Source organism: Cellulomonas dongxiuzhuiae, from assembly GCF_018623035.1.
GTDB lineage: Bacteria > Actinomycetota > Actinomycetes > Actinomycetales > Cellulomonadaceae > Cellulomonas > Cellulomonas dongxiuzhuiae.
The window spans coordinates 171,740-227,984 of the sequence record NZ_CP076023.1; the positions used below are offsets into that span (position 1 = coordinate 171,740).

General features: G+C 75.3%; 53 protein-coding genes and 3 riboswitches (2 of these 56 cut by a window edge). Of the genes, 35 read left to right on the forward strand and 18 right to left on the reverse strand.

Going from position 1 to position 56,245, the window contains the following annotated elements:
- From KKR89_RS00755 to KKR89_RS00765, 3 genes are all read left to right on the forward strand, one after another.
- Window positions 1-416: the 3' portion of a flavin reductase family protein gene (locus tag KKR89_RS00755; RefSeq protein ID WP_208196809.1), read on the forward strand. It extends 127 nt beyond the left edge of the window; the window shows 416 of its 543 coding nt (coding positions 128-543); its start codon lies off the left edge, out of view; it ends in the stop codon at window positions 414-416.
- Complete coding sequence (locus KKR89_RS00760) at window positions 413-868, forward strand: riboflavin kinase (protein ID WP_208196810.1); 456 nt, start codon at window positions 413-415, stop codon at window positions 866-868. The genes KKR89_RS00755 and KKR89_RS00760 overlap by 4 nt, the downstream gene beginning before the upstream one ends.
- Before the next feature lie 600 nt (window positions 869-1,468).
- A complete protein-coding gene (locus tag KKR89_RS00765; protein WP_208196811.1) occupies window positions 1,469-2,002 on the forward strand; it encodes a hypothetical protein in 534 nt (177 codons plus the stop codon).
- On the opposite strand, the gene KKR89_RS00770 is transcribed toward KKR89_RS00765, so the two are convergent.
- Window positions 1,972-3,048, reverse strand: coding sequence for a DMT family transporter (locus tag KKR89_RS00770; RefSeq protein ID WP_208196812.1), 1,077 nt, complete (start codon window positions 3,046-3,048; stop codon window positions 1,972-1,974). The two genes, KKR89_RS00765 and KKR89_RS00770, sit on opposite strands and share 31 nt — an antisense overlap.
- A gap of 47 nt (window positions 3,049-3,095) precedes the next feature.
- Window positions 3,096-3,187: riboswitch (glycine riboswitch) on the reverse strand.
- A riboswitch (glycine riboswitch) is annotated at window positions 3,188-3,275 on the reverse strand.
- A gap of 350 nt (window positions 3,276-3,625) precedes the next feature.
- Between KKR89_RS00770 and KKR89_RS00775 the strand changes: the two genes are divergently transcribed.
- Window positions 3,626-4,318 carry a hypothetical protein gene (locus KKR89_RS00775; RefSeq protein ID WP_208196813.1) on the forward strand — a complete coding sequence of 231 codons (693 nt, stop codon included), beginning with the start codon at window positions 3,626-3,628 and terminating at the stop codon, window positions 4,316-4,318.
- 55 nt (window positions 4,319-4,373) lie between these two features.
- On the opposite strand, the gene KKR89_RS00780 is transcribed toward KKR89_RS00775, so the two are convergent.
- On the reverse strand, window positions 4,374-6,566 hold the full coding sequence (locus tag KKR89_RS00780; protein ID WP_208196814.1) for a fibronectin type III domain-containing protein: 2,193 nt from the start codon (window positions 6,564-6,566) through the stop codon (window positions 4,374-4,376).
- Window positions 6,567-6,829: 263 nt separating this feature from the next.
- Between KKR89_RS00780 and KKR89_RS00785 the strand changes: the two genes are divergently transcribed.
- Together KKR89_RS00785 and KKR89_RS00790 are read left to right on the forward strand one after the other, a co-directional pair.
- Window positions 6,830-9,406 (forward strand): circularly permuted type 2 ATP-grasp protein, encoded by a 2,577-nt coding sequence (locus tag KKR89_RS00785; protein ID WP_208196815.1) that lies wholly within the window; start codon window positions 6,830-6,832, stop codon window positions 9,404-9,406.
- Entirely contained in the window at window positions 9,403-10,329 is a 927-nt protein-coding gene (locus KKR89_RS00790) for a transglutaminase family protein (protein WP_208196816.1), read from the forward strand. The genes KKR89_RS00785 and KKR89_RS00790 overlap by 4 nt, the downstream gene beginning before the upstream one ends.
- Window positions 10,330-10,345: 16 nt before the next feature.
- Here KKR89_RS00790 and KKR89_RS00795 read toward each other — a convergent pair whose 3' ends face one another.
- The 3 genes from KKR89_RS00795 to KKR89_RS00805 form a co-directional block, all read right to left on the reverse strand.
- Window positions 10,346-11,254, reverse strand: a complete 909-nt coding sequence (locus KKR89_RS00795; protein WP_208196817.1) for a hypothetical protein — start codon at window positions 11,252-11,254, stop codon at window positions 10,346-10,348.
- A gap of 126 nt (window positions 11,255-11,380) precedes the next feature.
- Window positions 11,381-11,944 carry a DinB family protein gene (locus tag KKR89_RS00800; RefSeq protein WP_208196818.1) on the reverse strand — a complete coding sequence of 188 codons (564 nt, stop codon included), beginning with the start codon at window positions 11,942-11,944 and terminating at the stop codon, window positions 11,381-11,383.
- 376 nt (window positions 11,945-12,320) lie between these two features.
- The gene (locus tag KKR89_RS00805) at window positions 12,321-13,643 is read right to left on the reverse strand and encodes a GAF domain-containing protein (RefSeq protein ID WP_208196819.1); all 1,323 of its coding nucleotides are present in this window, start codon (window positions 13,641-13,643) and stop codon (window positions 12,321-12,323) included.
- 151 nt (window positions 13,644-13,794) lie between these two features.
- Here KKR89_RS00805 and KKR89_RS00810 point away from each other — a divergent pair, with 151 nt between their 5' ends.
- From KKR89_RS00810 to KKR89_RS00825, 4 genes are all read left to right on the forward strand, one after another.
- Entirely contained in the window at window positions 13,795-14,400 is a 606-nt protein-coding gene (locus KKR89_RS00810; RefSeq protein WP_208196820.1) for a TetR/AcrR family transcriptional regulator, read from the forward strand.
- Between the two features lie 212 nt (window positions 14,401-14,612).
- Complete coding sequence (locus tag KKR89_RS00815; RefSeq protein ID WP_251140954.1) at window positions 14,613-15,668, forward strand: class I SAM-dependent methyltransferase; 1,056 nt, start codon at window positions 14,613-14,615, stop codon at window positions 15,666-15,668.
- Between the two features lie 168 nt (window positions 15,669-15,836).
- Window positions 15,837-16,919: a lytic polysaccharide monooxygenase gene (locus KKR89_RS00820; RefSeq protein ID WP_208196822.1), complete on the forward strand. Its 1,083-nt coding sequence runs from the start codon at window positions 15,837-15,839 to the stop codon at window positions 16,917-16,919.
- Between the two features lie 242 nt (window positions 16,920-17,161).
- Window positions 17,162-19,084, forward strand: coding sequence for an NHL domain-containing thioredoxin family protein (locus KKR89_RS00825; protein ID WP_208196823.1), 1,923 nt, complete (start codon window positions 17,162-17,164; stop codon window positions 19,082-19,084).
- A 16-nt stretch (window positions 19,085-19,100) separates the two neighbouring features.
- Here KKR89_RS00825 and KKR89_RS00830 read toward each other — a convergent pair whose 3' ends face one another.
- A complete protein-coding gene (locus tag KKR89_RS00830) occupies window positions 19,101-20,540 on the reverse strand; it encodes a GGDEF domain-containing protein (RefSeq protein WP_243883099.1) in 1,440 nt (479 codons plus the stop codon).
- A 229-nt stretch (window positions 20,541-20,769) separates the two neighbouring features.
- Here KKR89_RS00830 and KKR89_RS00835 point away from each other — a divergent pair, with 229 nt between their 5' ends.
- On the forward strand, window positions 20,770-21,954 hold the full coding sequence (locus KKR89_RS00835; RefSeq protein WP_208196825.1) for a lytic polysaccharide monooxygenase: 1,185 nt from the start codon (window positions 20,770-20,772) through the stop codon (window positions 21,952-21,954).
- Between the two features lie 78 nt (window positions 21,955-22,032).
- Here KKR89_RS00835 and KKR89_RS00840 read toward each other — a convergent pair whose 3' ends face one another.
- The 3 genes from KKR89_RS00840 to KKR89_RS00850 form a co-directional block, all read right to left on the reverse strand.
- Window positions 22,033-22,260, reverse strand: coding sequence for a hypothetical protein (locus KKR89_RS00840; RefSeq protein WP_208196826.1), 228 nt, complete (start codon window positions 22,258-22,260; stop codon window positions 22,033-22,035).
- Between the two features lie 44 nt (window positions 22,261-22,304).
- The gene (locus KKR89_RS00845; RefSeq protein ID WP_208196827.1) at window positions 22,305-23,342 is read right to left on the reverse strand and encodes a chymotrypsin family serine protease; all 1,038 of its coding nucleotides are present in this window, start codon (window positions 23,340-23,342) and stop codon (window positions 22,305-22,307) included.
- A gap of 189 nt (window positions 23,343-23,531) precedes the next feature.
- Complete coding sequence (locus KKR89_RS00850) at window positions 23,532-23,759, reverse strand: DUF6458 family protein (protein ID WP_208196828.1); 228 nt, start codon at window positions 23,757-23,759, stop codon at window positions 23,532-23,534.
- 181 nt (window positions 23,760-23,940) lie between these two features.
- Between KKR89_RS00850 and KKR89_RS00855 the strand changes: the two genes are divergently transcribed.
- Complete coding sequence (locus KKR89_RS00855; protein ID WP_208196829.1) at window positions 23,941-24,492, forward strand: NUDIX domain-containing protein; 552 nt, start codon at window positions 23,941-23,943, stop codon at window positions 24,490-24,492.
- A gap of 18 nt (window positions 24,493-24,510) precedes the next feature.
- On the opposite strand, the gene KKR89_RS00860 is transcribed toward KKR89_RS00855, so the two are convergent.
- Window positions 24,511-25,536, reverse strand: a complete 1,026-nt coding sequence (locus KKR89_RS00860; RefSeq protein WP_208196830.1) for a LacI family DNA-binding transcriptional regulator — start codon at window positions 25,534-25,536, stop codon at window positions 24,511-24,513.
- Window positions 25,537-25,718: 182 nt separating this feature from the next.
- On the opposite strand from KKR89_RS00860, the gene KKR89_RS00865 reads away from it, so the two are divergent.
- The 5 genes from KKR89_RS00865 (at window position 25,719) to KKR89_RS00885 (ending at window position 30,410) form a co-directional block, all read left to right on the forward strand.
- Window positions 25,719-26,684: a sugar phosphate isomerase/epimerase family protein gene (locus KKR89_RS00865; protein ID WP_208196831.1), complete on the forward strand. Its 966-nt coding sequence runs from the start codon at window positions 25,719-25,721 to the stop codon at window positions 26,682-26,684.
- On the forward strand, window positions 26,681-27,568 hold the full coding sequence (locus tag KKR89_RS00870) for an NAD(P)-dependent oxidoreductase (RefSeq protein ID WP_208196832.1): 888 nt from the start codon (window positions 26,681-26,683) through the stop codon (window positions 27,566-27,568). The genes KKR89_RS00865 and KKR89_RS00870 overlap by 4 nt, the downstream gene beginning before the upstream one ends.
- Window positions 27,562-29,367 carry a dihydroxyacetone kinase family protein gene (locus KKR89_RS00875; protein WP_307802223.1) on the forward strand — a complete coding sequence of 602 codons (1,806 nt, stop codon included), beginning with the start codon at window positions 27,562-27,564 and terminating at the stop codon, window positions 29,365-29,367. The genes KKR89_RS00870 and KKR89_RS00875 overlap by 7 nt, the downstream gene beginning before the upstream one ends.
- A complete protein-coding gene (locus KKR89_RS00880; protein WP_307802224.1) occupies window positions 29,364-29,873 on the forward strand; it encodes a ribose-5-phosphate isomerase in 510 nt (169 codons plus the stop codon). The genes KKR89_RS00875 and KKR89_RS00880 overlap by 4 nt, the downstream gene beginning before the upstream one ends.
- Window positions 29,874-29,996: 123 nt before the next feature.
- Window positions 29,997-30,068: riboswitch (guanidine-III (ykkC-III) riboswitch) on the forward strand.
- Window positions 30,069-30,080: 12 nt separating this feature from the next.
- Window positions 30,081-30,410, forward strand: coding sequence for a DMT family transporter (locus tag KKR89_RS00885; protein WP_208196833.1), 330 nt, complete (start codon window positions 30,081-30,083; stop codon window positions 30,408-30,410).
- A gap of 9 nt (window positions 30,411-30,419) precedes the next feature.
- On the opposite strand, the gene KKR89_RS00890 is transcribed toward KKR89_RS00885, so the two are convergent.
- Window positions 30,420-31,394: a carboxylesterase family protein gene (locus KKR89_RS00890; RefSeq protein WP_208196834.1), complete on the reverse strand. Its 975-nt coding sequence runs from the start codon at window positions 31,392-31,394 to the stop codon at window positions 30,420-30,422.
- Window positions 31,395-31,447: 53 nt separating this feature from the next.
- Complete coding sequence (locus tag KKR89_RS00895) at window positions 31,448-33,307, reverse strand: ABC transporter ATP-binding protein (protein ID WP_208196835.1); 1,860 nt, start codon at window positions 33,305-33,307, stop codon at window positions 31,448-31,450.
- A 146-nt stretch (window positions 33,308-33,453) separates the two neighbouring features.
- On the opposite strand from KKR89_RS00895, the gene KKR89_RS00900 reads away from it, so the two are divergent.
- Window positions 33,454-33,990 carry a MarR family winged helix-turn-helix transcriptional regulator gene (locus tag KKR89_RS00900; protein WP_251140955.1) on the forward strand — a complete coding sequence of 179 codons (537 nt, stop codon included), beginning with the start codon at window positions 33,454-33,456 and terminating at the stop codon, window positions 33,988-33,990.
- A gap of 83 nt (window positions 33,991-34,073) precedes the next feature.
- Window positions 34,074-34,493, forward strand: coding sequence for a VOC family protein (locus tag KKR89_RS00905; protein WP_208196836.1), 420 nt, complete (start codon window positions 34,074-34,076; stop codon window positions 34,491-34,493).
- A 76-nt stretch (window positions 34,494-34,569) separates the two neighbouring features.
- On the opposite strand, the gene KKR89_RS00910 is transcribed toward KKR89_RS00905, so the two are convergent.
- Window positions 34,570-35,433, reverse strand: a complete 864-nt coding sequence (locus KKR89_RS00910; protein WP_208196837.1) for a metal-dependent hydrolase — start codon at window positions 35,431-35,433, stop codon at window positions 34,570-34,572.
- 255 nt (window positions 35,434-35,688) lie between these two features.
- Between KKR89_RS00910 and KKR89_RS00915 the strand changes: the two genes are divergently transcribed.
- The 3 genes from KKR89_RS00915 to KKR89_RS00925 all read left to right on the forward strand — a co-directional run bounded on the left by KKR89_RS00915 (window position 35,689) and on the right by KKR89_RS00925 (window position 37,870).
- On the forward strand, window positions 35,689-36,468 hold the full coding sequence (locus KKR89_RS00915) for a MerR family transcriptional regulator (protein ID WP_208196838.1): 780 nt from the start codon (window positions 35,689-35,691) through the stop codon (window positions 36,466-36,468).
- 79 nt (window positions 36,469-36,547) lie between these two features.
- Complete coding sequence (locus KKR89_RS00920; RefSeq protein ID WP_208196839.1) at window positions 36,548-37,117, forward strand: small multidrug efflux protein; 570 nt, start codon at window positions 36,548-36,550, stop codon at window positions 37,115-37,117.
- A gap of 105 nt (window positions 37,118-37,222) precedes the next feature.
- On the forward strand, window positions 37,223-37,870 hold the full coding sequence (locus KKR89_RS00925) for a hypothetical protein (protein WP_208196840.1): 648 nt from the start codon (window positions 37,223-37,225) through the stop codon (window positions 37,868-37,870).
- Between the two features lie 58 nt (window positions 37,871-37,928).
- Here the strand turns inward: KKR89_RS00925 and KKR89_RS00930 are convergent, their stop codons facing one another.
- The 3 genes from KKR89_RS00930 to KKR89_RS00940 are packed head-to-tail and all read right to left on the reverse strand — an operon-like array spanning window position 37,929 to window position 40,088.
- Window positions 37,929-38,315 (reverse strand): GNAT family N-acetyltransferase, encoded by a 387-nt coding sequence (locus tag KKR89_RS00930; protein ID WP_208196841.1) that lies wholly within the window; start codon window positions 38,313-38,315, stop codon window positions 37,929-37,931.
- A gap of 46 nt (window positions 38,316-38,361) precedes the next feature.
- The gene (locus KKR89_RS00935; RefSeq protein WP_208196842.1) at window positions 38,362-39,024 is read right to left on the reverse strand and encodes an NADPH-dependent F420 reductase; all 663 of its coding nucleotides are present in this window, start codon (window positions 39,022-39,024) and stop codon (window positions 38,362-38,364) included.
- Window positions 39,021-40,088 (reverse strand): LLM class flavin-dependent oxidoreductase, encoded by a 1,068-nt coding sequence (locus tag KKR89_RS00940; protein ID WP_208196843.1) that lies wholly within the window; start codon window positions 40,086-40,088, stop codon window positions 39,021-39,023. Before KKR89_RS00940 ends, KKR89_RS00935 begins: the two co-directional genes overlap by 4 nt.
- 179 nt (window positions 40,089-40,267) lie before the next feature.
- On the opposite strand from KKR89_RS00940, the gene KKR89_RS00945 reads away from it, so the two are divergent.
- From KKR89_RS00945 to poxB, 6 genes are all read left to right on the forward strand, one after another.
- Window positions 40,268-40,840, forward strand: coding sequence for a hypothetical protein (locus KKR89_RS00945; protein WP_208196844.1), 573 nt, complete (start codon window positions 40,268-40,270; stop codon window positions 40,838-40,840).
- 118 nt (window positions 40,841-40,958) lie between these two features.
- A complete protein-coding gene (locus tag KKR89_RS00950) occupies window positions 40,959-41,411 on the forward strand; it encodes a VOC family protein (protein ID WP_208196845.1) in 453 nt (150 codons plus the stop codon).
- The gene (locus KKR89_RS00955) at window positions 41,408-41,926 is read left to right on the forward strand and encodes a GNAT family N-acetyltransferase (protein WP_208196846.1); all 519 of its coding nucleotides are present in this window, start codon (window positions 41,408-41,410) and stop codon (window positions 41,924-41,926) included. The genes KKR89_RS00950 and KKR89_RS00955 overlap by 4 nt, the downstream gene beginning before the upstream one ends.
- An 80-nt stretch (window positions 41,927-42,006) precedes the next feature.
- Window positions 42,007-43,107 (forward strand): DNA glycosylase AlkZ-like family protein, encoded by a 1,101-nt coding sequence (locus tag KKR89_RS00960; protein WP_208196847.1) that lies wholly within the window; start codon window positions 42,007-42,009, stop codon window positions 43,105-43,107.
- A gap of 87 nt (window positions 43,108-43,194) precedes the next feature.
- Window positions 43,195-43,962, forward strand: coding sequence for an alpha/beta hydrolase (locus KKR89_RS00965; RefSeq protein ID WP_208196848.1), 768 nt, complete (start codon window positions 43,195-43,197; stop codon window positions 43,960-43,962).
- A 215-nt stretch (window positions 43,963-44,177) separates the two neighbouring features.
- Entirely contained in the window at window positions 44,178-45,905 is a 1,728-nt protein-coding gene (poxB, locus tag KKR89_RS00970) for a ubiquinone-dependent pyruvate dehydrogenase (RefSeq protein WP_251140956.1), read from the forward strand.
- Between the two features lie 127 nt (window positions 45,906-46,032).
- Here the strand turns inward: poxB and KKR89_RS00975 are convergent, their stop codons facing one another.
- Window positions 46,033-46,785: an alpha/beta fold hydrolase gene (locus tag KKR89_RS00975; RefSeq protein WP_243882979.1), complete on the reverse strand. Its 753-nt coding sequence runs from the start codon at window positions 46,783-46,785 to the stop codon at window positions 46,033-46,035.
- 90 nt (window positions 46,786-46,875) lie between these two features.
- Here KKR89_RS00975 and KKR89_RS00980 point away from each other — a divergent pair, with 90 nt between their 5' ends.
- From KKR89_RS00980 to KKR89_RS01010, 7 genes are all read left to right on the forward strand, one after another.
- Window positions 46,876-47,892, forward strand: a complete 1,017-nt coding sequence (locus KKR89_RS00980; protein ID WP_208196850.1) for a helix-turn-helix transcriptional regulator — start codon at window positions 46,876-46,878, stop codon at window positions 47,890-47,892.
- Between the two features lie 73 nt (window positions 47,893-47,965).
- Window positions 47,966-49,420, forward strand: coding sequence for a pyridoxal phosphate-dependent decarboxylase family protein (locus tag KKR89_RS00985; RefSeq protein ID WP_208196851.1), 1,455 nt, complete (start codon window positions 47,966-47,968; stop codon window positions 49,418-49,420).
- Window positions 49,417-50,802: a lysine N(6)-hydroxylase/L-ornithine N(5)-oxygenase family protein gene (locus KKR89_RS00990; protein ID WP_208196852.1), complete on the forward strand. Its 1,386-nt coding sequence runs from the start codon at window positions 49,417-49,419 to the stop codon at window positions 50,800-50,802. Before KKR89_RS00985 ends, KKR89_RS00990 begins: the two co-directional genes overlap by 4 nt.
- Window positions 50,799-51,428 carry a GNAT family N-acetyltransferase gene (locus tag KKR89_RS00995; protein WP_208196853.1) on the forward strand — a complete coding sequence of 210 codons (630 nt, stop codon included), beginning with the start codon at window positions 50,799-50,801 and terminating at the stop codon, window positions 51,426-51,428. Before KKR89_RS00990 ends, KKR89_RS00995 begins: the two co-directional genes overlap by 4 nt.
- Window positions 51,425-53,296 (forward strand): IucA/IucC family protein, encoded by a 1,872-nt coding sequence (locus KKR89_RS01000; RefSeq protein WP_208196854.1) that lies wholly within the window; start codon window positions 51,425-51,427, stop codon window positions 53,294-53,296. The genes KKR89_RS00995 and KKR89_RS01000 overlap by 4 nt, the downstream gene beginning before the upstream one ends.
- The gene (locus KKR89_RS01005; protein ID WP_243883113.1) at window positions 53,296-55,488 is read left to right on the forward strand and encodes a penicillin acylase family protein; all 2,193 of its coding nucleotides are present in this window, start codon (window positions 53,296-53,298) and stop codon (window positions 55,486-55,488) included. Before KKR89_RS01000 ends, KKR89_RS01005 begins: the two co-directional genes overlap by 1 nt.
- Window positions 55,485-56,096: a GNAT family N-acetyltransferase gene (locus tag KKR89_RS01010; RefSeq protein WP_208196856.1), complete on the forward strand. Its 612-nt coding sequence runs from the start codon at window positions 55,485-55,487 to the stop codon at window positions 56,094-56,096. The genes KKR89_RS01005 and KKR89_RS01010 overlap by 4 nt, the downstream gene beginning before the upstream one ends.
- A gap of 23 nt (window positions 56,097-56,119) precedes the next feature.
- On the opposite strand, the gene KKR89_RS01015 is transcribed toward KKR89_RS01010, so the two are convergent.
- On the reverse strand, window positions 56,120-56,245 hold the 3' end of the coding sequence (locus tag KKR89_RS01015; protein ID WP_251140957.1) for an alpha/beta hydrolase. Its footprint extends 732 nt past the window's final position; the window shows 126 of its 858 coding nt (coding positions 733-858); the start codon falls outside the window, past its right edge; it ends in the stop codon at window positions 56,120-56,122.

Here is a 56,245-nt window from a genome sequence, read left to right on the forward strand (position 1 = left end):
CCACGATCGACGGTGCACCCGTCGGGATGGCCGCGAGCAGCTTCGTCACCGTCTCGCTGGACCCGCCCCTCGTGGCGTTCTGCGTGCAGTGGACGTCCACCACGTGGCCCCGCCTCCAGGGGGCGGCCCGGCTGGGGATCTCCGTGCTGGGGGCCGGCCACAACGTCGCGGCCCGCCAGCTCGCGTCGAGGTCGCGCGATCGCTTCGCCGGGCTGGCCACCACCGTGACGCCGGACGGTGCCCTGTTCGTGCACGACGCCTCGGCCTGGTTCGACTGCTCGTTGCGCGAGGTGGTGCCGGCCGGTGACCACGGCATCGTCCTGCTCGACGTGCGGCACAGCACCGTCTCGCCCGACGTCGAGCCGCTGGTCTACCACGCGAGCACCTTCCGCGCGCTGCAGCGGCACGTCGCATGAGCGCGACGACCGTGCGCGTGCCGCGCGGTGCCGCCCCGACGGCGCGGCCGTCCCCGCCGGTGGTGCGCGGCGTCGTCGCGCGGGGGGACCAGCGCGGCCGCCTGCTGGGCTTCCCCACGGCGAACCTTGCCGTCCCCGGCCTGGACGTCCCCGACAGCGTGTGGTCGGGGACGGTGCGGGTCGTCCGCGAGGGCGTGAGCGGCCGGTACGTGGCCGCCGTCTCGATCGGGCGCCGTCCGACGTACTACGGCCGGCACGGCGTGCGCCTCCTCGAGGCGCACCTGCTCGACTTCTCGGGTGACCTGTACGGGGAGGTGATCGAGGTGCGCCTGCTGCACCTGCTGCGGCTGCAGCGGCGGTTCCCCACGTCCGAGGCGCTGCAGGAACAGCTGCACCTCGACGTCCGAGGTGTCCGCGCGCAGGCCGCGGACCTCGCGCGGCAGGCGGGCTGAGGCACCGTGCACTGGAGGCAGCGCCGCACCGGCGGCCGGTCGGCGGGCCGGTCGGCGCAGGAGCGCGTCGAGGAGCGCCGACGGCGTCGCGCGCTCGCGGTGAGCCGCACCGTGCGGGAGCTGCTGGTGACCGGCGCCCACGTCACGCACGAGCGCGTGTCAGGGGGCACAGGCCTGCCCGTGGGCTACCTCAGGTGGGCCTACCCCCTGCGGACGGACCTGCTCGCGGCCGTGGGTGGTGAGCCGTCGCCCGGGACGGGCGCACCCCAGTCGTCCCACCCTTCGGAAGATCCCCTGAGAATCCTGTGACGACCGCCACACCGCCCGTCACCCGCGCGGCCCACCGGCGCACGTTCCTGGGAGTGGCGCATCCGTGTCGCCGCAGGTCAGCGACGTGCACGCGGTGAGCCGAAGGCCCTGTGGCGCACGCGGCGCCGATGCTACGTTGGCCGCGGCCCAGGGGGAGAACGACGTGAGCAGGTGTCGTGCCCCCCGCACCGCCGCGCCGGGTCGTGGTCGCGTCACGCATCGCGTGGCGTCCGTGCGCGGGTTCGCGTGTCGGTGCCGGCTGCGTCCGGTGCGCCGACCCGAGGAGCACCCGTGACCCGCTCGACCGCCACCCGCCGCCGCACGATCGTCGTGTCCGCGGCCGCCGCCGCCCTGCTCGTCGCCGCGGGCTGCACGTCCACCGCCAGCGCGGGGGGATCCGCGACGCCCGCCGAGATCGCGACCTACGCCGGCACGCAGACCGCCTTCGGCCAGTCCTTCACGTACGCCAACGGCCTGGTCGTCGAGGTCAAGAAGCCGGCGGCGTTCGCGCCGTCGGCGTACGCCGACGGCGTCGAGGGCTCCGAGGGCGAGCCCGTGCGCGTGCGCGTCAACATCATCAACGGGACGAGCGGCGAGTTCGTCCCCGACACCGTCGGCGTGGTCGTCGTGTCCGGCGGTGAGGAGGCCGTGCAGATCCTCGACCCCGGGACGGGTGTCGACCTCACCGGTCCCGCCCAGCCGCTGGACCGCTCGGGCGTCGTGGCCTTCGACCTCGCGTTCGTCGTGCTGGACCCGCAGGACGTCACGCTGACGCTCACGCCGTCGCTGATCGGCTACGACCCGCTGGTGTTCACGACCGCCTGACGCACCGCGACGCGCGTCGCCGCGCTCGTCGTCGCGGCCGCCCGCGCCCGCGCCGCCCGCCGCTCCCGCCCCGCTCGCGGACGCGGCAGCAGGGGCAGCACCGCGGCCGCGACGACGAGCAGGACCCCGGCCGCGGCGGGTGCGGAGACCGCCTCGCCGAAGACGGCGGCGCCCAGGAGCACCGCGACGACGACCTCGAGGTACGACAGCGACGAGAGCTCGACGGCGCGCAGGTGCTTGCCCGCGACCACCAGCAGGCTGAGCGCGAGCACGCCGCACACGACGAAGAACGCCGCGGCCCACGCCCAGTGCGTCGCGGTCATGCCCGACACGTCGGGGCGCGTGACGGCGACCATGGCGCCGGTGCCGACGGCACCGAACACGAAGTTCCAGAAGCTGCGCACGTCCGACGGCATGTCCGTGCGGTACCGGTAGCACAGCAGCGCGCCGCCGTAGAGGACGCCCGACGCGATGCCCAGGCCGACGCCCAGCGCGTGCCCGTCGGGCACCGGCCGCGACGGGCCGCCGACCAGGCCCGCGGCGAGCAGCATGCCGGCGAACGCCGCGACGAGCGACACGACGTCGGTGGCGCCGACCCGCTCCTTGAGGACGGTCCCCGCGAGGACCGTCGCGACCACGGGGCCGAGGTAGTGCAGCACGACGGCGAGCGTGAGGTCGATGAGCACGGTCGACGACAGGTAGGTCGCCAGGGACAGGCCCAGCAGCACCCCGCCGAGCACGACGGAGGGGGTGATGCGCGTGCGGCGCAGCCGCCCGAGGTGCCGGGTCGCGGCCAGCACGACGAGCATCCCGAGCGCGCCGACGAGCATGCGACCCAGCGTCAGCGCCTCCCCGACGACCGCGCCGGCGGGTGCCGCCATGCGACCGAAGAGCCCGGCGGTGCCCATCGCGGCCGCGGACACGACGATCGCGACCAGGCCCAGGCGGCGGTGCGTCCCGACCGCGGCGGCGCCGGTCGCCGGGACGGGCAGGGCGACGTCCGGGACGACGGGCGCGTGCGGGCGTGAGGCGGTGACGACGGCCACGGGCAGGCTCCTGGAGGACAGCGCGAAGGGTCGCGCGAGCGGGCGGTGTTCCCCGCTCTGTCATCGGACCTGAGAGCTTTCGCGGGACGCGCCCGCCTGCACCGTCGGTGGACCCCGTGGGGTCGCTTTCCAGAGTTGCCTCGCTGCAGCGGTTCGGATGCCTGAGAGATTCCCGGGGAGGTTGCTCCTTCGGCGCCCGCTCGGGCGGGCTCTCCCGCCGCAGATCGGTGGCGTCTTCAGTTGTCCCGACGACTATAGCCGTGGGCTGCGGCACGTACTCCGCGGGAACCTGCAGCCCGACTCGCCGTCCGTCGGCCGGACGGTGGCGAACGCTTGTCATGGTCAGCGATCACACGGTGAGAGCCTCATGTGAATCCGGCCTCGCGAACCGTTTAGGCGCAAGATATCGGACAAAACGGCGCTACTTTCGGTCCGCCGACGACGCACGCGGAGCGTCTCGGCCCCCTCCGTTCCGGTGATCGCGCAGCCATGCCCGCGCCACCCCGGCAGGGGTCCGTCATGGCGGGCGCCGGGCGACCGGGGCGCGCCGGCCGCCGATCCCAGGGAGAGACCACGCGTGACCACCGAACACCCCGATGCCCGACGCGGGACCTCACCCGCCCTGCGCTCCGTGCCCACCCCACGGTCCGGCGTCCCGACGGCCGGCTTCGGGGTCTCGGCGATCTCGTCCCGGGAGCCGTCCGACCACACGCCCGTCATCGAGCCCGAGCGGCGCAGCCGTGCCGTGACGATCGCCGGCGCGCTGCTCGCCGTCGTCGCCGTCGTCGCCGCGGTGGTCGTCTTCCGCATCATCGTCCCGACCGTCCCCTCCGCCGCGGCGGGCCAGGAGACCTCGTCCCGGTCGAGCGACCGCGAGCAGCCGGGCAGCATCGTCGGGTTCGGCAACCCGCACTCGTACGGGGACGGGCTCGAGGTCGCCGTCAACCCTCCGCAGCGCTACGAGCCCAGCGACAACGCGACGGGCGTCGACGAGGGCGTCGCCGTCAAGATGCAGGTCGTCGTGACCAACCGCACGGACCAGGCGTTCCGGCCCAACACGCTCCAGGTCCGGGCGACGTCCGGCGGGCAGCCGGGCGTGGCCGTGTGGGACCCCGACCAGGGGATCGCCCTGACGGGACCCGACGTCAGCATCCCCTCCGGCTCGACGTTCACCTTCTTCCTCGCGTTCGCGGTGGCCGACCCGGGCGATCTGGTGCTCGAGGTCACCCCCGCGCTGTACGGCTACGGGGCCACGGTGGTGCAGGGCTGACGAACGACGGCGGGCGCCGGGCCCGGGGCCCGGCACCCGCCGTCGCGCCGTACGGTCAGACCGTCGCGCGGCGACGCCACGCGACCAGTGCCGCACCGAGCAGCAGCCACAGCCCGGCCAGGGCGCCGACGGCGACGGAGTCGCCCGGGCCCGTCACGGCGAGCGCGGCGGCGGCGGGAGCGGCGGCCGGAGCGGCGGCCGCGGCGGGCACCCGCGTGAGCACGCTGTCGCCGATCCGCCCGAGCACGCCGTCCGCGGCGACCGTGAAGCCGACCTCGGCCGCGACGGCGACGCCGTCGAGCCCGACGGCGTCCATCACGAGGCGGTGGTCGCCGGCTGCCAGGTCGGCCGGCAGGACGCCGGTGACCACGGCGGTGCCGTCGGCCCCGACCGTGACGCGAGCGAGCTCGCGCGGCGTGGAGTGGACCGTCACCACCACCACGTCGGAGCCGGGCAGCACGCCCGACGCGCGCACCGTGAACGGTGCACCGGCCGCGAGATCACCGAGCTCGGCGTCGAGCCGCACGGTGGCGGACGTGCCGGTGCCCACCACGCGGATCGTGGTGGTGGCGTCGGCGGGCAGCGTGTGCGCGTCACCCGCCTGCGTGGCGGTGATCGTGCAGTCGCCCGACGCGACCGTGCGCAGCTCGTCGCCGACGACGAGGCACGCACCCGTGGCGGTGAGCGTCACGGGCAGGCCGAGCGACGACGTCGCGACGACCCGCACCGGCTCGACCGCGAAGAGCAGGTCGCCGATCGGGTCGATCGTGACGGTCTGCGAGCGACGCTCGACGTCGACCTCGACGCTCACGGGCGGCGCGGGCAGGACGTTCGCGTCCCCGTCCTGCGTGGCGGTGACGGTGCAGGTGCCGACGTCGGTCGCGGTGACCCGGCCGTCGGTCACGGTGCACGCGCCCGTGGCCGTGAGGGTGACGGGCAGGCCCGCGGAGGACGACGCGACGACGTCCGCCGTCTGGCCGTGGACCAGGCCGGGGACGGCGAGCGTCAGGGTCTGGACGAGCTGCCCCACCGTGACGGTGGTCGAGGCCTCGGCCGGCAGGTGCTCGGTCGTCCCGGCCTGCGAGGCCGTGACCGCGCAGTCGCCCGCGCCGTCGACCTGCAGCGTCGCGCCCACCACGGTGCACGCACCGGTCGCCCCGAACGTCACCGGGCCGCCGGAGGTGGCCGTCGCCGTGAGCGTGACGGGTGCGTCGCCGTAGGTCAGGGGGCCGACGGCGTCGAGCGTGACCGTCTGCGTGGCCCGGCCGACGACGACCTCGGTCGTGGCCGAGCCGCCCGTCTGGTCGGGCGTGGCCGCGTACGTCACCGTGACGGGGACCGTCCCGGCGAGCGAGACGAGGCCCGTCACCGTCGCCTCGCCGTCCACCAGCGCGACCGTCGAGGTGGCGCCGCCGATGTCGAACGTCACGTCGCCCGTCGCGGGCGCGCTGTCGGACCGCTCCACGGACGCCACGACCGCGTACGGCGCGCCGGTGACGACGACGGCGGGGACCGTCGTGACCACGAGCGACGTCATGGCGCGCGGGGTCGCGACGACGCCCGGGGAGAGCAGGCTGACGCCCGCCGTGCTCTGGTTGTGCACCTGGACCGTGACCGGGACGCCGTTGGTCAGCCCGTCGACGGTCGCGGAGGTCCCCGCACCGCTGACCGTGCCGCAGTACGTCGCCGTGCCGCCGTCGACGGAGCAGACGAGCGTGGAGGACGACACCACCGATGCGGGGGGCGTCCAGGTCACCGTCACGGACCTGTCACCCGGTGTGACCGTGACGCCCGTCGGTGCCGCCGGCGCGTCGACCGGGCGGATCGTGACCGTCCCGGGGCCCGTGCGGGGGTTGAAGGAGTTGCTCGCGAAGGCGAACCGGTAGGTCGTGCCCGCGGTGACATCCACCGTGATCCGGGCGTTGAGGGTCCCGTCGGCGTCGTCGTTGGAGTCGACCAGCGTCCCGGACGCCGTCCACAGCTCGAGCGCGTTGTCGAACGAGGAGCTCAGTGCGATCGAGATCCGCGCGTCGGCGGGTGCCGTGAACTCGTACCAGGTGCCGTTGGCCCAGATCGGTCGGCCGGGGTAGTTGCCGCCCGGGGTCGAGCGACCCTCGTTCGTCGCCGCGAAGGTGCCGTCGAGCGTGGTCAGCGGGACGGCGAGAGGACTGTCGAACGAGCTGCCGTCGCCGGCGGCCGCGTGCGCGGGCGTCAGCCCCACGAGCAGCAGGACTGCCGCGAGCAGCACGCCGAGCAGGCGTGGCGCGGGCGAGGCTGCCGGACCGGACCGGCGGGCGTGATGAAGAGACGGGCGCACGAGGGCTCCAGTGCTGGGGTGCGGTCGACGGACTGCCCCCCGGCCCCTACTCGGTGCCACCGGGAGGGGACTGAAGTCCCTGGCGGCGACGACGCGCGCTGCACACCCCGGCGTCCGGGCGCGTCGGGCCTTCCGGGCCGCCGACACCCCGGGCACGTGCGCCGCACCCGCGCGCCGTGCGTCAGACTGCCGGGATGACCGACCTGCTCTCGTCACCGCGCCCGCTGGGCGACGGGACGATCGCGCACCGGCCGGACTGGACCTGGCTGCCGCCGGGCGCCGCCCCCACCGACGCGGACCTGACCCGCGCCGCGCGCCAGGCCGAGCAGCTGCTCGCCGGGCACGGCGTCACGTACGGCGCCGAGGCGGTCGACGGCGACCGGCACTGGCGCCTCGACCCGCTGCCCGTGGTGGTCGACGAGCCCGAGTGGGCGCGGCTCGAGGCGGCGCTCGTGCAGCGCGCCGAGCTGCTCGACGCCGTCCTGCACGACCTGTACGGGGCCCGGCGTCTGCTCGACGACCGCCTCCTGCCGCCGTCGACCGTGCTCGCGCACCCCGGGTTCCTGCGGGCCGTCGACGGGCTGCGCCTCCCGGGAGGGCGCGAGCTCGTCCTCACCGCGACGGACCTGGTCCGCGACGCGTCGGGCGGCTGGTGCGTCGTCGCGGACCGCACGCAGGCACCGTCCGGCGCGGGCTACGCGATGGAGGACCGGCGCGTCACCGCGCAGGTCCTGGCACCGGTGTACCGCCAGGCGTCCATCGCGCGGCTCGGGCCGTTCTTCCACGCGCTGCGCAAGGCCCTGCGCGAGGTCGCGCCGCCCACCGCGGGCGACGACCCGCGCGCGGTGCTCCTGTCGCCGGGCCCGGCGAGCGAGACCGCGTTCGACCAGGCCTACCTCGCGTCGATGCTGGGGCTGCCGCTCGTCGAGGGCAGCGATCTCGTGGTGCGCGCCGGGCGCCTGTACCTGCAGGGCATCGACGGGCTCGAGCCCGTGGACGTCGTCCTGCGGCGGGTCGACGGCGAGTGGTGCGACCCGCTCGACCTGCGCGCCGGCTCACGGCTCGGGGTCCCCGGGCTCGTGCACGCCGTCCGCCAGGGCGCGGTGAGCGTCGTCAACCCCCTGGGGACGTCCGTGCTGGAGAACCCGGCGCTGCTCGGCTACCTGCCGCGCCTGGCGCGGGCGGTCCTCGACCAGGACCTCACGCTCCCCTCGGCGCCCACGTGGTGGTGCGGCGAGGAGCGGGCGCTGCGGCACGTCCTGGCGCGGCTGGACCGGCTCGTCCTCAAGCCGGTCGTGCACGGGTCGAGCACCACGACCCTGCTCGGGTGGCGGCTGACGACCGCCGAGCGTGAGCAGCTCGCGGCGCGGATCACGGCCGAGCCGTGGCGGTGGGTGGGGCAGGAGCTCGTGGGCCCGGGTGCCGAGCCCGCCGACGACGGGCCGCGCGCGGCCGTCATGCGCGCGTTCGCGGTCGCGCACGCCGGCTCGTACACGGTGATGTCCGGTGGTCTGGCGCGCGTCGCCGACGACCACGTCGTGTCGTCGTCGGCCGTCGGCGCGCTGGCCAAGGACGTGTGGGTGCTCGCGTCCCCGCCGACGGCCCCCGTCAGCGCGCTGCGCGAGGACGTCGACGCGGGCGTCGGCCGCGCGGGCGCCTACGGCATCTCGCCGCGCGCCGCCGAGAACCTCTACTGGATGGGCCGGTACGCCGAGCGCGCCGAGGACGGGGTCCGCGTGCTGCGCGCCGTCGCCGACCGCTGGGACGACTACCACCGCACGCCGGACAGCGCGGGCGGGCAGGCGCTCGCGGTGCTGCTCGAGGCGCTGACCCCCGCGGCGCTGCCCGACGGCGGTGAGCCGGTCTCGATCCACCCGGACACCGAGCACATCGGACCGCGGGTGCCCGCGCTGCGGGACCTGCTGCTCGACCAGCGCACCGCGGGGTCGGTCGCCCGGGCCGTGCGCCGGCTCGCCGCGGCAGCCGCGACCGTGCGCGACCAGCTCTCGACCGACATGTTCGGCCCCCTCGCGCGCATCGAGCGGACCCTGCGCGACGAGCGTGCGCGGGTGCGCGTCCGCCAGCAGGCCGGCGACGTCCTCGACGTCGGGCCCGTGCCGCCGGGCTCGGTGACCGCGGGCCTGCGGCCCACGCTGGACCGTGTGCTGGAGAGCCTGCTCGCGGTCTCCGGCATCGCGGCCGAGGGCCTCACGCGTGACGTCGGCTGGCACCTGCTCGACGCGGGCCGTCGTCTCGAGCGGGCGCAGCGCCTGGTGGCGGTGCTCCGGGCGACGCTGGTCGAGCACCGGCCCGCCGACGTGGAGGACCTGCTGCTGGAGTCGGTCCTGCTGGCCAGCGAGTCCGCGATCACCTACCGCCGTCGCCACCAGTCGCGCACCGACGTCGCGCGCGTGCTCGACCTGCTCGTGCACGACCGCACCAACCCGCGCTCGCTCGCGTTCACGCTGGACCGCCTGCACGCGGACCTGGAGTCGGTGCCGGCGCCGCGGTCCGCCGCGCAGCGCGACCACCTGCTGCAGGGCGTCGCCGAGCTCGTGGCCGAGCTGGACACGGTCGTCGTCGGCAACGAGGTGTCCGACGACGGGCGACGCGTGCGGCTCGTCGACGCGCTCGAGTCGATCCTGTGGCGGCTGCGCGAGGCGTCGGACGAGATCGAGCGCGTGCACTTCGTGCGGCCCACGCCGAGCCGGGCCCTGGACGACCTGTGGGGCTCGACCTACGGCGAGCCGAGCGAGGGGGGCGCGCTGTGAGCGGCCGGGCCTACGACCTGGTGCACCGCACCACCTACGAGTACGCGCAGCCGGTCACCGACTCCTACGGCCGCACGACGCTGACCCCGCGGGACCTGCCCGACCAGCGTCTGCTGGCGACGTCCCTGACCATCGACCCGGAACCCGCCGACACGGGCCGGCACGTCGACTGGTTCGGCAACACGACGACGTACTTCGGCGTCACGCGGCCGCACACGCGGCTCGTCGTGACCGCGCGCTCGACGCTCGAGGTGAGCCGTGCGGCCCCCTCGCGCGCGGAGCTGCCGGACACGGGCTGGCGGGCCGTCGCGCGCGGCGTCACGGGCGCGGACCTCGGGGTCCTGCACACCGACGCCGCCGGTGTCGTCGCGCTGCGGGAGGCAGTGCTGCCCTCCGCGCACGTCACGTTCGTCGACGAGGTCCGCGACTGGGCGGCGCCGTCGTTCGTCGACGAGCGACCGCTGGCCGACGTCGTCACCGACCTGCTGCACCGCATCCGCACCGAGCTGACGTACCGGTCCGGCTCGACGACGGTCCACACGACGCAGGCGCAGCTGCTCGCGCAGGGCGCGGGCGTCTGCCAGGACTTCGCGCACCTCATGATCGCGGCGCTGCGCGTGCACGGCGTGCCCGCGCGCTACGCGTCGGGGTACATCGAGACCCGGCCGCGCCCCGGTCGCCCCAAGCTGCGCGGCGCCGACGCGTCGCACGCCTGGGTGTCGGTGTGGCTGCCCGGGCACGGGTGGCTCGAGGCGGACCCCACCAACGACCAGCTCGTCGACGACCGGTACGTCGTCCTCGGCTGGGGCCGGGACTACCACGACGTGCCGCCGCTGCGCGGGGTCATCTTCACCGAGGGCGGCGGCGCGACGCCGCGCGTCGAGGTCGACCTGGTGCCGGCGGGGTCGGAGCCGTTCGCCTGACGCGGACGGAGCGGTCTCAGCGCGGGCGCGCCCGCGCGTCGATCTCCTCGTGCGGGACGACGAAGCCGCCCGCGTCGACGACCGTCCCGCCGACGGTCCGCCACAGCGTCGCCACGACGCGCGCGATGCTCGGCGTGACGCGCTGACGTGCGATGACGTGCAGCTGGGAGGGGTGCGGCACCTCGAGCTCGAGCGGGTCCGGCGGGCGCCACGTCACGTGGTAGCCCCAGGGCCCGTGCTCGCGCCAGTCCAGCGTCGAGAGCACGACCGGCACCTCGCGCGAGCGGGAGCAGCGGACCTCGACCTCGCCGTCGTACTCGTACCTGGCGACGAGCGTGAAGCCCTCGGGCGCGCCACCCGCCGGGGGCGCGGGCGCGGCGAGCCGGCTGCCGGACAGCGCGGGACGCACCAGCGGGAGGGCGTCGTCGGGGCGCAGCGGCACGGCCGACCACAGCGTGAGGTCGACGGCCGCGGCCGGGTCGGGGACGATCGCGCGGTCCCGTGCGGCGGGCAGGATCCCGCCGCCGGTGCGCCGCGCGACGGCCGTCGCCCAGCCCGTCACGAGGTCGGGCGGCAGCGTCGCCCCGGCGACGGGTGCGGCGGGCAGGCCGTAGAGGTCGCTCTCCTGCGGTGGCAGCGCGAGCGAGCGGGCGCCGGCGGCGTCGAGGGGATACGGCCCCGCGACCTCCACGGCCCCGTCGAGGCTCAGCACGCCCGCCGGGTCCGGGGGAGCGACGGCGATGCCGCGGAACCGGGCACCGGTCATGGGCCGCGCGGCCGCCGCCTGCGCAGCCGTCGCCGGCTCGCGCGACCAGTCGGCCGTTGGGAACCAGGCGCGTGCCAGCGGGAGCAGGGGGGTACCGCGCGGAACGGCGAGCACGTGGCTGCCGTCGAGGACGGCGGGGGCCGCCGACGGTCCGGTCATGGCGGGAAACGTACACAGTCATTGCTGCGGTCGTGTTTCGCAACCGGACATGGCGGCGGCCCGGCCCGGCGCGTCGCCCCCGGCGCGCCGGGGGGCGTCCGCGGGCTGGACGCGTCGGTGCGGGTGTCAGGCGCGCACGTCGTGCAGGTGGTGGACGACGTCGTGCAGGAAGTACTGCCCGAGCGTGCGGACCGTGAAGAGCGAGCCGTTGCTGCGCCGTCCCGTGCGCTCCCACGCGTCGGGGGCGACGGCGTCGAAGCGGTCCGCCGTGAGGTCGGCCGCCCGGGCGAGCTCGTCCGCGACGACCGCGGGGTCCTGCAGGTCGTACCGCTCGGCGAGGGCCGTGGCGTCCTGGTCCCAGTTGGCGAACAGGGGGTCGTCCTGCTCGACCATGAGCCGGACGCGCTCGTCGAACACGCGCATCACGTCGCGCACGTGGGCGCCGTACTCCAGCGGGGACCACACGTGCGGCTCGGGGCGCTCGCGCGCGTCGGCGCGGTGCAGCGCCGCGACCCACCGCGGGACGAGGTCGCGCACCGTGCCGCCGATGCCGCGGGGGTCGACGTCCGACGCGGCGAAACCGCACTGCGGGCAGCGGGCCTCGACGACCCAGGTCCAGTCCTTGGCGTCCGGCTCGATCGCGGGTGGCCGGGGGGTGGCGGTGGGCGATGGCTGCTCGTCGGTGTCCACGGCGCCACGCTAGCGGCCACGCCCGGGCCCGGGAACCGGGCCGCGTGGGTGCCCGCGCACCGGCCGAGGTGATGGCCGGGCGACGCGCCCCCTCCCGCGCGCCGCCCGACCGGGCACCAGGGGCGACGGACTCCCACGAGAGGCGTCGCCGTCGATGCCACCGACGCTGACGGTAGTCGGCGGACCGTTGCACGACCGTTGCACGACGGGATCCGTCACGACCGGGTTCTCCGAGGGTGCGCACGGTGCCCAGGCGCCGGTCAGCGCCGCTTCCCGGGCGTGCGCGCCGACGCCGGCGCCAACCGCTTCGACGACGCCGCCGGTGCCCCGCCACGCCCGGGTTGCGACGAAATCCGTCGTCGGGCTCGTCCGGCGGTCAGCGCAGGGCGCGGTCGAGCTGGGCGAGCCGGGTGTGGGCGCGCAGGTGAGCGGCCGACCCGATCGCGGCGACGCGCGCGAGGGTCTGCCAGGCCTGCCAGTCGTCGGCTCCCTGGTCGCTCGCCGTCCAGCGGGCGACGAGGTCGGGGTCGCCCGACGCGAGCGCCGCAGCCCGCACCTCGTCCTGCACGGTCGCGCGCAGGCGGGCGACGCCGGGCGCGGCGGAGCGCGGCAGGATCGAGCCGGCGTAGGCGCTCAGCGCACCGCCGACGTCCCCGACCGCGAGCGACCCGCGCACGACGTCGACGTCGGTCTCCAGCGGGGCGGCCAGCCGGTACGGGCGGGACTCGGAGAGCAGCGGGCCGACGAGCCGGCGCAGGCGCGAGATCTCGGCGCGCACGGTGACCTCGGACAGCTCGGACTCCGACAGCAGCACCGCGAGCTCGTCGCCGCGCAGGCCGGCCGGGTGCTCGGCGAGCAGCAGCAGGATCTCGGCGTGGCGGCACGTCAGGCGACGCCGGCCCGTCGGCAGGTGCAGCGTGCCGCCGTGCGCGCCGAGCACCGCGAGCCGTGCCCCGGGTGCGGTGGCGGAGGTGGACGTGAGGTTCGCCTCGATCGCGGCGACGGTCGCGCGGACCAGGGCGAGGGCCATCCACGAGGCGGCGTCGTCGCGGCCCGTGACGTCGAGGACGCCGAGCATGCGCCCCTGGGGGTCGTGGACGGGGACCGCGGCGCAGTTCCACGGGTGCACGACGCGGGCCCAGTGCTCGGTGCCCATCACCTGCAGCGGGCGGCGCGTGGCGAGGGCGGTGCCGAGGGCGTTGGTGCCGACGGCGTCCTCGCGCCACGCGGCACCCTCGACGAAGCCGACGTCGTCGAGGGGGCGGCGCAGGTCGTGGTCGCCGTCGACCCACAGCAGCCGGCCGGCCTCGTCGCTGAGCGCCGCGACCCAGCCCGCCTGGGGCTCGACGAGCAGGCGGCGCACGATCGGCACGGCGCCGGACAGCGGGTGCGAGCTGCGCAGCTCCGCCAGGTCGGAGCCGCCGATGTCGACGGGCGGCGTGGGCAGCTCGGGGTCGACGCCGACCCGCCGGCTGCGTCGCCAGGAGTCGGCCACGATCGGCCGGACCTGGCGGCCGGGGTCGCCACCGGACGTGACGAAGCGCTCGTGGGCGGCCCGCACGAGCGCCGTGGGCCGTTGGCCCGCCTCGGTCGCGGGCCAGTCGCCGGGGCGTGCGGCGGGGACGGGTGCGGGCACGGTGCCGACGCGCGCGGGGCCCTTGAGGGCCCCCGCCTCCGCGGGGTGGGCGTGTCGGCTCATTGCGTTCGGTGCTTCCGTCTGAGGGCGTGCAAGGTGACGTTGAAGGCATTGTAGGCGAAAGCGACGAACCGCCGTGATGAATGTCACATTTCTCACGGGAGAGGCTCGAGCCCGTGCAGAGTTTCCTGACATTGCGTGCGATGATGTCAGCATGCCGAAGATCATCGGGGCCTCGCTGCACGAGCACCGCGAGCAGACACGTCGTCGTCTGTTCGACGCCCTGTCCACGCTCATGAACGAGCGGGGCTTCGACGTCATCACGCTCGCGGACATCGCCGCCGCCGCGGGCGTCGGGCGCACCGCCGTCTACAACCACTTCCCGGACAAGGAGTCGCTGCTCCTCGGGTTCATCACCCACGAGACCGAGCAGTACGCCGCCGGGCTGCAGGCCTCGCTCGACGACATCGACGACCCCGTCGAGCAGCTGCGCGCGTACGTCCGCGCCCAGGCCTCGCTGACGCGGGTCTACCACGTCGCCCCCGGCCCCGAGCTGCGCTCGGTGCTCTCGCGCGGCGCCCAGCAGCGCGTCCGCGAGCACGTCGGCGTGGTCGAGCAGATCCTGCGCCGCATCCTCGACGCCGGCATCACCTCGGGCGCGTTCCCGGAGCAGGACCTCGCCACGACCGTCCCGCTGGTCAACGCGTGCCTCACCGGTCGCGGCCTGCCCGAGGGCGGCGCGGAGCGCGAGCACGCGATCGCGCAGACCGAGGCGTTCGTGCTGCGCGCCGTCGGCGCACGCGTGCCGGTGGCGACCTGACCACGCGGCGCGGCGGGCGCCCCGGTCCCACCCGCGGTGGTGACCGGCCCGCCGCCGCGAGCCGCGCGTGGCGCGACCGGCAGACCGACCGCCGCACCTCCGGCGCACGCGCCGCGGGCCGTCCGGCGGCACCCCGGCCCGTCGCCTCGACGTCGGTCGAGCTGACGTACCTGCCCGGGCTGCGTGACGTCCTCGCCGACGAGGTCGCCGACGTGCTGCCCGGCGTCCGGGGCGTGCGCGACGTCCCCGGCCGCGACGACGCCCTCGCGCTGACGCTGCCGGGCCCGCTCGCCGCGGTCACCGGCCTGCGGACGGCCGTGGCCGCGTGGGTCGTGGTGCACCTCGACGTCCCGCGGCCGAAGTCGTTCACCAGCCCGGAGCACATGGGCCGGATCGTCGACGCGGTGTACGCGTCGCTGCGCGTCGCCGGCTCCTCGACGTTCCGGTTCGAGGCCGCCGGTGCGGACTCCGCGGTCTTCGCCCGGCTCGCGGGCATGCTCCACGAGGCCACGGGTCTGCAGCACGACCCGGACGAGGGTGACCTGGTCGTCCGCGTGCGGCGCGGTGCCCGGTCCGCCGCCGCCCGCCCCGCCGCCGCCGCCCGCCCCGCCGGACGCGCCGCCGGCCACGACGTCGACCCCGGCTGGGACGTGCTCGTGCGCGTCGGGCCGCGGCCGCTGTCCGCGCGCACGTGGCGCGTCGCCGACTTCCCCGGTGCGGCGAACGCGACGATCGCGGCGGCCGTCGCACGCCTGGCGGGCGTGCGCGCCGAGGACCGGGTGCTCAACCTCATGGCCGGGTCCGGCACGCTGCTCGTCGAGCGGCTGCTCGCGGGGCCGGCCGCGGCGGCCGTGGGCGTCGACCTCGACCCCGCCGCGCTCGACGCCGCCCGCGCCAACCTCGAGGCCGCACGGCTGCTCGCGCGCCCGCCGCGACCGGTGCTGCTGCGCGCCGACGCCACCGACGCGGACGCGCTGGCCGCTGCCGTCCTCGGCCCCCTGGGCGGGCCCGCCGACGTGGTGCTCGCCGACCCGCCGTGGGGCACGCTGCACGGCTCGCACGCCGACGCACCGCGCCTGCACGCCGGCCTGCTGCGCGCGGCCCACGCCGCGAGCGCACGGGGGGCCCGGCTCGTCGTGCTGACGCACGAGGTCAAGGTGATGGAGCGCGTCGTGCGCGACGCGTCGGACCTGTGGCTGCCGCGATCCGCGACGCGGGTTTTCGCCAAGGGGCACCACCCGCGGATCCACGTGCTCGACCGTCGCTGAGGCGGGGACCCGGGTCCTGCTGAAACGGTTAGCACCCTCGCGTCGTGGCGGGACAGGCCGCACGGTGGTCAAGCCCTCGCGCTCACCGTCGCCCGTCGGTCGCATCGATGCGACCCGACGGGCGTCCGCGGACGGTAGCCGTTCGTCACCGACCCCCAGGAGACATGCATGTCCATCCGCACCAGCAGTCGGCTGGGCCGCCTCGCCAGGCTGGCCCTCGCCATCCCGCTTGCGCTCGCGGCCACCGGCCTCGTCGCCACGTCGGCGTCCGCCCACGGGTCCGTCACCGACCCGCCGTCCCGCAACTACGGCTGCTGGGACCGTGAGGGTGGCACGCACATGGACCCCGCGATGGCGCAGCGCGACCCCATGTGCTGGCAGGCGTTCCAGGCCAACCCCAACACCATGTGGAACTGGAACGGCCTGTTCCGTGAGGGCGTCGGCGGCCGCCACGAGGCCGTGATCCCGAACGGGCAGCTCTGCTCCGGCGGCCGGACGCAGAACGGCCTGTACGCGTCGCTCGACACCCCCGGCCCGTGGATCATGAAGACGGTCCCGACGTCGTTCACGCTGACGCTCACCGACGGTGCCAAGCACGGCGCGGACTACCTGCGGATCTACGTCTCGAAGGCCGGCTTCGACCCGACCACCGAGGCGCTCGGGTGGGACGACCTCGACCTCGTCAAGGAGACCGGCCGCTACGGCACGACGGGCCTGTACGAGACCGACGTGAACCTCGCGGGCCGCTCGGGCCGCGCCGTCCTGTTCACCATCTGGCAGGCCAGCCACCTCGACCAGCCGTACTACATCTGCTCGGACATCAACATCGGCGGCACGGCGAGCACCCCCACGCCGGCCCCGACGACGCCCGCGCCGACGACGCCTGCGCCCACGACGCCTGCGCCCACCACCCCCGCACCGACCACCCCCGCGCCCACCACCCCCGCGCCCACGACGCCGGGCCCCCAGCCGGGCAACGGTGCCTGCACCGCCACGGTGAAGGCTGCCAACACCTGGGGCAACGGCTGGCAGGGTGAGGTCACCGTGACGGCCGGATCGTCGGCCATCACCGGCTGGAAGGTCACCATCGGTGGCGCGACCGTCACGCAGGCGTGGAGCGGCACGTACAGCGGAGGCACGCTGACGAACGCCGCGTGGAACGGGTCGCTCGCGGCCGGTGCCTCCACCACGGCCGGCTTCATCGCCTCGGGCTCGCCCGGCACGCTGACGGCCACCTGCGCGACGGCCTGACGCACCCCCTGACCCGTCGGTTCCCACCGACGGCAGCACCACCCCGCGGGGGCACGACCCGCGGGTAGCACGGCCCTGACGGCCGGGCACAGCCACCCCTCCGGCTGCGCCCGGCCGTCGCACGTCCCCGCTCCTGCACGTGCGCCACGGGGTCGCACGCGCGACCACGTCCGCTCGACGGGGCCGTGGGATGTGACCACATACGTGCGGTGCGACGTCGGCACCGGAACACGTCGGCGACAATGTGCGACGTGACGTCGACCTCCGCACCGCGACTGCCCCGTGTCCGCGCGTCCGAGCTGGTGGGGCGCGGCTGGCTGAACACCGGCGGCAAGGACGTGACCCTCGCCGACCTGCGCGGCAAGGTCGTGGTCCTCGACTTCTGGACCTTCTGCTGCATCAACTGCCTGCACGTCCTGGACGAGCTGCGGGAGATCGAGGAGCGGCACCGCGACGTCCTGGTCATCGTCGGCGTGCACTCGCCCAAGTTCGTCCACGAGGCGGACCCGGTCGCGCTCGCGGCGGCCGTCGAGCGGTACGAGGTGCACCACCCCGTCCTCGACGACCCGGACCTGGTGACGTGGCAGGCGTTCACGGCCCGCGCCTGGCCGACGCTCGTCGTCATCGACCCCGAGGGGTACGTCGTCGCGCAGATGGCCGGTGAGGGCCACGCGCACGCGGTCGAGACGCTGGTGCGTGACCTCGTGGCCGAGCACGAGGCCAAGGGCACGCTGCACCGCGGCGACGGTCCCTACGTCGCCCCGACGCCGCAGCCGACGACCCTGCGGTTCCCCGCCAAGGCCGTCGAGCTGCCGGGCGGGACGTTCCTCGTCGCCGACGCCGGGCACCACGCGCTCACCGAGGTCGCGGCGGACGGTGAGACGCTCGTGCGGCGCATCGGGTCGGGCGAGCGCGGGCTGGTCGACGGCGGTCCGGACGTCGCCCGGTTCAGCGAGCCCAACGGCCTGTGCCTCGTCCCCGACGAGCTGCGCGAGCGACTCGGCTACGACGTGCTCGTGGCCGACACCGTCAACCACGCGCTGCGCGGCGTGCGCCTGGGCGACGGGCACGTCACGACGGTCGCCGGCACCGGCGAGCAGTACATGGTCGGTGCGGTCGACAACGTCACGCCGCACGACGGCGGCACCGCGCACCCCGTCGAGGGTGGCGTGGGCGACCAGTGGCCGCCGCGCCAGGTCAAGCTCTCCTCGCCGTGGGACGTCGCGTGGTCGCCGCAGCTCGCGGCGTTCGTCGTCGCGATGGCGGGCAACCACACGCTGTGGGCGTTCGACGACGAGCAGGGGTCGGTGCGGCACCTCGCCGGCACCATGAACGAGGGGCTCGTCGACGGGGCGCCCGACGAGTCGTGGTTCGCGCAGCCGTCCGGCCTGTCGGTCGACGCCGCCGGGCACGTCTGGCTGGCCGACGCCGAGACGTCCGCGCTGCGCCGGCTCGACCCGGCGGACGCGCACGTGCACAGCGTCGCCGGGACCGGCCTGTTCGACTTCGGCCACCGCGACGGCGCCGCGGACCAGGCCCTGTTCCAGCACCCGCTGGGCGTCGCGGCGCTGCCCGACGGGTCGGTGCTGGTCGCCGACACCTACAACGGTGCGCTGCGGCGCTGGGTCCCGGGGGAGGACGGCGGCACGGTCTCGACGCTCGCGACGGACCTCGCCGAGCCCAGCGGCCTCGTGCTGCCCGCGGGTGACCCGGACCACGTCCTGGTCGTCGAGTCCGCCGCGCACCGGCTCACGCGGATCGCGCTGCCCGCGGGCGCCGGCACGCAGGTCGACGGCGGCGCGCACCGCACGCAGCGTCCCGTCACGCAGATCGGCACGGACGTCGCCCTCGAGGTCGTCTTCCACCCCGCCGCCGGGCAGAAGCTCGACGACCGGTGGGGCCCGTCGACGTCCCTGCAGGTCTCGGCGACGCCGCCGGGTCTGCTGCTGGACGGGGCCGGCGACGACGTCGCGCTGACCCGCACGCTGCGGCTCGACCCGGGCGTGGGTGAGGGCGTCCTGCACGTGACCGCGCGCGCCGCCAGCTGCGACGCCGACCCCGGCATCGAGCACCCGGCCTGCCACCTGGCCGCGCAGGACTGGGGCGTCCCGGTGCGCGTCGTCGAGGGCGCGGACGCGACGCTCGTCCTGCCGCTGCACGGCTGACTCCGGCGACCAGCGCTCAGAGCGCCCCGACGTCCAGGATCGCGATCGCGACGAGCGCGCGCAGCGCGGTCTGCACCTGACGCCCCGTCGACGCGGCCGCGGCGACGGCGATCTCGACGACCCACTCGTCCCGGTCGAGCGTGATCAGCCGGGTCTCGGAGGAGTCGGCGGAGCTGCCGCCCCGCGCGACGGTCGTGAACGTGTCGGACCCGGGCATGCGCTCGCGCACCGCCCACGAGTCGCCGCCCAGCGTCTCGGTCACGGCCGCGGCGAACGCGCACAGCCGCGGCACGACCGCGGGCGCCGCGGCGCCGATCGCGACCGCACCGCTCGCGGTGAGGCGCTCGACGGCCTGCACGGGGTCGGAGATGGGCGGGGTCGTGCGGGCCCGGGCGCGGGCCCGCCGGCGCTTCGCCTGGTACTGCGCCTGGTCGGCGCGGCGGAAGAGGTGGCGCGCCTCGACGGACCCCATGACGGCGGTCGACGCGATGCCGTAGGAGATGGCGGCGCCGTGCGGCAGCGGGAACTTCGCGACGGTCGTCGCCATCGTCGTCGCGACGACCTCGCGCGGCTGGTCGACCGTCACGAGGCAGAACTCGTCGCCGCCGATGCGTGCCGCCGTCGCCCCGGGGATCGCGTCGGCCGCGCGGCGCAGGACGTCCGCGACGGCACGCAGCAGGTCGTCGCCCGCGTCGTGCCCGAGCTCGTCGTTCACGCGCTTGAGGCCGTCCACGTCGCACATGACGACGCAGGTCTCGCGTCCGGACGCGAGCGCGACCTCCGCGGCCTGGTCGGCGGTGCGCCGGTTCGCCAGCCCCGTGAGCGGGTCGTCGGCGATGATCTGCCGCATCTGCTGCTCGAGGTCCACGCGCGCGATCGCGCCTGCGGCGAGCGCAGCCAGCACCTCGGCCGTCGCGACGTCGTCGGTGTGGAACAGCGGCACGTCGAAGTCGCGCACCACCGAGATCTGGCCCCACACGACGTCGTTGACGACGACGGGCGAGGTGAGCGCCGAGGCGGCGCCGACCTCGCGCAGGAGCTCCACCTCGACCCGGTCGCCGGCCGACGTGTCGCCCGGGTGCACCGAGCGGCCCTGCGCGTCGAACGCGTGCGCCAGCCAGCTCTCGCGGTTGCGCAGCAGCGCGCGCAGCGCGGGGCGCTCGTCGGCGCGGTACGTGGTGCTGAGGAACTGGTGCCAGCGGGGGTCGTTGCTGGGCGGCTCGAGGTGCACGACCCGGCACGTCTCCTGGGTGATCCGGGCCACCGCGCAGGCGTCGGCACCGAGGACGTCGACCGCGGCCTGCGCGGCCGCCGCGACGACCTCCTCGACGTCCCGGCACGCGTCGAAACGGTGCGCGGCGACGGCGAGTCCGCGCACGCCACCGAGGTCCGCAGCCGAGAGACCACCTCGGTGCGCACCCTTGGCGGTCGAGCCCCTGCGCGTCACGCTGCCCATCATCGGGCCTCGACCCCCGATCCGCCGAGTGCCGTTCGTGAGAGGTCGGTGAGATCACTCGTCCGCGTGCGCTCCGACGGCCCCCACGCAGGGGGCATCGCACGTGCTGGAAACGTTTCGGAGCCTTGTCCGACCGCGTGGCGGTCCGCACGCTGGGCGCGAGACTGCACCAGCAGTGCCCGGCCCCAGCGGCAACCACCGCCGCTCGTGCGAGAGGGAAACCCCCCACATGCCCCGACACCGCACCACCCGCCGCACGCTCGGCAGCCTCGCCGCCGTCGCGGTCGTCGCGACCGCTCTGGTCGCCATCCCCACCGTCGCCCAGGCGCACGGCGGGCTCACCAACCCCCCGACACGCACGTGGGTCTGCTACCAGGACGGCCTCGCGGGCGGCCAGGCCGCGGGCGAGGCCGGCAACATGCGGCCGACCAACGCGGCCTGCAAGAACGCCTTCGCCGACAACAGCTACGGTTTCTACAACTGGTTCGGCGACCTGCTCGGCACGATCAACGGCCGGCACGAGACCATCGCCGACGGCAAGCTGTGCGGCCCGGACTCGAAGTTCGCCGCCTTCAACACGCCGTCGTCCGCGTGGCCGACCACGCGTGTCACGCCGGGTCAGACGATGACCTTCCAGTACGCGGCGGTCGCGCGTCACCCCGGGTACTTCACGACGTGGATCACGAAGGACGGCTGGAACCAGAACGAGCCGATCGGCTGGGACGACCTCGAGGCCGAGCCCTTCGACCGCGTCCTCAACCCGCCGCTGCGCGAGGGTGGCGTCGCCGGGCCCGAGTACTGGTGGAACGTGAAGCTGCCCTCGAACAAGAGCGGCAAGCACGTCCTGTTCAACATCTGGGAGCGCACGGACAGCCCCGAGTCGTTCTACAACTGCGTGGACGTCGACTTCGGCGGTGGCGGCGGTGTGACGCCGACCCCGACCCCGACCCGCAGCGCGACGCCGACGCCCACGCCGACCCCGACGCGCACCGCGACGCCGACCCCGACCCCGTCGGTCACGCCGACGCCGTCGGTGACCCCGTCGTCCACGCCGTCACCGACCCCGTCGGTCACGCCCTCGCCCAGCGTCCCCAGCGACTCGGTGTGCGAGCTCGAGGTCGACACGTCGAGCTCCTGGCAGGGCGGGTTCCAGGGCAACGTCACCGTGTTCAACGCGACCATGGAGCCCGTGAACGGCTGGGAGGTGAAGTGGAAGTTCGCCAACGGCGAGTCCATCCAGCAGGCGTGGAGCAGCGTGACGACGCAGTCCGGCTCGACCGTCACCGCGAAGAACGCCGCCTGGAACTCCACGATCGGTCACCACAACGCCGTGAGCTTCGGCTTCATCGGCTCGGGCACCCCGAGGCAGGTGACGGACGCGACCCTCAACGGCCAGCCCTGCATCATCCGCTGACGTCCGGCCGCTGACGACGGCGACGCGCTCGCACCCTCCGGGGTGCGGGCGCGTCCGTCGTCCGGGCCGCGGGGGCCGTCAGTCCTGCGCGGTGATGGGACCCGAACGGCGGACGTGGACGTTCACGCCCCGCACGGTCCTCGGCACGTCCGCGCCCCGCGTGCGGACCGCGTCGTCCTGGACCCGGACGAGCACGCCGTAGCCGTCGGCGTCGGGAGCGATCCCGATGGCCGTCACCCCCGGGCGCCCCGCGAGGGCGGTCTTCAGCTCGTCCTTGGCTCTGCGTGCCTCGTCCAGATCGGCCACTGCGCACCTCCCGCGTCTCCCGGGTGCGCGGGCCGGCGCTCGCGTCAGGCGAGCAGCGTCGCGTCGAGCGCCCCGAGGACGGCATCGATGGGGTTGACGTAGGTCAGCCCGCGTCCATTGTCCCCCCCGAGCTCCGACCCGGCAAAGAGCAGTCCCAGCGCGACCCCGTCCTCGCGGTAGACGAGCGAGCCGGAGTCGCCGCCGCGGGAGAACGCGGCGGTACCCGTGCCCTCGATCTCGATCTGGTCGTCGAACCGCAGGTCGCCCAGCTCCTCGCCGTAGCCGACGACGACGTCGTCCAGCTCGATCGCGGTGACGCGCCCGCTCGTCACGGCGGTCGTCCGCCCGACCTTGGCGACGAGCTCGCCGCCCAGCGCGCGGGCCGTCGTCGTGATGCGGCCGACCGGGTACGTCGCGTCCACGTACTCGTCGTCGAGCAGGGCGATCGCCGCGTCGACCGTGGCCGTCGTGCCGGCGGCGAGGGGCACGGCCGCGGCGAGCGTGCCGACCCGGTCCGCGGGCGCGCGCCCGCCGTCCGCGGGGCCGGGCTGCAGGATCAGGTCGCCCGGACGCGCCGCAGGGGAGCCCGCGAGCACGTGGTAGTTCGACAGCGCGTGAACGGCGCCGCCCACCTGCACGAACGCACCGAGCGTGCCGGCAGTGACGTCGACGTGCGCGATCGAGACGCCGGGGCGCAGCGGGCGCACGCGGCCCGTCTCGCCCAGCGCCTGGGCCGTGACGACGGGCGGGCGCGGGCCGGGGACGGTCGGCCCGTCGGTGCCGACGCCCGACCGGTGACCGGCCCCGGCGAGGGCGCGGATCCGCCCGGTGCGGCGCAGGTCGACGACCTTGCCGACCTGGCCGATCTCCGCGGCGACCTGGTGGGCGAGCGAGCGCACGCCCGGCAGCCCGAGGCGGTACCGCAGCGCGATCCCGTAGCTGCCGTCCGGGCACGGCGCGAGGCCCACGGCCAGCGGCGCGACGCTGACCTCCGCCGCGGCGGAGTGCACCGCGCCCTCCGCGAGCGTGCGTGCCACCGCCACCGCGTGCGCCTTGGCCTCGCGTGCCTCGTCGTGGTCCATGCGTCCCCCTTCGTCGTCACCCCGGTCACCGCGCACGGTGCTGCTGCGCGGGGGGCGCCCATTGTGTCCGTTGCGTCCGACATGCGCTGCTCGTGCCCGCCGTGCGGACGCCCGGCGGGGGTGCGGGCGCGACGACGCCCCGCCCGGTGGTCCGGTGCGGGGCGTCGGTCGAGCGTGGTGCGGGGGTCGTCAGACCGTCGGCGGGAGCGGCGGCTCCTCACGGTGCTCGACCACCTGGCGGTGCGTGGTGTTGGTGCGCTGCGAGTTGAGCGCGACCGCCAGGATCAGCGCGAGCACGCCGGCGCCCATGCAGATGTACCCGATGACCGTCAGGTCGATGCCCTCGATGCGGTCGGAGATGCCGAACGAGAGGATCGCCCCGATCACCAGGAGTGCGATGCCGGTACCGATGCCCATGTCGCTCCTTCGTCGTGCGTCGTTGCAGGCCACCGTGGCCCACCTGGTTGGCGAGTCTGGTGCCAGCCCGCCGGTCCCGCACGTCGAACGGCTGCGCCGGGGCCGTACGGGTGACGCCGCGACCACCCGGTGCGCGCCGTGGGGCGGCGGGGGAGCGGGCCGCACGGGTAGGTTCGCCGCCATGAGCTGGCGGACCGTGGCCTCGCGCGTCGTGTACGAGAACCCCTGGATCACGGTGCGGGAGGACGACGCGGTCGCGCCCGACGGCAGGCCCGCGCTGTACGGTGTCGTCGAGCTGCGGCCGTCCGTGTTCGTCGTCGCGCTCACCGACGACGACGAGGTCGTGCTCGTCACGACCGACCGCTACACGACCGGGCCGGCGTCGGTCGAGGTGCCCGCGGGCGGCACCGACGGCCAGGAGCCGCTGGTCGCGGCGCAGCGCGAGCTCGCGGAGGAGACCGGCCTCGTCGCGCGCGACTGGACGCACGTCGGCACCCTCGACGCCCTCAACGGGGTCGCGCGCGCGGTCGAGCACGTGTTCGTCGCCCGCGGGCTGTCGCCCGTCGCCGACGCGGGTGCGACCGCCCACGAGCAGGCGGCCGAGGGCATCACGGCGGTGCGGGCCGTCCCGCTGCGGGACGCGTTCGCGATGGTCCGCCGGGGCGAGGTCCGCGACGGGGAGACGGTGGCCGCGCTCGCGCTCGCCGCCCTGCACCTGGGCCTCCTCGCCTGAGGGGCCCGGCGGGCGAGGTCAGCGGGCCGGCGCCGCCGTCGAGCAGCGCACGACGAGCGACGTCGCGAGCTCGATGTGGTGGGAGTCGGGCACGCGCCCGTCGGCCATCGCCACGACCGTCCGCAGCGCCACGCGCCCGATGTCGTGCAGCGGCTGGTGGACGCTCGTCAGCGGCGGGTTGGCCCACGCCGCCACGTACGTGTCGTCGTACCCGACGACCGACAGGTCCCGCGGCACGGTGAGACCCAGCAGGCGCGCGGCCCCGAGCACGCCGAGCGCCTGCGCGTCGCTGCTGGCGACCACCGCGGTCGGGGGGTCGTCGAGCCGCAGCAGGGCGGCGGCGGCGTGCAGCGCGTCGTCGTGGTCGAACGCGACGTGCCGGACGAGCGCGGGGTCGACGGGCACGCCTGCGCGCTGGCACGCCGAGCGGTAGCCGTCGGCGCGGGCGACCGCGCTCATGGACGCCTCGGGGCCGCCGATCATGGCGATGCGCGTGTGGCCGAGGTCGAGCAGGTGCTCGGTCGCGGTGCGTCCGCCGGTCCAGTTGGTGGCGCCGACCGACACCAGCTCGGGCGTCGTGAGGTGCAGCGGGTCGACGACGACCACGGGCAGGCGTGCGCGGGCGATGCTCGCGTACGTCGTGCCGGTGACCTGGCCGGTGACGACGATCGCGCCGGTGCGTCGCGCGGCGACCAGGCGCCGCGTCCACGTGGAGGCCGCCTCGGGACGGTCCCCGCCGCCGCGTCGCAGGCGCGAGACGGTGACGTCGACGTCCGCCTCCTCCGCGGCGAGCGTGACGCCGCGCAGCACCTCCATGGCGTACGGGCTGTCGAGCTTGTCGACGAGGAACTCGACCGTGCGGCGCAGCTCGACGTGCCGCAGGCCGGGCGGGCGGTAGCCGAGCTCGGCCAGCGCCGCCTCGACGCGCTCACGGGTGGCGGGCGCGACGTCGTGGCGGTTGAGGACCTTCGACGCCGTGGCGATCGACACGCCGGCGCGCTCGGCGACGGCGGTGAGCGTCGGACGACGCGCGGGAGCAGGCATCGGGGTCCTTTCCGGGTTCGACGCGAACGTAGCCCCCGGTCACCGAAAAACTCAAGGCCCCTGGAATATGCACTGCAGGGTCAGGCAAGCCCGTGAGCAGGCGTTGACACCGGTGACGGCGAAAACTAGCGTGAACCGCGCAGCGGCGACAGCCGAAAAGTTTTCGACGACGAGGACACCCGATGAGCACGGACGGCACCCGTCCCACGAGCGAGCAGTGGCCGATCGCCGCCGCGATGCTCCCGTTCCCCGCGTCCCAGGACGCCCCGGCGGACACCTGGGTCGACCACCTCGCGGAGGTCGCGTACGAGGGGTTCACCGAGGTCGACCTCACCGACTCGTGGGTGCAGCCGGGTGACCTCGCACCCGCGCGCGTCGACGAGCTGCGCGACGCGCTGGCGACGGTCGGGCTCGACCCCGTCGCGCTGTCCGCGATCCGCCGCTCGGTCATCGACCCCGAGACGGGCGACGAGAACCTGGCCTACTCGCACCGGACGATCGACGCGGCCGCCGCCCTCGGCGTCCGCGTCGTCAGCGTCGGCCTGCACCGCCCGCTGCTGCCCGCGCAGCGCGGCGCGTTCTGGTTCTGGACCGAGGAGGGCCCCGCCGACGCGACGGACCCCGACACGTGGAGCCGGGCGGTCACCCGCCTGCGCGAGCTGGGCCGGCACGCCGGCGAGGTGGGCGTCCAGCTGTCCCTCGAGATGTACGAGGACACCCTGCTGGGCACGGCGGAGTCCGCCGTCCGGCTCGTGCAGGACATCGGCCGCGACGACGTGGGCCTCAACCCCGACCTGGGCAACCTCATCCGCCTGCACCGGCCGATCGAGGACTTCCAGGCCGCCGTCGCCGCCTGCCTGCCCGTGTCGAACTACTGGCACGTCAAGAGCTACTTCCGCGACGAGGACCGCACCGCCGGCACGTACGTCGCGCTGCCCGCGCCCATGGAGATGGGCTCGGTGAGCTACCGCACGGCCATCCGCACGGCCGTCGACGTCGGGTTCACCGGCCCGTTCTGCGTCGAGCACTACGGCGGCGACGGGCTGTCGGTCTCGGCGCGCAACGCGCGGTACATCCGCCGCATGCTCGCCGTCGCCACGGGCGAGGCCCGCGAGTCCGTGCTGCGCGCGACGGCGGGTGCGCGATGAGCGCCCGCGTCGCCGTCCTCGGCCTGGGGGCCATGGGGCTGCCCATGGCGACCGCGCTGGCGCGGACGTTCGACGTGGTCGCGTTCGACATCGCCGCGGAGCGCACCGCGCTCGCGGTGGAGGCGGGCGCCACGGGTGCGGCGACGGTCGCCGACGCGTGCACCGGGACGGACGTCGTCGTCGTGGGGGTGCGCGACGGCGCGCAGCTCGACGCGCTGGTACTCGGGACGGGCGGGGTCGCCGACTCCCTGGCCCCCGGCGCCGTGGTCGTCGTGACGTCGACCGTCGGCGAGGCGGCGGTGGTGTCCGTCGCGACCGCGCTCGCCGCTCGGGGAGTCCTCACGGTCGACGCCCCCGTCTCCGGCGGGCCCGTGCGTGCCGGCACCGGTGACCTGCTCATCATGGTCGGCGCGGACGACGCGGCCCTGGCCGCGGCCCGTCCGGTGCTCGACGCGATGTCCTCGTCCCTCACAGTCGTGGGCGCGATCGGCGCCGGGCAGCAGCTCAAGACGGTCAACCAGCTGCTGTGCGGCATCCACACCGCCGCCGCGTCCGAGGCGCTCGCGCTCGCGCACCGCCTGGGCCTCGACCTCGACGCGTGCATCGAGGTCCTGTCGCAGGGCGCGGCCGCGTCGTTCATGTTCGCCGACCGCGGTCCGCGCATCGCGCAGCAGCTGCGCGGCGAGACCCCGCCGCTGCGCTCGCGGCTCGACGTCATCGGCAAGGACATGGGCATCGTGGGCGACCTGACGCGGCAGCTCAAGGTCGCGACGCCCGTCGCGGCGGCCGCGGAGCAGCTGTACCGGGCCGTGTCCGCCGCCGGCCTCGACGCCGCCGACGACTCGGTCGTCGCGACGACGCTCGCCCAGGAGCGGACGTGGTGAGCCCCCTGGCCGACGACCCGGCCCGGTTCGTCGACGACGCGCTCGACGGGTTCGTCGACCTGTACGCCGACCAGGTCCGCCGCGTCCCCGGCGGAGTCGTGCGGGCCGTGCCGGCCCCCGCGTCGCAGGTCGCGGTCGTCGTGGGCGGCGGGTCGGGCCACTACCCGGCGTTCTGCGGCCTGGTCGGGCCCGGGTACGCGCACGGTGCGGTCGTCGGCAACGTCTTCACGTCACCGTCCACCGCGGACGCCGTGTCGGTCGGTGCCGCGGCCGCGGGCGACGCGGGCGTGCTGCTGCTCACCGGCAACTACGCGGGCGACGTCATGAACTTCACGCTCGCGCGCGACGAGCTGCGCGCGCGCGGCATCCCCGCGGAGTTCCTCGTCGTCACCGACGACGTCGCGTCGGCCCCGGCCGACGAGGCGCACCGGCGTCGCGGCATCGCCGGGGACCACGTCGTCTTCAAGGTCGCGGGTGCCGCCGCGGCCGAGGGCCTGTCGTTCGACGACGTCGTCGCCGCGGCGCGCCACGCCAACGACCGCACGCGCACGCTCGGCGTCGCGTTCGACGGCTGCACGCTGCCCGGTGCCGACGCGCCGCTGTTCACCGTGCCCGAGGGCACGGTCGGCCTGGGCGTGGGGATCCACGGCGAGCCGGGCATCGGCGAGGTGCCCGCGTGCACCGCGAGCGAGCTCGCGCTGATCCTCGTCGACCGTCTGCTCACCGAGCGCCCCGCCGACGCCGGCCCCCGCGTGGGCGTCGTGCTCAACGGCCTGGGCCGCACCAAGCACGAGGAGCTGTTCGTGCTGTGGCGCGCCGTGCGTCCGCTGCTCGACGCCGCCGGCCTGCAGGCCGTGCAGCCCGACGTGGGCGAGCTCGTCACGAGCCTCGACATGTCCGGGTGCTCGCTGACGCTCGTGTGGCTCGACGACGACCTCGAGCGGTGGTGGTGCGCTCCGGCGCACACGCCGGCCTACCGGCGCGGGCAGGTCGGGGGCGTGGCCGACGCACCGCGGTCCGATGACGTGGGCACGCGCGCCGAGTCGTCGACGCCCGGGTCCGTGGGCTCCGCGACGTCGGGCGCGTCGTCGTCCGACGCGTCCGCGCCCGGCGGCGCGGCTCGCGTCGTCGACGCGACCGACGCGTCCGAGGCGTCGGGCGTCGTCGCCGCGCTGGGCGCCGTGCGCACCGTCCTGACGGACCTCGAGACGGAGCTGGGCAGGCTCGACGCCGTCGCCGGGGACGGTGACCACGGCCGCGGCATGCTGCGCGGGGCCGGTGCCGCCGCCGACGCGGCCGCCGCCGCCGCGGACGCGGGCCACGGCGCCGTCGCGAGCCTGCGGGAGGCCGGCCGGGCGTGGGCCGACCGCGCGGGAGGCACGTCCGGCGTGCTGTGGGGCGCGGGCATCGGTGCCGTCGCGCATGCGCTGGCCGCGCGACCCGTCGCCGACCCGTCGACGCGGACGGCCGCGGCCGTGCGTGCGGGCGTCGCCGCCGTCGTCGCGCTGGGCGGCGCGCAGCCGGGGGACAAGACGATGGTCGACGCCGCCGAGCCGTTCGCCGCCGCGCTCGAGCAGGCGGCGGCCGCCGGCGAGCCGCTCGGTGCCGCGTGGGACGCCGCGCTGGACGCGGCGCGCACGGCGGCGCAGGAGACCGCGGCGCTGCGCCCCCGCCTGGGGCGGGCACGTCCGCTCGCCGAGCGCAGCGTGGGCACCCCCGACCCCGGGGCCGTGTCGTTCGCGGCGATCGTCGCGGCCGTCCGGTCCACCGTCGTACCCGAGGAGAAGGAGACGCCGTGAGCGTGTCGAGGATCGTGGTCGGTGCCGACGAGGCCGGCCTGACGTACAAGGACGCGCTGGCGGACCTGCTGCGCGCCGACCCCCGGGTCGAGGTCGTCGAGGACGTCGGCGTGCACGCCGGTGACGACACCGCCTACCCGCACGTCGCCGTCGCGGCCGCGCGCCGGGTCGCCGCGGGCGGTGCCGACCGTGCGCTGCTCGTGTGCGGCACGGGGCTGGGCATGGCGATCGCCGCCAACAAGGTGCCCGGCGTGCGGGCGGTGACCGCGCACGACACGTTCTCGGTGCAGCGCTCGGTGCTGTCGAACGACGCGCAGGTGCTGTGCCTCGGTCAGCGCGTCATCGGGCTCGAGCTCGCCAAGACGCTGGTGCGCGAGTGGCTGGACCAGGAGTTCGACCCCGCGTCGGCGTCGGCCGCCAAGGTCGACGTCATCCGGGGGTACGAGACCGACGACGCGGGCGCCGAGCGCACCGACGCGTCCGAGGGGGCCGGCGGGGGCTGCTGACCCGCCGCCCGGTGGGGGGCTGGGGCGCACGGTCGGAGGGGACTCGTGCGCCCGGGCCTCCCGGCACGGTGGTGAGACGCCGCACCATCCGCCCCGGGCCCCGCGCCCGCGTGCGAGCATGGTCGCGGGCCCGACGTCAGCGCGGGTCCCCGGACGAGGGGCGCCGTACCCGGAGAGCGACAAGACGGCAGCCGTCGGAGGTCATCCGTGTCCACCACGTCCGTCGCCTGGCTCGTGCTCGTCGTCTCGGGGCTGTTCGAGGCCGTCTGGGCGACCGCCCTGGGCCGGTCCGAGGGGTTCACCCGGCTCGTCCCGACCGTCGTCTTCGGCCTCGCGCTGCTCGTCTCGATGGGCGGCCTCGCCTTCGCGATGCGCGAGCTGCCCACCGGCACGTCGTACGCCGTGTGGGTCGGCATCGGCGCGTCCGTGACCGTCGCCGTCGCGATGGTGACGGGCACCGAGACCGCGAGCCTCGTCAAGATCCTGCTCATCCTCGGGATCGTAGCCTGCGTCGTGGGCCTCAAGCTCGTCCACTGAGGGCCGACGTCAGTCGTCCTGGGCGAGCAGCCAGTCGCGCAGCGGGCCGATCTCGTAGACCTGCTGGTACGCCGGCCGCGCGTCGACGCCGGCCGTCGCGGTCGGGGTCGGGGTGCCGTCGATCGTCACGAGGTACGCGTCGTCGTCGGACGCGAGCAGCTCGCGCGCCGCGTCGGCGAGGCGGTCCTGCGTCCACGTCGCGTCCCACGATGCCGTCCGGTAGCTCTCGTCCTGCGTGTCGAGCACGGAACGGATGGCGTCCTGGGAGCCGGCGTCGTCGCCGGTCGCGACGGACACGAACGTCGCGTCGGCGAGCCCGGCGAGGTCGGGCTTGCTGGTCTGGCCGCCGACGACCAGCTCGGCCGCGAACAGCTCGGGCTGCTGGGCGGCCAGCCGCAGGACCGTCGCGGCCCCGAGGCCCTGCCCGGTCGCGTACGTGCGCTCCTTGTCGACCTGGTACGCCTCCTGCACGGACCGGACGAGCCGAGCCGTGAGGTCGACGTAGTCGGTCGTGCCGCGGCCCTCGAGGTCGGCGACGACGAGGTCGGGGTACTGCGGCACGACGACGATCGCCGGGTGGTCGGCCTGCATCTGCGGGCTCGCCCAGATGAGCGCGCCGTACTGCGTCGAGGGCGCCGGCACGGCGTCGCCGATGCGCGTGGAGTCCGACACGAACAGGACCATCGGGTACTGCGTACCGGAGTCGAAGTCCGCCGGCAGGAACAGGTTGTAGCCCACCGGCAGGTCGACCTCCGGCTCGTCGAACGACCGCTCCTCGAACTGCGGGAGCACGTCCTGCTGCAGGGTCTCGAGCGACGGGCTCGCGGCGGCGCCGGCCGTACCGCTCGCCGTCGGGGGACTGCTGGTGGGCGGGCTCGTCGACGCCGCGTCCTGCGGTGTGCCGGTGCTGCACGCACCGGCCACCAGCGTCACCGCACCCAGCAGGCACGCAGCGGTGCCCACCCTGATCCTCGTCGCCCCCATCTGTCGACGGTACGTCCGGCCCCGACGACGCGCGCGGTGGTCGCGCGCGCGCGTCAGACGGCCGCGGCAGCGGGCGCGAACTGCGTGCGGTACAGGTCCGCGTACAGCCCGCCGCGCGCGAGCAGCTCGGTGTGCGTGCCGGTGTCGGCGACACGCCCGTCCGCGACGACCACGATGAGGTCCGCCTGCCGGACGGTCGAGAGCCGGTGCGCGATGACCAGGGACGTCCGCCCGACGAGCGCCTCGTCGAGCGCGGCCTGCACGGCCGCCTCCGACTCGGAGTCCAGGTGGGCGGTGGCCTCGTCGAGCACGACGACATCGGGCGCCTTGAGCAGCAGCCGCGCGATCGCGAGGCGCTGGCGCTCACCGCCGGACAGCCGGTAGCCGCGGTCCCCGACGACGGTGTCGATGCCGTCCGGGAGCGACGCGACCAGGTCCCAGACGTGCGCCCCCCGCAGGGCGCGCTCGATGTCGTCGTCGGTCGCGTCGGGGCGCGCGAAGCGCAGGTTGCCCGCGATGCTGTCGTGGAAGAGGTGGGCCTCCTGGCTGACGATGCCCACGGTGTCGCGCAGGGACGCCGCGGTGACGTCCCGCAGGTCCTGCCCGGCGATGCGCACGGCGCCGCGCGTCGGGTCGTACATGCGCGTGACGAGCTGGGAGATCGTCGTCTTGCCGGCCCCGGAGGGCCCGACGAGCGCGACCATCGACCCGGCGGGCACGCTGAACGTGACGTCGCGCAGGGTGTCGGCCACGGGGTCGCGGCTCAGGGTCGCGACGGACTCCAGCGAGGCCAGCGACACCTCGCCGGCCGACGGGTAGCGGAACCCGACGTGGTCGAGCTCGAGCGTCGCGCCGTTCTTCTCCACGGCCGCGCGCAGGTCCGACGCGTCGGGCTTCTCGGCGACGGTCGGCTCCAGGTCGAGGACCTCGAGGACGCGCTCGAACGACACGAGGGCCGTCATGATGTCGACCTGCACGTTCGACATGGCCGTCAGCGGCCCGTAGAGGCGCCCGAGGTACGCGGCGAGCGCGACGACGACACCGACGGTGAGCTCACCGCGGATCGCGAGCAGACCGCCCACGCCGTAGACGACGGCCGTGGCGATCGCCGCGACGGTGGTCAGGCCGATGCGGAACCACGTCGAGTACAGGGCGCGCGTGACGCCGATGTCCCGGACGCGGGCGGTCTGCTCGGCGTAGGCGGCGGACTCGCGGGCGGGGTCGCCGAAGACCTTGACGAGGTGCGCGCCGGCGACGTTGAACCGCTCGGTCATGGTCTGCGAGGCCTCGGCGCCGAGCTCGTAGGACTCGCGCGTGATGCCGGCGATCCTGCGCCCGAACCAGCGGGCGGGCAGCACGAAGACGGGGACCAGGACCAGGGAGAGCAGCGTGAGCTGCCACGACATCGAGAGCATCGCGGCGAGCACGAAGACGATGGTCAGCGAGTTGCTGACGACGTTGGACAGCGTGGCGGTGAACGCCTGCTGCGCGCCCAGCACGTCGCCGTTGAGGCGCTGGACGAGCGCGCCGGTCTTGGCGCGGCTGAAGAACGCGAGCGGCATGCGCTGCACGTGGTCGAACACGGCGGTGCGCAGGTCGTGGATGAGGCCCTCGCCGATGCGCGCGGACACCCAGCGCTCTCCGACGCCGAGCGCGGCGGACACGACCGCCAGCGCGGCGACCACGACGGCGATGGTGACGACCGTGCGGGTGTCGCCGGCGGCGATGCCGTCGTCGATGAGCCGCTGGAACAGCCAGGGGGTGGCGGCGCCGGCGGCGGCGCCGAGCGCGATGAGGACGAGGAACACCGCGAGCTGGGAGCGGTAGGGGCGGGCGAAGGCGAGGATGCGGCGCAGGGTGCCGGGGGCGAGCCGCTGGCGGGCGACGTCGCGGTCCTGGCTGAAGCCGCGCATCCCGCGACCTCCGGGGACGGGTCCGGGGTGGGTCAAGGGGGACCTCCAGAGGGTCGGAGGGCGCGGCTCGAGCCGCGCAACATGCTGAGGTTACCTCACGATGAGCAACATTCACCTCCGGGATATTCCCCGGTAGCCTCGGAGCCGTGCAGACGGACGACGCGACCGACGGGCAGCCCTCGCGCGACGCTGCGCGGACCAGCCCCCGGCCCACCACGGTGCCGCACGGCGTCCCGGAGCGCGAGCGGCGCGAACCCGTCCGCAGCCCGCAGCCCCCCGAGGAGCTGCTGGAGCTCCTGCACGACGTCCTGCGCGCCGTGCGCCGCGACGCCGCCGAGCGGCTCGGCCACGACATCACGCCGGGTCAGCTGCGGCTGCTGCGGACCCTCGACCGGCTCGGCCGGCCGCAGCGGCTCGGGGAGCTCGCCGCCGCCCTCGACGTCGCGCCCCGCTCCGTGACGTCCAAGGTCGACCACGCCGAGGCCGACGGGTGGATCCGGCGCGTGCCCGACCCGCGCGACCGCCGCGCGACCCTCGTCGAGCTCACCGAGGAGGGCCACGACCTGCTGGACCGGCTCTCGGTGCAGCGCCACGAGGGCGTGCGCGCGCGGCTCGAGGTGCTGGACGCCGACGAGCAGCGGGTGCTGCTCGAGCTGCTGCGGCGGGTGGCGGACGCCGGCTGACGCGTGCGGCGGGCTGGGCCGGGGAGGGCGCTGTGCCGGATTGCTCTCTCGCGGGGGCCCCGGGGGTGTGGGACGGTCGGGGGATGGGTGAGATCGCTCGGCCGCGGCTGGCGGCCACCTCGGTGACCGTCGGCTCCCCGACGCCGCGCGAGGCCGCGAGGTTCTGGGCGCGGCTGCTGGGCTACCGCGTCGCGGCGGACGACCCGCCGGGGCCCGACGAGCCCGCCGAGGGCGGGTGGGCGCAGGTGGCGCCGGAGGGCGACGGGCCGGGCCTGCGGATCAACCTCGAGCACGAGCGCGCGTACCGGCCGCCCGTGTGGCCGGCGGCTCCCGGTGAGCAGGTCGCCACGCAGCACATCGACGTCCACGTCCCCGACGGCGACCTCGACGCGGCGGTCGCGTGGGCGCTCGACTGCGGTGCACGCCTCGCCGAGCACCAGCCGCAGGCCGACGTCCGGGTCCTCTTCACTCCCGACGGCCACCCGTTCTGCCTCTTCCTGTAGGGACGGGTCACCGAACGCGGGGTTGTGCCGGTTCTCCCGGCCGATCAGCGGCAGAAGCGCGCGTTCGGCGGGGGTGTCAGCCTGGGAGGGGCACCGTGGCGACCACCGTCGCCGTGCCCACCAGGGCGGTCGCGGTGTCCCACAGCCGTTCCATGACCCGGTCCGGGTCGTGGCCCAGGGCCGTCAGGGAGCCGACGACGAGCGCGGCACCCGTGCCGTACGCCGCGTACACGGTCAGCGGGGCGACCAGCAGCCGCTCGCGCCACGACCCGGTGGTCCCCAGGAGCGGGACCGCGAAGTTGCCGCCGCTGCTCCACAGGTCGTTCAGCACCGGCGCCCGACGCCACCAGCGCGGCGGTCGCGGCTCCCACGGCCACAGCAGCGGGACGCCGCCGCCCGTCAGCATGTCCCCGGCGACGTGCACGGCCGCGCCCAGCCCGACGGCCACGGGCAACCAGTCCCACTCCGTGGGGGCGGCGACGGTGATGAACCCGGCCAGCGCGAGCGCGAGGGCCCACGCGTCGAGCCGGCGCCGTGCGAGGCGCAGGGCGCGCGCCGCGAAGGCCACGAGCAGCAGCGACATGGCCCCGGCCCCGACCGCCAGGTCCCCGAGGGCGTCCGTGGCCACGGTCACCTGCCCGGCCGCCCACGCGATACCGGTGAGGACGGCGATGCCGAGCACCGAGTGCGTGCCGTTGCGGTGCCCACCCGCGAGGCGCCCGACCAGGTCGCAGACCCACTGCGAGACCGGCGGCAGGGAGTGCGCGATGGTCGCGTCGTGGTGGTCGGCGTCCGGCGCCAGCGCCGCGCCCGCGCACACCACGGCGCCCGTGACGATCCCCAGCGACGAGACCGGGAACCAGCCGAGCGTGTACGGGGCCGTCGACGCCACCGCCACCCACGCCGCCGCCCCGCACAGGGCGTGGTGCGCGCCCTTCACCGGGCAGCCCGGACGGTCGCGCGCGCCTGACCGGGGACGGGGTGGTGACACTCGGACGGGGGCACGGCGGGAACTCCTGTGCAGGTCAGCGGTGCGGGGCGGGCATCCACCTCAGCCGTTCGGGTGACGCGCGTCAAACGACCGGTGTGTCCGGTCCAGGCGTGTCGAGCAGTGGATGACAGGCTTCGTCCACGGGTGCCCTCAGGCAGCCGACCGGGGTCCTCTCCGGCACCGCCGGGGAGACGAGGAGCAGCCATGGCCTGGAGCACGAGCGAGCTCGCCGACCTGGCGGGGACGACCGTGAACACGATCCGGCACTACCACCGGCTCGGGCTCCTGGCCGAGCCCGACCGCCGGTACAACGGGTACAAGAAGTACGGCGTGCCGCACCTGGTGCGCCTGCTGCGAATCCGGCGCCTCGCCGAGCTGGGCGTGCCGCTCTCCGAGGTCGACCGCGTGGCCGACAGCGCCGGCACGGCGGACCGGCTGCGCGAGGTGGACGCCGACCTCGCCGCGAAGATCGAGCAGCTGCAGCAGGCGCGGGGCGAGATCGCCGCGATCCTGAGCAACAACGCACCGCCCGACGTACCCGCGGGGTTCGCGTCGGTGGCGGAGCACCTCTCGGAGGTCGACAGGTCGGTGATCCACATCTACTCCAAGCTCTACGACGAGCGCGCGCTGGCCGACCTGCGGGACATCGTCGAGGAGGACGCCGAGCTCGGCGACGACGGCAAGGAGTTCGAGGCGCTACCGCCCGACGCGGACGAGCCGACGCGCCAGCGCCTCGCCGAGCAGATCGCCCCGAACATCGCGCGCAACCTCGTCGACTACCCGTGGCTCAGCGACCCTGCGACGCACCAGGCGAAGAGCGGGCGCGTCGTGCAGGAGACGTTCATCGAGGCCGTGACGGAGCTGTACAACTCGGCGCAGCGTGACGTCCTGACACGCGCCGCCCTCCTCGGGTACCAGATCGCGCAGGAGGTCCTGGCGGCCCGCGACGACGCCGACGGGACGGGGTCGCCACCCACCCCTTGACCCTGTTCCGAGAACACGGTGTCTCCTCGGGTCGTGATCGAGAAACGCTCGATCCGCGACTCGCACAGGAGACGACATCATGACCCCGTTGCAGGAGCTCATCGTCAGGTTCCAGGAGCTCGTGGCCCAGGTGCCCGAGTTCTTCCAGCCCTTCATCGTCATGCTCGCCGGCGCCATCCCGTTCGTCGAGGGGGAGCTCGGCGCGATGGTGGGGATCGTCGGCGGACTGAATCCCGTCGTCGCGGCCGTCGCCGCCGCCGCCGGGAACTTCCTGTCCGTGGCGCTCGTGATGGCATTCACCGGACGGGCCCGCACGGCCGTCGTCGACCGGACGCGCGTGAAGGCGACCGTCGGCGGTCCGGCCACCTCGGACGTCCACGCGGTCGACGGGTTCGCCGAACCGGCGCCCGCCCAGCCGATGTCGAAGGGGCGCCAACGCGTCATCACGTGGCTCAACCGCTTCGGCGTCCCCGGGGCGAGCATCCTCGGCCCGTTCGCGATCCCGACGCAGTTCACCGCGGCGGTCCTCGTCGCCAGCGGGAGCCCTCGTCGTTGGGTCCTGCTCTGGCAGGCCGTGGCCATCGTGCTCTGGACGACCGTGACCACGGTGACGATCTCGCTCGCCCTCACCCACGTGGTCGGGGTCTGACGGCATGAGACCCCGGATCCAGCCCTCGCAGCGATGTCGCCGTCGCGGCCCCTGTGGCCGCGGCGGCACCCGCATACCCGAACCGGAGGACAACGAGGAGGACCCATGACACGCAGGACCGCGACGGTGCAGCCCGGCGACGGGCGCACGCTGACGCCCTACCGCCCCTGGCAGCTGCTCACCCGCTCCCTGTTCCACCTGCAACTGACGGACCCGGCCGGCGCACCGCGCACCTGGTCCGTCGACGTCCGGCACGGCGGTGACGACGCCGACGGCGAGGCGCGAGCCGACCTCTACGTCGACAGTCTCCACCACGCCACCGCGAAGCTCCCCGCGGCGTTTCCGGTGCCGGACGGCACCATCGAGGTCGCAGCCAGCGGGTACGGTCTGCGGCGCATCCACCACGTCGGCGCCGACGGGTCGGCCCGGCAGCTCGTGCCCGACCCCGCCTCGGGCGAGGGGCGGCGTGCCCGCCTCGACCGCACCCACCCGGCGCTGAGCCGCTCGCTGGCGCTCGCGTCGGCGGCGGTGCTGCTCGTCGCGCTCCTGCTGGGCGTCCCGCAGGTCGTCGAACAGCTCACCCAGATCCCGCCGGTGGCGCAGACCGTCGGCGCGTGGGTCAGCCCCGTCCGGCTGCCGGATGAGGTGAACATCGCGCTCGTGGTCGCCACGATCGCCGCGAGCACCGAGCGTGCGCTGCGGCTGCGCTACAGCCGCATCCTCGACGGCGGGTTCTTCAGCGGCGACGAGTAGCGACCGGCCGGTCTCGACGCCCGGGCGTCGGCCGGGGCGCCGAGGCTGCGCGCCGTAGTCACGCCGGGCCCTGCACGGCCCGCCTGACCAGGGCGAGATCGGCACGACCGGGCCGGCGGAACGCCCCGCCCTCGGCGACGTAGTCGTCACCGTGCTTCTCCAGGTGGCGAGCGAAGAGCGGGCACACGGGCACGACGGTCAAGTGCTCCCGCACGCTGTCCGCCAGCGCCTCGCGCAGCAGCAGACCGGCCAGGCCACGTCCCGCGAACCGGGCGTCGACCTCGGTGTGGAAGAAGACCCGCTCGTGGGCGTCGGGGACGTCGAGGAAGTCGGCTCTGCCGACGCGTTCCCCGGCCACGCTCACGGTGTAGGCGCTGACCGGCTCGGCGCGCTCGAGCGCCACCGTCACGGGTGCGCCGGTGCGGTCCATGAGCTCTCGCGTCATCTGTCTGTCCCTTCGAGGGTGCGGCGGTCCGGGGGCCGGTCGGGGTTCAGGGTCGGTCGGTGGACGGGGCCGCAGCGGCACCGGCGGTGAGCGTGCGGAGCTCGGTGGCCTCGACGTCGGCACCGAAGGCGGGGGTGCCGGGCTCGAGCCGGGCGCCGGTCGCGAGGTCACCGATCACCACCGGGTCGAACCCGAGGGAGTCGATCAGCTCGGCCACCGCCGCGACGTCGTCCGGCGCGTCACCGGCGACCGCGATCGCCTTGCGACCGGGCCGTCCCGCGGGCCGCGCCTCGTCCTCGAGGTCGTGGTAGCCCATGTGGTTGAGGGCCTTGACGACGCGCGCGCCCGGCAGGGACCGCTGCACCAGCTCGCTCGACGAGACGCCGGCCGGGACGACCGTGTCCCGTGGTCCGTCGACCTCCCACCAGTGGTTCATGGCGTCCACGACGAGCTTGCCGCGCAGCGCGTCCACCGGGACGTCCCGGTGCCTGCCGAGCGGCAGGGCCAGGACCACGACGTCCGCGGCCCGCGCCACCTCGGCCGGCCACGCGGCGGTCGCGCCCGGCGTGAGCACCTCGGTGGTCAGCGCGATCCGCGCGGGATCGCCGGAGCCGGCGACGACGACGCGGTAGCCGGCGGCGACGGCCAGGCGGGCCACGACCGTCCCGAGCTTGCCCGCACCGAGGATCCCGACCGTGAGTGCGGTCACCGGGCCCCGCCCACGGCGACGGGCTGCTCGGCGAGCAGCTCACGGACCCGCGGGATCACCTGCGTGCCGTACAGCTCGACCGACCGCAGCCGCGCGGACGCGGAGACCGTGCCGGCGGCGGAGTAGATCATGTCGAAACGGCCGACGTCGAGGACCCGGACCGCGTGCGCGATCCTCGCCGCGACCGTCTCGACCGAGCCGACGTACAGCGAGCCGTGCGCCACCTCGGAGTCGAACTCGCGCTGCTGGAGCGGCGGCCAGCCGCGCAGCGCACCGATCCGGTCACGCGTCTCCCGGTACCCCGGGTAGAACAGCTCCTTGGCCTCCTCGTCCGTGGCGGCGACGAAGCCGGGGGAGTGCACGCCGACCGGCTGGGCCGTCGTGCCGAGCTGCTGGTGCGCGCGTCGGTAGAGGTCCACGTAGGGCGCGAAGCGGTCGGGTGCGCCGCCGATGACCGCGAGCATGAGGCGGAACCCGTACTGGGCGGTGCGCAGCACCGACTGCGGCGTCCCGCCGACCCCCACCCACGTGCTCAGGCGCCCCGACTCGGTCTTGGGGTAGACGTCGGCGTCGTGCAGTGCGGCGCGCGTGGTGCCCTGCCACGTCACCGGGGTCTCGTCCAGGAGCCGGTGGAACAGGTCGATCTTCTCCTCGAAGAGCACCTCGTAGTCCTTCAGGTCGTACCCGAACAGCGGGAACGACTCGGTGAACGACCCCCGGCCGAGGATGACCTCGGCGCGGCCGTTCGACAGCGCGTCGACCGTGGCGAAGCGCTGGAAGACGCGCACCGGGTCGTCGGAGGACAGCACCGTGACCCCCGAGGCGAGCCGGATGCGCTCGGTCGCGGTGGCGATCCCGGCGAGGACCGTCTCCGGGCTCGAGATGGCGTACTCCGGGCGGTGGTGCTCACCGAGGGCCACCACGTCGATGCCGACCTGGTCGGCGAGGACCGCCTCGGTCACGGTCGCGCGGATCGCCTGGGCGTGCGAGACGACCTCCCCGCGGTCGTCGCGGGGACGGTCCCCGAAGCTGTCGATGCCGAACTCGATGCGGTCTGCGTCCATGCTGCACGACTCCTTCGAGAGTCCTCGTCCTGCCGGCGTGCGCGCGGGCGCCGGGCGCGCGACCTGCCGCGCCCGGCGCTGTCAGCGACAACTGGTGACGGTCAACTGCGCAGGGTCGCCATCTCTTCCAGGGCGGTCGACTGCCGCGCTCGGCGGGGGTGGCGCACTAGGTTGCGCTCGTGCCCAGCAGCCCGCTCGACGACGTCGCCGCCACTCCCACGCCTGCCGTGTTCCTGCCCGAGGGCGGGACGCGGGTCGCGGCCGCGGTGCCCACGGCCCTCGGTGTCGTCGGTGTCGTCGGGCTCGTGCTCGTGGCGCTGCAGGGGTTCACCGGCACGCAGGAGCCCGCCGGTGCGGCGTACCCCGCGTGGCTCCTGCTGGCCGCGGCCGTCGCGCTGGCCGCCGGGCTCGTCCTCGCCCGGGTGCGCCGCGCGCCCTGGTCCCGCGGCTGGTCGCTGGTCGAGATGCTCGACCGGCCGGACGGCCTCGTGCTGTTCGCGGGCCGGCTGGGGGTGCGTCACGAGGGCCTGCTGGTCCGACGTGGCGAGAGCGTCGAGCTCGCCGCGACGCACGTGCGGCGCGGTCGCCACCGGTACGTCGTGACGGCCCCCTCCGGCCGGATGACGTTCGCCGCGGACGGCCTCGCGCACTGGCTCACGATGCAGCCCCTCGAGGAGGCGGCGGCACGGCACGGCATCACCGTCGTCACCGTCGGCGAGGCCGCCGGGATCACCCGCACGCTCGGCGGCTGACGTCAACGCACGACGTGACAACAGGGTGCATATCGTCGTGCAGCCGGAGGTTCTGCTCGGCGGTGACGCCGTATCCGGCTTTCGTGCAGATGTCGCACCCCGGTGCCAGCATCGGGCCATGAGCGACGACACCTTCGGCACCGTTCCGCCCGGTGAGCGCGTCTCCGCCGGTGCGCCCCGGCTGCGCGCCACGTCGATCACCATCAGCACGCCGCGCCCGCACGAGGCCGCGCGGTTCTACGCGCGGCTGCTCGGCGGGCGGATCACCGCGCTCGACGAGGCTGCGCCCGGCGACCCCGACGGCATCACGTGGGCCCAGGTGCAGCCCCTGCCGGGGGAGGTTGGCATGACCATCAACCTCGAGCACGAGCGGGTGTGGAGCCCACCGGTATGGCCCGCGCGCCCCGGCGAGCAGCGCTCGACCCAGCACCTGGACGTCCAGGTCGACGACCTGCCCGCGGCCGTGGCGTGGGCGTTGGAGTGCGGCGCGCGTGAGGCGTCGCCCCAGCCGCAGGACGACGTGCGGGTCATGCTCGACCCCGACGGCCATCCGTTCTGCCTGTTCCTGTGAGCAGCGAACCGAGCGCCCCCGGTCGTGACACGTGCGTCGTCCGGGATGCCGCCACGGGCGACGTGGCGTCCGTCTGCGCGTTCGGCCGGGCGCACGTCCCGCCTCACTACGCGCCGCTCATCGGCGAGGCGGCAGCGCAGCAGCAGGTCACGACCTGGTGGAGCGAGGAGCAGATCGGTTCGGCGGTCGGGCGCGGGCTCGTCGTCGTCGCCGAGGCCGCGGGCCGCGTCGTGGGCGTCGCGCAGCGCGGACGCGCCGGGGACGACCACGTGCTGTACAAGCTCTACGTCGACCCCCTGTTCCGCGGCCGAGGCCTCGGGCCGCGGCTGGTCGACGCAGTCGTGCGACGACTCCCGCCCGACGCCCGGCGCCTGTGCGTCGAGCACTTCGCAGGCAACGCGCGCGCCGGGGCGTTCTACGAGCGTGAGGGCTTCGAGGTGGAGCGGACCGAGCCGAGCGGCGACGACCCCGCGCTCGACGTGGTGTGGCGCGCACGCGACCTCGTGAATCCGTGACGCCCTCCTTCTGACGCCGACCACCGCCCGCTGGGGCAGGTCTGGGTGCAGGCGTCGCCCTCCGGTGCCACCATCGGGTCATGCCCACCCCGGCCGTGACCGTCCCGCAGGCCCTCGCCTGGCGGCTGCGGAGGCACGGCCTGCTGGCGCCCGGGTCGGCCACCGCCGAGGACGTGGTGGGCGGGCTCGTCGCGGTCGCCGCGCAGGCCGACGTCGACCTCGCGGTGCGGACGCGGCAGGCGGCGCCCGCGGAGGGGGAGGTCGCCGCGGCGCTCGCGGACGGCCGGCTGATCAGGACGTTCACCTTCCGCGGCAGCGTGCACGTCATGACGCCGGACGACGCCGCGGTGCACCTGGCGGTCCGGGGCTCCGGGCGGCAGTGGGAGCTGCGGAGCTGGCGCGAGCACTACGGCCTCCAGCCGGAGGACTGGCCGGCCTTCCGCGCGACCGTCCGTGAGGTCCTCGACGACGGCCCGCTCACGCACGACGAGCTGGTCGCGACGCTCACCGCGCGGCCCGCGTACCGGCACCTCGGGCCGGCCGTCGAGGGCGGGGCGTGGGCCCTGCTCAAGGCGCTCGCCTGGCAGGGCGACCTCTGCCTGGGGCCCACCCGCGACCGTCGGACGACGCTGCAGGCGCTCGCACACGTCCCGCGCTGGCCGGGTATCCCGGAACTCGACGACGCCGGGCCCCGCGCGGTCGAGGCGTACGTGCGGGCGTACGGCCCGGCGACGCCCGACGGGCTGCAGTACTGGCTCGGCAGCGGGCTGAGCGCGGGCCGGCGGCTGGCGCGGTGGACCGCCGACGTGGCCGACCGGCTCGCGACCGTGCAGGTCGGGGGCCGCGACGCGTTCGTGCTGCGCGAGGACGTCGACGACCTGCTCGCGACCGAGCCCACCGGCGCGGTGCGGCTGCTGCCCGGGTACGACCAGTGGGTGCTCGGGCCCGGCACGGCGGACCGCGACGTCGTCCCGCCCGCGTGGCGCACCGCCGCGACCCGCGGGACGCCGCTGGTGGTCGCCGGCGGCGTGGTCGCCGGGACGTGGACCGAGCGGGACGGCGACCTGACCGTGCGGTGGGCACCCGAGGGTCAGTCGGCGCGGAGCGCGCTCGACGAGGGCGTCGACCGGCTGTCAGGGGGTCTCGGCCGCCCGCTGCGGGTCACCGTCGAGGCGGGGTAGCGCGAGCGGTGGTGGGCGGCCACGCACGGCGGCGGTGACCAGGGCAGGGTTACCGTCGAGGGGACCCCCGCGGAAGGACCACCGGCGATGGCGCTGCTGACCTGTCACTTCTTCTCCGAGGCGCTCGGCGTGAGCACGGCCGTGACCGTGCTGCTGCCCGAGTCGGCCCGGGGCCAGATCGGCATGGGAGGCGTGGAGACCGCCGGCCCGCCGCCCGTGCTCTACCTGCTGCACGGGCTGAGCGACGACGAGACGATCTGGCTGCGTCGGACGTCGATCGAGCGGTACGTCGCCGAGCGGGGGATCGCGGTGGTGATGCCGCGCGCGGGGCGGTCGTTCTACGCGGACGAGGTGCACGGCAGCGCGTACTGGACCTTCCTGTCCGACGAGCTGCCGCGGGTCGTGCAGCACTTCTTCCGCGTGTCCGACCGGCGGGAGGACACGTTCGTCGCGGGCCTGTCGATGGGCGGGTACGGCGCGTTCAAGTGGGCGCTGCGCCAGCCGTGGCGGTTCGCCGCGGCGGCGAGCCTGTCCGGGGCGCTGGTCGTCGGCGGGGACCGCGCGCGGTACCTGCGGGACGAGCTGACGCCCCACGTGTGGGACGGTACGGACCCGGCGGGCACGGACGACGACCTGCTGGCGCTGCTGGACCGGGCCGACCCGGCGGCGCTGCCCGCGCTGTACGCGACGTGCGGCGCGCAGGACGACCTCGTCGACACGCAGCACGCGTTCGTCGAGCGGGCGGCGGCGCGGGGTGTCGCGGTGGACGCGCACGTGCACCCCGGCCGGCACGACTGGGCGTACTGGGACGAGCACGTCCAGCGCGTGCTCGACTGGCTGCCGGTGGGGGGCTGAGCCGCGCCGGCGCCCTGACGAGAAGAACCACCCGAGTCGTCCTGCCCGTGCCGGTGATGCGAATCGGCCGACTGCTCGCCGACGGGACGGCTCGATGACGGCCACGCGGCGGGACGCGGCGACGGTCTGGTTCGTCACACCTCCGTCCGGGCGGAGTACGGCAGCCGCGGGCGGTGTTGACCACGACACCCCCCTCTCTCGGCGAAGGAGACCCCGTGCCCGCCACGATTGCCCAGACCATCGTCGCCACCTTGCGCGCCAACGGCGTGAAGCGCGTCTACGGAGTGCCCGGCGACTCCCTCAACGGCTTGACCGACGCGCTGCGACGTGACGGCAGCATCGAGTGGGTCCTGACCCGTCACGAGGAGGCCGCAGCCCTGGCCGCCGCCGCGGACGCTGAGCTGACGGGGGAGCTCGCCGTGTGCGTGGGCAGCGGAGGGCCGGGCAACCTGCACCTGATCAACGGCCTGTACGACGCCGCGCGCAGCCGGGTACCCGTGCTGGCGATCGCCGCCCACATCCCGAGCAGCGAGATCGGCAGCGGCTACTTCCAGGAGACGCACCCGCAGGAGCTGTTCCGCGAGTGCAGCGTCTACCGCGAGCTCGTGTCCGACCCCGCCCAGATGCCCCGCATGCTGGAGATCGCGATGCGCAGCGCGATCGAGCAGCGCGGCGTCTCCGTGCTGGTCCTGCCCGGCGACATCGCCCTGCAGCGCGCGGCGAGCGAGCGCGTGGTGGTCGTCCCGCAGACCCGTCCTCGGGTCGTGCCGTCCGACGACGAGCTGCGCGCGGCCGCCGACCTGCTCAACGCGGGACGGCGCATCACCATCCTGGCCGGCGCCGGCGTGGGCGACGCGCACGACGACGTCGTCGCGCTCGCGGACCGGCTCGCCGCGCCGATCGTCCACACGATGCGCGGCAAGGACCGCATCGAGTACGACAACCCCTTCGACGTCGGCATGACGGGCCTGCTGGGGTTCGCCTCCGGGTACCGGGCGATGGACGGTGCGGACACCCTGCTCATGCTCGGCACCGACTTCCCGTACCAGCAGTTCTACCCGAAGGACGCGCGGGTGGTGCAGGTCGACCTGCGCGGCGAGCAGCTGGGTCGGCGCACGCCGCTCGACCTCGGTCTGGTGGGCGACGTGGGGGAGACGGTGCGCGCGCTGCTGCCGCTGCTCGACGGCGGCCGCAACCGCGGCCACCTGGACGACGCACGCGACCACTACGCGCGCACCCGGGCGAAGCTGGACGACCTGGCGACCGAGTCGCGCGGCGACCGGCCGATCCACCCGCAGTACGTGGCGCGGCTCGTCGACGAGCTCGCGTCCGACGACGCGGTGCTCATCCCGGACGTCGGCTCTCCGGTGATCTACGCGGCGCGGTACCTGCGCACCGGTGGCGGTCGGCGCCTGATCGGCTCGTTCACGCACGGCACGATGGCGAACGCGCTGTCGCACGCGATCGGCGCGCAGACCGCGTTCCCGGGCCGGCAGGTGGTCGCGCTCGCGGGCGACGGCGGCCTCGCGATGCTGCTCGGTGAGCTCCTGACCGTGGCGCAGCACCGGCTGCCGGTGAAGATCGTCGTGTTCAACAACGCGTCGCTGAACTTCATCGAGCTGGAGATGAAGGCCGCGGGGTTCGTCAACTACGGCACCGGTCTGCAGAATCCCAGCTTCGCCGCCGTGGCCGAGGCGATCGGTGTGCGGGGCCTGCGCGTGGAGCGGTCGGCCGACCTGCGCGGAGCGCTCGAGGAGGCGTTCGCGCACGACGGGCCGGTGCTCGTCGACGTCGTCACCGAGCGGGACGAGCTGTCGATCCCGCCGAAGGTCACCGCCGAGCAGGTCAAGGGGTTCACGCTCTACGCGATCCGCACCGTGCTGTCCGGGCGCGGCGACGAGCTGCTCGACCTCGCGAGCGCGAACTACCGGCAGCTGCTCTAGAGGCCTCGGTCCGCGCGGGTGGTCCGCTCGCCGCTGAAGTGGTCACATCTCCACCCTCGGGGGTCGTGCAGTGGTCACATGTGTGACCACTGCACGACGGGCTCCACCAGGCGGATGTCCCGGGCGGTCACCGACGGCGGTGCTGTGCACCTTCGGCACCCAGCACCTCGGCGAGCTCGCCCGGCCGGTTCACCATCGGCCAGTGCCACGTCGGCAGCTCGACGTAGGTCCAGTCGCCGTCGACCATGTGCGCGAACGCGGGGACGTGCTGTGCCATCTGCTGGAGCTGCTCGACGCCGAAGGTGCACAGCACGCCGGTCCGGGGCAGCCGCTCCCAGGCCCCGGTCAGCGCGACCGACTGGGTAGCGGTGCGCCAGGGCTGCGGCTGCGAGCCGGCGACCAGTGCGGCGACCGCCGCGTCGTCGACCTCGGGCACGTCGGCGGCGAGTGCGGCCCAGGGCGGCGGCGGGAGCCTCCAGCCCGCGCCGTCCGCCTGGACCAGGCGCTCGTTGGCGGCGCGGGCGTCGGGCCCGTCGAAGTCGGCCTGGGCCGTGCCGTCCGGCAGCGGCCCGGAGTCGACGTACACCAGGCGCGCGACGCGCTCGGGCACGCGGTCGGCAGCGCCGGTCGTCACGAGCGCGCCGTAACTGTGGCCGACGAGCACGACGTCGTGCAGGTCGTGCTCCTCGAGCACGCGGACGACGTCGTCGACGTGGGTGGTCAGGTCGGTCTCGGGCGTGGCGAGGTCGGCTCGCTCGCCCATGCCGGTGAGGTCGACGGCGTGCACGACGTGGCCGTGCGCCCGGAGCGCGTCGGCGACGGTGCGCCAGACCCAGGCGCCGAGCCAGAAGCCGGGGACGAGGACGTAGGTGGTGGTCATGAGCATGACGCTAGGGTTGATTGTGGACACTTTCCGCCCGGTATCGGGACGTGGTCTCGCGCTTCCTCGAGCGCGGCACCGCGGCAGGTCGTGAGCCGCCCGACCGCGCGCGTGCTCGCGCTGCTCGAGCTGCTCCAGACGGGCCGGCAGCGCACGGTCGGCGACCTCGCCGCCCTGCTGGAGGTCGACGAGCGCACCGTCCGGCGCTATGCCGAGCACCTCGCCGACCTCGGCATCCCCGTCGAGTCCCGGCGCGGCCGGTACGGCGGCTACCGGCTCGCGCCCGGCCACAAGCTGCCGCCGCTGATGCTGACGGACGACGAGGCCGTCGCCGTCGTCCTGGGCCTCACGGTCGCCGAGCGCGCGGGGGTCGCCACCACCGGGCAGGCCGCGACCGCGAGCGCACTCGCCAAGGTGTCGCGCGTCCTGCCGCGCGCGCTGAGCCGGCGGATCGACAGCCTGCTGGCGACCGCGCAGTTCACGGCCCCGGTGCGCGCCACCGCCCCGGCGGGCGCCGACACGCTCCTCGGTCTCGCCTCGGCCGCGGAGGCGCGGCGCACGGCCGTGATCGCCTACACGGCCTGGGACGGGCGGGCGTCGCGGCGCGAGCTCGACGTCTACGGCCTGGTGCTCCACTCCGGCCGGTGGTACGTCACCGGGCACGACCGCGGCCGCGACGACGTGCGCACCTTCCGCCTGGACCGCATCGCGTCGGTCGAGCAGGGCGGCGGCTCCTACGTCGTGCCCGCCGACTTCGACGCCCGCGCGCAGGTCCTGTCGGGCATCGCGGCGGTCGCGTGGGCGCACGAGGTCTCCGTCGTGCTGCGGACCAGCCTGGCGGACGCGCGCGAGCGGCTGCCGGGGAGCGTGGGACGCCTGACCGAGCACGTCGACGGCGTCCTGCTCGAGACGCGCGCCGAGCGCCTCGACGGCATGGCCCGCATGCTGGCCGGGCTCGGCTGGGACTTCGAGGTCCTCGCGCCGGACGCCCTGTGCGACGAGGTCCTGCTCCTCGCGGACCGCCTGCGCACCGGCGCGGCACGCGGCGCCGGCGCTGCGCGCCCTGCGGACCCACCCTTGACGAATCCTCCCTTTCGCGTAGGTTAGCCGAGCCTCACTTAGGCGAGCCTCACCACGCGTCCGCACGAGAGGGACGTGTCTGTCAGGGGGAGAAACACGCGTGCACGAGCTGCTGTCCGCCGCGAGCGCCGACGCCTACGTCGACGCCATGCGCGGCACCGTCGACCGGGTCGCCGCCCGGTTCCGCACCACCACCCAGCCGTTCTCGGGCGCGAGCCGCGCACACCTCCAGGCGCTCGTCGACGCCGTCGACCTGGACGGACCCGGCCGCGGGACGGCCGCGGCGCTGCGCGAGGTCGACGACCTGTTCGCCCAGCACGCCGTGTGGTTCCACGACCCGGCCTACACCGCGCACCTCAACTGCCCGGTCGCCGTGCCGGCCGTCGCGGCCGAGGCCGTGCTCGCCGCGATCAACCCCAGCGTCGACACGTACGACCAGTCGACCGTCGGGACGCTCATGGAGCGGCGCGTGGTCGCGTGGACCGCCGCCCGCATCGGCTTCCTCGCCGGGGGCGGGGTCTTCACGTCGGGCGGCACGCAGTCGAACCTGCAGGCGCTGCTGCTGGCGCGCGAGCACGCGCTGGCCACCGCGCCGGGCGTCGGGCTGCGCGACCTCGTCGTGCTCGCCACCGCGTCGAGCCACTTCTCCGTGCAGCGGTCCGCGTACCTGCTGGGCCTGGCGCCCGACGCGGTCCGCCTCGTCCCCGTCGACGAGCGCGGCCGCATGCGCCCCGACGCCCTGGCGATCGCCCTGCGGCACGTCGCGGACGACGGCCGGCACGCCGCGGCCGTCGTCGCCACGGCCGGGACGACCGACCGCGGGTGCGTCGACCCGGTCGCGGGCATCGCCGACGTGTGCGACGCCGCCGACGTGTGGCTGCACGTCGACGCCGCGTACGGCTGCGGCCTGCTCGTCAGCCGCACCCGCCGGCACCTGCTCGACGGCATCGAGCGGGCGCGCTCGGTGACCGTCGACTTCCACAAGGCGTTCTTCCAGCCCGTGTCGTCCTCGGCGCTGGTCGTGCGGCACGCGGTCGACCTGCGGCTCGTCGCGCACCACCACGACTACCTGAACCCCGCGGGCGAGGACGAGCCCAACCAGGTCGACGTCTCGCTGCAGACCACGCGCCGGTTCGACGCGCTCAAGCTGTGGACGACCCTGCGTGCGCTCGGCGCGGACCGCATCGGGGAGATGGTCGACGCGACCGTCGACCTCGCGGCGGCAGTCCACACGCTCGTCGACGCCGACCCGGACCTGCGGCTGCTCGCACCGACCGACCTGTCGACCGTCCTGTTCCGCTACCAGCCGGACGGCCTGCCCGACGCCCGCGCCGACGCGCTGGTCGGCCAGGTGCGCCGCGTGCTGTTCGGCTCCGGCCGCGCGCTCGTCGCCCGCACGACCCTCGACGGCCGCCCGTGCCTCAAGCTCACGCTGCTCAACCCGGACACGACGGTCGCCGACGTCCGGCACGTGCTCGAGCTGGTCCGGCGGGCGGCCGGCTCGCTGCTCGAGGGCGAGGACCTGCTGCGCCCCGACGTGGCGGTGGCCCGGTGACCGCGGTCCGCGCCGACGCGCACGTCCACGACGTCGTCGGGGTCGGCATCGGTCCCTTCAACCTGGGCCTGGCCGCGCTCGCGGCGCCGCTCGACCTCGACACGGTCTTCCTCGACCGCGCCGCCGAGTTCCGCTGGCACCCGGGCATGATGCTCGACGGCGCGACCATCCAGGTGCCGTTCCTGGCCGACCTCGTCACCATGGCCGACCCGACGAGCCCGTACTCGTTCCTCGCGTGGCTCAAGCACACCGGCCGGCTCTACCCCTTCTACATCCGCGAAAGCTTCTACCCGCTGCGCGCCGAGTACGACGCGTACTGCCGGTGGGTCGCCCAGCAGCTCGCGTCGCTGCGCTGGGGGCGCACCGTGACGGGCGTCGAGGTCGACCCGCACGACGACGACCTGTACGTCGTGCACGCGCGCACCGCCGGCGGCGTCGAGTCCTACCGGACGCGGCACGTCGTGCTCGGCGTCGGCACGCAGCCCGTCGTCCCCGCGGCGCTGCGGGGTCTCGACGGCCCGGTCGTGCACTCGTCGCAGTACCTGCCGCACCGCGACCGGCTGCGGGCGGCCGGGTCGGTGACGGTGGTCGGCTCGGGGCAGTCCGCGGCGGAGATCTACCGCGACCTGCTCGACGCGACCGGCCCCGGCGGCCCGCGGCTGGACTGGGTGACGCGCTCGCCGCGGTTCTTCCCCATGGAGTACACCAAGCTCACGCTCGAGATGACGTCGCCGGAGTACACCGACCACTTCCACGCGCTGCCGACGGCCCTGCGCGACCGGCTCGCCCGTGAGCAGCGCGGACTGTCCAAGGGCATCAGCGCTTCCCTCGTCGACGACATCTACGACACCCTCTACCGCATGAGTGCCGCCGGGCCCGTGCCGACGACCCTGCTCACGGACACCGAGGTGCGCGGGGCGGCGTGGGACGGCGAGCGGTACACCCTGCGGCTGCGGCACGGGCAGCTGGGCGTCGAGCACGAGCGCACCACCGAGGCCCTCGTCCTTGCGACGGGCTACGCGGCGCAGGTGCCGGACGTCGTCGCGGGCATCGCCGGCCGCCTCGACCACGACGAGCACGGTCGCCTGGCCGTCGCGCGCGACTACTCCGTCGACGGCGGGCGGCGCCGCGTGTTCGTCCAGAACGGCGAGGAGCACACGCACGGCGTCACCGCCCCGGACCTCGGCTTCGGGGCGTGGCGCTCGTCGACGATCCTCGCGGCCGTGTGCGGGCGCGAGGTGTACCCGCGCGAGCAGCGGATCGCGTTCCAGGAGTTCGGCGTGCCCGCCGGGACGCCGCCGCCGTCCGGCACCGTGGGGGCGGGTGCCGCCGGGACGGTTGCTGCCGGGGCCGCCGCGCTCGCGGGCGGGGCCGCCCGGTGACCGACTGGCGCGCGATGCGGACCGAGCCGCTGTCGGCGCAGACGGTCCGCGACGAGGCGTGGAAGCGCATCGGCCCCGTCCGCCTGGACCGCGTCGTGCCGGAGCGGGACGCGCAGGTGCTGCACCACTGGCTGACGCACCCGGCGTCGGCTTTCTGGCAGATGACGGACCTGGGCCTCGACGAGGTCCTGGCGTACGAGCAGCGGCTCGCGCGGTCCACCGACGAGCACGCGTGGATCGGCCGGGTCGCGGGCCACCCCACGTTCATGGTCGAGACGTACGACCCGTCGCGGGTCCTGCTCAAGGGCGTGTACCGGGCCCGCGCGGGGGACGTCGGGATGCACCTGCTGGTCGCGCCACCGCAGCGGGCGCCGCTGCACGGCCTGACCGACGCGGTCATGGCCGCGACCCTGCGCTTCTGCTTCGGCACCCTGCGCGCGCAGCGCGTCGTCGTCGAGCCGGACGTGCGCAACACGGCCATCGCCGCCAAGAACGCCGCCGCCGGGTTCCGCGTGGTCCGCGAGATCGAGCTGCCCGGCAAGCGCGCGGCGCTGTCCGTGTGCACGCGCGAGAGCTTCGCGGCCAGCCGGCTCGGCGCCACCACGACCCACGAGGACACCCGATGACGCTCGACCTGCCCGTCGCCCCGCCCGCGCCGCACTCGCCCGCGCCGCACCGGCCCGCCGCGGCCCACCGCCCGCCGCACCCCGCCGACCACCTCACGCCCGAGCACCTCGAGGCGGCGCAGCGCCACCTCGTCACCAAGGCGATCGCCGAGCTCGCGCACGAGCGGCTGCTGGCGCCGGCCGTCGACCGGGCGGCGGTGACGTCCCCGGCCGACCTGCGGCGCGCGTACGTCCTGACGCTCGAGACGGCCGACGGCGTCGCCGTCGTCTACCGGTTCCGGGCCCGGCGCCTCGCGCTGGAGCACTGGGCGATCGACCGCACCACGCTCACCCGGGAGGTCGACGGGCGGCCCGCGCCCCTCGACGTGCTCGACCTGGTGCTCGAGCTGCAGCCGCTGCTGCGGGTCCCCGACGACCTGCTCGCGCTCTACCTCGAGGAGCTGTCCTCGACCCTCGCGAGCGCCGCGTACCGCCGCGCGCACGGCGGCCCGACGAGCGCCGAGCTGCTGCACGCCGACCTCGCCACCGTCGAGCAGGCGATGACCGAGGGCCACCCGTCGTTCATCGCCAACAACGGCCGCATCGGCTACGGCGTCGGCGAGCACGACGCGTACGCGCCCGAGGCGGGGCGTCCCGTGCGGCTCGTGTGGCTCGCGGCCCGGCGCGCCGTCAGCCACGTCGCCACGGGCGCGGGCCTCACCGAGGACGCGCTGTACCGCCACGAGCTCGACGAGTCGACGCGCGAGCGCTTCGCGGACCACCTGCGATGCCTCGGCCTCGACCCCGCCGACTACCGCTACCTGCCCGTGCACCCCTGGCAGTGGGAGCACCGCGTCGCGGTGACCTTCGCGCCCGACGTCGCGCGCCGCGACCTCGTCCTGCTCGGCGAGTCCGACGACACCTACCGCGCGCAGCAGTCGATCCGCACGTTCCTCAACGTCGACCGCCCCGACCGGCACTACGTGAAGACCGCCGTCGCGATCCAGAACATGGGCTTCCTGCGGGGCCTGTCGCCGGCGTACATGCGGGCGACCCCCGCCATCAACGACTGGGTCGCCGACCTCGTCGACGGCGACCCCGAGCTCGTGGCCTGCGGCGTGCGCGTCCTGCGCGAGCGCGCGTCGATCGGCTACACGGGCGACGTCTACCACCGCACGCCGCGCCCCAGCGCGCACCGCAAGATGCTGGCGGCGCTGTGGCGCGAGCAGCCGTACGCGTTCCTCGCGCCCGGGCAGCGCGCGACGACGATGGCCGCGCTGCTGCACCGCGACGCGGCGGGCGATGCGTTCGCCACGGCCGCGGTCCGGGCGTCGGGCCTCGACCCCGCCGACTGGCTGCGGGCCTACCTGCGCGTCTACCTGCGCCCGCTCGTGCACTGCCTGCGCGCGCACGACCTGGCGTTCATGCCGCACGGCGAGAACGTGCTGCTCGTGTGGCAGGACCACGTGCCCGTCGGCGCGCTGCTCAAGGACATCGGCGAGGAGGTCGCCGTCGTGTCCGACCGCCCGCTGCCGGCGGCGGTCGAGCGCATCCGCGCGGTCGTCGACGACGACGAGAAGGCACTGGCGATCTTCACCGACGTGCTCGACGGCGTGCTGCGGCACCTCGCCGCGATCCTCGTCACCGACGGCGTGCTCACCGAGGAGCGGTTCTGGGGCGTCGTCGCCGACACGATCGACGCGCACCACGCCGACCACCCGGACCTGCCATCGGGCGTCGACCTGCGGGCGCCGCGGTTCGCGCACTCGTGCCTCAACCGCCTGCAGCTGCGCAACACGCTGCAGATGGTCGACCTGGCCGACCAGTCGTCGTCGCTCATCTACGCGGGGACGCTGGCCAACCCGGTCGCGCGCGACGGCGGCGCGTGATGCCGTTCGAGGTCTTCCGGGACGACTGGGGCGTGCCGCACGTGCGCGCGTCGGACGAGCCCGCGCTGGCGTACGGGCAGGGCTGGGTGACCGCGCGCGACCGGACGTGGCAGGTGCAGACCGACCGGTGGCGCGCCGAGGGCCGGCTCGCCGAGCACATCGGTGACGGCGGCATCGCCTGGGACGTCGTCGCGCACCGGCTGCGGCTGCCGGACCTCGCCCAGCGGGCGTACGCGGCGCTCGGGGACGAGGACCGCGCGTGGGTCGACGCGTACACCGCGGGCGTCGACGCCGGGCTCGCGTCGGCACCCCGGCCGGTCGAGGTCGACGAGCTCGACCGGGTGCTCGGCGGCACCACGCCCGACGACCCGTGGCCCGCGTGGGCACCGCTGGGGGTCTTCCTCGTCGCCCACGCGCTGTTCTCGACCTTCCCGCGCGTGCTGTGGCACGACCACGTCGTGCGGTCCGCCCGGGCCTCCGGGCACGCCGGCCTGGCGGACGTCGACCCCCTGGAGCTCGTGCGCCTGCTCGACCCCGCTGCCGACGGGCCGACCAGCGGCTCCAACGCGTGGGCGCTGCACGGCACACGCACCGGGAGCGGGATGCCGCTGCTGGCGGGCGACCCGCACCGCGTGCTCGAGCTGCCCGGTCCCTACCAGCAGATCCGTCTCGCCTGCCCCGAGTACGACGTGCTCGGCCTGGCGTTCCCCGGCGTCCCGGGCCTGCCCCACTTCGGTCACACCGGCACCGCCGCGTGGGGCATCACCAACGCCGCTGCGCACGCCGCCGAGCTGTACCGCGAGATGCTCCTGCGGGACGACGACGGCTGGCAGGCGTTCGGCCCCCACGGCGTCGAGCCCGTCACCGCGACGACCGTGCACGTGCGCGTGCGCGGCGGGGAGCCGCTGACCGTCGAGGCCCTCGAGACCGCGCGCGGGCCCGTCGTGGTGCGCGGCATGCCGCCGGGACGTCCCGTCGACCAGGACGGCGTGGTCACCGGTGCGCTGCCGCGCGCCGGCCTCGAGGAGGCGCGGTCGGTGCGGCTGCAGGCGCACGTCGACGCGGACCTCGGCCTCGCGTGCCTGCGTCCGCTGCTGCGCGCCCGCACCGCGCACGACGTCGCCGCCGCGCTGACCGGCTGGGTCGACCCCGTCAACCGCGTCCTGGCGGCCGACTCCGGTGGCACGGTGCTGACGTTCGACGCGGGCCGCGTGGCCGACCGCGCGCCGCACGACCGGCTGCTGTCGCTGCGCGCGTGGGACCCCGCGCACGCACCGCGGCCGTGGCGCACCCTGGCCGTGCCGCGCGAGGTCACCGACGTCGCCGTGGACGCGAACGAGCGCCCGGCCGGCGCGGACCGCGACCACGGAAGCGTCTACGCACCGGACCGCGCCGCCCGCATCGCCCACCTGCTCGCGGGACGCCCGGTGTGGCGCGTCGCCGACATGGGGGACGTCCACGGCGACACCCACTGGGCGGGCGCCGGGCGGCTGCTGCGGCACACCGCGGGCCTCGACGGCCTGAGCCCGGCGGCCGCCGCGGTCCGCGACCGGCTGCTCGCGTGGGACCTGCGCATGGACGCGAGCTCCGTCGAGGCGGCGCTGCTCGCGGACCTGCGCGCGGTGCTCGTCACCCGCCTCGTCGAGGAGCCGGCCGTCCGCGCGCTCGGTGCCCCGCACGTCGCGGGCCCGGCGTTCGACGCGTGGTTCGGCCTGCGCGGCCGGGTCGGCGCCGCGCTCCCGGCGCTGCTCGACCGCGCCGACCTGGGCGTCGACGGGCCCGCGCACGTCCGCGCGGCGCTGGAGGAGGTCGCCGTCCGCGCGGACGGCAGCACCTGGGGGGCCCGGCACACCGTGCTCCCGGCCCACGTGCTGGCAGACGTGCCGGGGGCGGCCGTGCCCGTCGTCCCGGCGCTGCCGCTGGGCGGCGACCAGGACACCGTGCGCTGCACCGGGACCGTCCCGGGCATGACCGACGGGGCGTTCCGCGGGTCGGTGGCCCGCTGGGTGTGGGACCTGCAGGACCGGTCGCGCAGCCGCTGGGGCGTGCCGTTCGGGAGCAGCAGCGGCGACCCGCGCAGCCCGCACTTCGCGGACCAGCACCCGACGTGGGCGGTCGCGGGGACCGTCGAGGTCGTGACGGACTGGGCGTCGTTGACGCCCGAGCCGCTGCCGACGGGAGTGGGGGAGTGAGCACGGCGTCGGGCACCCGCGTGCCGGGCCTGACGGCGGCGTGGGACGGACTGCCGGGCGGGACGGTGCTCGACGAGCGGACCGTCGACGGCGTCGGCGTGCTGACCACCGCCGTGCTCGACCTCGACGCCGACATGCCGACGCTGCACGCCTGGTGCACCGCGCGGGGCACCGCGTTCTGGGGGTTGAGCCACCTGAGCGTCGACGAGCTCCGGGAGACCTACGCGGTGGTCGACGCGATGACGCACCACCACGCGCTGCTCGTGCGCATCGACGGCACGCCGGTCGCGCTCGTGCAGGCGTACGAGCCCGCGCTCGACCACGTGGGGGAGGTGTACGACGTGCAGCCCGGCGACCTCGGCGCGCACGTGCTCATCGGTGCCCGCCCCCCGCGGGCGGTCGCCGGCTACGCTCCGCGCTTCGTGCGGGAGATGGCGCGGGTGATGGCGGACCGCACAGGTGCGACGCGGATCGTCGGCGAGCCCGACGCGCGCAACGTGGCCGTGCTGCGCGTGCTTGAGCGGGCCGGCTTCACCCTCGGCCCCGAGGTCGACCTGCCGACCAAGCGTGCCCGGCTCACGTTCTACGACGTCACGCCGTCCCCCTGATCCACCCCCGCCGAGCGCGACCACTAGCCGACGACCGCCTCCGCGAGCTCGACCACCTCGTCGGCGAGGCGCGGACCGAACCAGATCGCGTCGTTGTGGCCCGCCCCGGGCACCACCACCTCGCCCTGCAGGTTGCCCACGCGCGCCGC

Coding starts and splice junctions, on each gene's coding strand:
- KKR89_RS00760 (WP_208196810.1), top strand. CDS start 413: ATGAGCGCGACGACCGTGCGCGTGCCGCGCGGTGCCGCCCCGACGGCG.
- KKR89_RS00785 (WP_208196815.1), top strand. CDS start 6,830: ATGACCGACCTGCTCTCGTCACCGCGCCCGCTGGGCGACGGGACGATC.
- KKR89_RS00795 (WP_208196817.1), bottom strand. CDS start 11,254: ATGACCGGACCGTCGGCGGCCCCCGCCGTCCTCGACGGCAGCCACGTG.
- KKR89_RS00805 (WP_208196819.1), bottom strand. CDS start 13,643: ATGAGCCGACACGCCCACCCCGCGGAGGCGGGGGCCCTCAAGGGCCCC.
- KKR89_RS00810 (WP_208196820.1), top strand. CDS start 13,795: ATGCCGAAGATCATCGGGGCCTCGCTGCACGAGCACCGCGAGCAGACA.
- KKR89_RS00820 (WP_208196822.1), top strand. CDS start 15,837: ATGTCCATCCGCACCAGCAGTCGGCTGGGCCGCCTCGCCAGGCTGGCC.
- KKR89_RS00825 (WP_208196823.1), top strand. CDS start 17,162: ATGTGCGACGTGACGTCGACCTCCGCACCGCGACTGCCCCGTGTCCGC.
- KKR89_RS00830 (WP_243883099.1), bottom strand. CDS start 20,540: ATGGGCAGCGTGACGCGCAGGGGCTCGACCGCCAAGGGTGCGCACCGA.
- KKR89_RS00835 (WP_208196825.1), top strand. CDS start 20,770: ATGCCCCGACACCGCACCACCCGCCGCACGCTCGGCAGCCTCGCCGCC.
- KKR89_RS00845 (WP_208196827.1), bottom strand. CDS start 23,342: ATGGACCACGACGAGGCACGCGAGGCCAAGGCGCACGCGGTGGCGGTG.
- KKR89_RS00850 (WP_208196828.1), bottom strand. CDS start 23,759: ATGGGCATCGGTACCGGCATCGCACTCCTGGTGATCGGGGCGATCCTC.
- KKR89_RS00855 (WP_208196829.1), top strand. CDS start 23,941: ATGAGCTGGCGGACCGTGGCCTCGCGCGTCGTGTACGAGAACCCCTGG.
- KKR89_RS00860 (WP_208196830.1), bottom strand. CDS start 25,536: ATGCCTGCTCCCGCGCGTCGTCCGACGCTCACCGCCGTCGCCGAGCGC.
- KKR89_RS00865 (WP_208196831.1), top strand. CDS start 25,719: ATGAGCACGGACGGCACCCGTCCCACGAGCGAGCAGTGGCCGATCGCC.
- KKR89_RS00870 (WP_208196832.1), top strand. CDS start 26,681: ATGAGCGCCCGCGTCGCCGTCCTCGGCCTGGGGGCCATGGGGCTGCCC.
- KKR89_RS00890 (WP_208196834.1), bottom strand. CDS start 31,394: ATGGGGGCGACGAGGATCAGGGTGGGCACCGCTGCGTGCCTGCTGGGT.
- KKR89_RS00895 (WP_208196835.1), bottom strand. CDS start 33,307: ATGCGCGGCTTCAGCCAGGACCGCGACGTCGCCCGCCAGCGGCTCGCC.
- KKR89_RS00905 (WP_208196836.1), top strand. CDS start 34,074: ATGGGTGAGATCGCTCGGCCGCGGCTGGCGGCCACCTCGGTGACCGTC.
- KKR89_RS00915 (WP_208196838.1), top strand. CDS start 35,689: ATGGCCTGGAGCACGAGCGAGCTCGCCGACCTGGCGGGGACGACCGTG.
- KKR89_RS00920 (WP_208196839.1), top strand. CDS start 36,548: ATGACCCCGTTGCAGGAGCTCATCGTCAGGTTCCAGGAGCTCGTGGCC.
- KKR89_RS00925 (WP_208196840.1), top strand. CDS start 37,223: ATGACACGCAGGACCGCGACGGTGCAGCCCGGCGACGGGCGCACGCTG.
- KKR89_RS00930 (WP_208196841.1), bottom strand. CDS start 38,315: ATGACGCGAGAGCTCATGGACCGCACCGGCGCACCCGTGACGGTGGCG.
- KKR89_RS00940 (WP_208196843.1), bottom strand. CDS start 40,088: ATGGACGCAGACCGCATCGAGTTCGGCATCGACAGCTTCGGGGACCGT.
- KKR89_RS00950 (WP_208196845.1), top strand. CDS start 40,959: ATGAGCGACGACACCTTCGGCACCGTTCCGCCCGGTGAGCGCGTCTCC.
- KKR89_RS00960 (WP_208196847.1), top strand. CDS start 42,007: ATGCCCACCCCGGCCGTGACCGTCCCGCAGGCCCTCGCCTGGCGGCTG.
- KKR89_RS00965 (WP_208196848.1), top strand. CDS start 43,195: ATGGCGCTGCTGACCTGTCACTTCTTCTCCGAGGCGCTCGGCGTGAGC.
- KKR89_RS00975 (WP_243882979.1), bottom strand. CDS start 46,785: ATGACCACCACCTACGTCCTCGTCCCCGGCTTCTGGCTCGGCGCCTGG.
- KKR89_RS01000 (WP_208196854.1), top strand. CDS start 51,425: ATGACGCTCGACCTGCCCGTCGCCCCGCCCGCGCCGCACTCGCCCGCG.
- KKR89_RS01005 (WP_243883113.1), top strand. CDS start 53,296: ATGCCGTTCGAGGTCTTCCGGGACGACTGGGGCGTGCCGCACGTGCGC.